Source organism: Pseudomonas sp. NPDC077451, from assembly GCF_044543345.1.
Taxonomy (GTDB): domain Bacteria; phylum Pseudomonadota; class Gammaproteobacteria; order Pseudomonadales; family Pseudomonadaceae; genus Stutzerimonas.
This window is the reverse complement of record NZ_JBITVX010000023.1, coordinates 1-49,471: the sequence shown is the minus strand read 5'-3', so window position 1 is coordinate 49,471 and position 49,471 is coordinate 1. Positions and strand designations below refer to the sequence as shown.

Annotated in this window: 44 protein-coding genes and 3 pseudogenes; 17 read left to right on the top strand and 30 right to left on the bottom strand. The window is 62.9% G+C overall.

The genetic code is table 11. The features are described from left to right. Window positions 1–162 precede the first annotated feature (162 nt). From tnpC to ACIGHL_RS21770, 7 genes and pseudogenes are all read right to left on the bottom strand, one after another. A pseudogene (tnpC, locus tag ACIGHL_RS21800) lies at window positions 163–1,511 on the bottom strand (IS66 family transposase). A 71-nt stretch (window positions 1,512–1,582) separates the two neighbouring features. Next, window positions 1,583–1,862, bottom strand: a pseudogene (gene tnpB / locus ACIGHL_RS21795) (IS66 family insertion sequence element accessory protein TnpB). Window positions 1,863–2,229: 367 nt separating this feature from the next. Beyond that, window positions 2,230–3,276 (bottom strand): serine hydrolase domain-containing protein, encoded by a 1,047-nt coding sequence (locus ACIGHL_RS21790; RefSeq protein ID WP_446697735.1) that lies wholly within the window; start codon window positions 3,274–3,276, stop codon window positions 2,230–2,232. 79 nt (window positions 3,277–3,355) lie between these two features. Next, window positions 3,356–3,802, bottom strand: a complete 447-nt coding sequence (locus ACIGHL_RS21785) for a DUF2147 domain-containing protein (RefSeq protein WP_216707005.1) — start codon at window positions 3,800–3,802, stop codon at window positions 3,356–3,358. Between the two features lie 104 nt (window positions 3,803–3,906). After that, window positions 3,907–4,857, bottom strand: coding sequence for an alpha/beta hydrolase (locus ACIGHL_RS21780; protein WP_216707004.1), 951 nt, complete (start codon window positions 4,855–4,857; stop codon window positions 3,907–3,909). Beyond that, window positions 4,854–5,171, bottom strand: coding sequence for a DUF2218 domain-containing protein (locus ACIGHL_RS21775; RefSeq protein WP_216707003.1), 318 nt, complete (start codon window positions 5,169–5,171; stop codon window positions 4,854–4,856). The genes ACIGHL_RS21780 and ACIGHL_RS21775 overlap by 4 nt, the downstream gene beginning before the upstream one ends. Window positions 5,172–5,225: 54 nt before the next feature. Next, window positions 5,226–7,364, bottom strand: coding sequence for a TonB-dependent siderophore receptor (locus tag ACIGHL_RS21770; RefSeq protein ID WP_216707002.1), 2,139 nt, complete (start codon window positions 7,362–7,364; stop codon window positions 5,226–5,228). 172 nt (window positions 7,365–7,536) lie between these two features. On the opposite strand from ACIGHL_RS21770, the gene ACIGHL_RS21765 reads away from it, so the two are divergent. After that, window positions 7,537–8,505 carry a helix-turn-helix transcriptional regulator gene (locus ACIGHL_RS21765; RefSeq protein WP_128121883.1) on the top strand — a complete coding sequence of 323 codons (969 nt, stop codon included), beginning with the start codon at window positions 7,537–7,539 and terminating at the stop codon, window positions 8,503–8,505. Window positions 8,506–8,953: 448 nt separating this feature from the next. Here the strand turns inward: ACIGHL_RS21765 and ACIGHL_RS21760 are convergent, their stop codons facing one another. From ACIGHL_RS21760 to ACIGHL_RS21750, 3 genes are all read right to left on the bottom strand, one after another. Further along, on the bottom strand, window positions 8,954–11,773 hold the full coding sequence (locus tag ACIGHL_RS21760; protein ID WP_216707001.1) for an AsmA family protein: 2,820 nt from the start codon (window positions 11,771–11,773) through the stop codon (window positions 8,954–8,956). Window positions 11,774–12,013: 240 nt separating this feature from the next. Next, complete coding sequence (locus tag ACIGHL_RS21755; RefSeq protein WP_216707000.1) at window positions 12,014–13,633, bottom strand: NAD(P)/FAD-dependent oxidoreductase; 1,620 nt, start codon at window positions 13,631–13,633, stop codon at window positions 12,014–12,016. 164 nt (window positions 13,634–13,797) lie between these two features. After that, entirely contained in the window at window positions 13,798–14,526 is a 729-nt protein-coding gene (locus ACIGHL_RS21750; protein ID WP_128121885.1) for a carbonic anhydrase, read from the bottom strand. Window positions 14,527–14,815: 289 nt separating this feature from the next. Here ACIGHL_RS21750 and ACIGHL_RS21745 point away from each other — a divergent pair, with 289 nt between their 5' ends. Further along, the gene (locus ACIGHL_RS21745) at window positions 14,816–15,274 is read left to right on the top strand and encodes a YehS family protein (RefSeq protein WP_128121886.1); all 459 of its coding nucleotides are present in this window, start codon (window positions 14,816–14,818) and stop codon (window positions 15,272–15,274) included. 73 nt (window positions 15,275–15,347) lie between these two features. Here ACIGHL_RS21745 and ACIGHL_RS21740 read toward each other — a convergent pair whose 3' ends face one another. Continuing rightward, window positions 15,348–15,740: a DUF4168 domain-containing protein gene (locus tag ACIGHL_RS21740; RefSeq protein ID WP_128121887.1), complete on the bottom strand. Its 393-nt coding sequence runs from the start codon at window positions 15,738–15,740 to the stop codon at window positions 15,348–15,350. 152 nt (window positions 15,741–15,892) lie between these two features. Between ACIGHL_RS21740 and ACIGHL_RS21735 the strand changes: the two genes are divergently transcribed. Both ACIGHL_RS21735 and ACIGHL_RS21730 read left to right on the top strand, forming a co-directional pair. Then, a complete protein-coding gene (locus ACIGHL_RS21735) occupies window positions 15,893–17,380 on the top strand; it encodes a sensor histidine kinase (RefSeq protein ID WP_216706999.1) in 1,488 nt (495 codons plus the stop codon). Continuing rightward, complete coding sequence (locus ACIGHL_RS21730; RefSeq protein WP_206606880.1) at window positions 17,367–18,770, top strand: sigma-54-dependent transcriptional regulator; 1,404 nt, start codon at window positions 17,367–17,369, stop codon at window positions 18,768–18,770. The genes ACIGHL_RS21735 and ACIGHL_RS21730 overlap by 14 nt, the downstream gene beginning before the upstream one ends. A 124-nt stretch (window positions 18,771–18,894) precedes the next feature. Here ACIGHL_RS21730 and ACIGHL_RS21725 read toward each other — a convergent pair whose 3' ends face one another. The 6 genes from ACIGHL_RS21725 to ACIGHL_RS21700 all read right to left on the bottom strand — a co-directional run bounded on the left by ACIGHL_RS21725 (window position 18,895) and on the right by ACIGHL_RS21700 (window position 25,117). Further along, complete coding sequence (locus ACIGHL_RS21725; protein WP_216706998.1) at window positions 18,895–21,267, bottom strand: putative bifunctional diguanylate cyclase/phosphodiesterase; 2,373 nt, start codon at window positions 21,265–21,267, stop codon at window positions 18,895–18,897. Further along, window positions 21,254–22,330, bottom strand: a complete 1,077-nt coding sequence (locus ACIGHL_RS21720; protein ID WP_128121889.1) for an ABC transporter substrate-binding protein — start codon at window positions 22,328–22,330, stop codon at window positions 21,254–21,256. Before ACIGHL_RS21720 ends, ACIGHL_RS21725 begins: the two co-directional genes overlap by 14 nt. A 232-nt stretch (window positions 22,331–22,562) precedes the next feature. Continuing rightward, entirely contained in the window at window positions 22,563–23,138 is a 576-nt protein-coding gene (locus ACIGHL_RS21715) for an antibiotic biosynthesis monooxygenase (protein ID WP_046163036.1), read from the bottom strand. A 243-nt stretch (window positions 23,139–23,381) separates the two neighbouring features. Beyond that, window positions 23,382–24,059 carry a DUF799 domain-containing protein gene (locus ACIGHL_RS21710; RefSeq protein ID WP_128121907.1) on the bottom strand — a complete coding sequence of 226 codons (678 nt, stop codon included), beginning with the start codon at window positions 24,057–24,059 and terminating at the stop codon, window positions 23,382–23,384. A gap of 9 nt (window positions 24,060–24,068) precedes the next feature. Next, window positions 24,069–24,431 (bottom strand): DUF4810 domain-containing protein, encoded by a 363-nt coding sequence (locus ACIGHL_RS21705; protein WP_046163035.1) that lies wholly within the window; start codon window positions 24,429–24,431, stop codon window positions 24,069–24,071. A 17-nt stretch (window positions 24,432–24,448) separates the two neighbouring features. Then, on the bottom strand, window positions 24,449–25,117 hold the full coding sequence (locus ACIGHL_RS21700) for a CsgG/HfaB family protein (protein ID WP_046163034.1): 669 nt from the start codon (window positions 25,115–25,117) through the stop codon (window positions 24,449–24,451). Between the two features lie 487 nt (window positions 25,118–25,604). On the opposite strand from ACIGHL_RS21700, the gene ACIGHL_RS21695 reads away from it, so the two are divergent. The 10 genes from ACIGHL_RS21695 (at window position 25,605) to ACIGHL_RS21650 (ending at window position 35,855) form a co-directional block, all read left to right on the top strand. Then, the gene (locus ACIGHL_RS21695) at window positions 25,605–26,564 is read left to right on the top strand and encodes a PfkB family carbohydrate kinase (RefSeq protein ID WP_128121890.1); all 960 of its coding nucleotides are present in this window, start codon (window positions 25,605–25,607) and stop codon (window positions 26,562–26,564) included. Then, window positions 26,557–28,974, top strand: a complete 2,418-nt coding sequence (locus ACIGHL_RS21690; RefSeq protein ID WP_128121891.1) for a glycoside hydrolase family 65 protein — start codon at window positions 26,557–26,559, stop codon at window positions 28,972–28,974. The genes ACIGHL_RS21695 and ACIGHL_RS21690 overlap by 8 nt, the downstream gene beginning before the upstream one ends. Before the next feature lie 83 nt (window positions 28,975–29,057). Continuing rightward, on the top strand, window positions 29,058–29,549 hold the full coding sequence (locus ACIGHL_RS21685; protein WP_216706997.1) for a Na+/H+ antiporter subunit E: 492 nt from the start codon (window positions 29,058–29,060) through the stop codon (window positions 29,547–29,549). Beyond that, on the top strand, window positions 29,549–29,800 hold the full coding sequence (locus ACIGHL_RS21680) for an MrpF/PhaF family protein (protein WP_046163030.1): 252 nt from the start codon (window positions 29,549–29,551) through the stop codon (window positions 29,798–29,800). Before ACIGHL_RS21685 ends, ACIGHL_RS21680 begins: the two co-directional genes overlap by 1 nt. Then, window positions 29,793–30,089 carry a cation:proton antiporter gene (locus ACIGHL_RS21675; RefSeq protein WP_045431315.1) on the top strand — a complete coding sequence of 99 codons (297 nt, stop codon included), beginning with the start codon at window positions 29,793–29,795 and terminating at the stop codon, window positions 30,087–30,089. Before ACIGHL_RS21680 ends, ACIGHL_RS21675 begins: the two co-directional genes overlap by 8 nt. Next, the gene (locus ACIGHL_RS21670; RefSeq protein WP_128121892.1) at window positions 30,082–30,993 is read left to right on the top strand and encodes a hydrogenase subunit MbhD domain-containing protein; all 912 of its coding nucleotides are present in this window, start codon (window positions 30,082–30,084) and stop codon (window positions 30,991–30,993) included. Before ACIGHL_RS21675 ends, ACIGHL_RS21670 begins: the two co-directional genes overlap by 8 nt. Beyond that, window positions 30,990–31,289, top strand: coding sequence for an NADH-quinone oxidoreductase subunit K (locus tag ACIGHL_RS21665; protein ID WP_128121893.1), 300 nt, complete (start codon window positions 30,990–30,992; stop codon window positions 31,287–31,289). The genes ACIGHL_RS21670 and ACIGHL_RS21665 overlap by 4 nt, the downstream gene beginning before the upstream one ends. Beyond that, complete coding sequence (locus tag ACIGHL_RS21660) at window positions 31,286–32,710, top strand: complex I subunit 5 family protein (RefSeq protein ID WP_128121894.1); 1,425 nt, start codon at window positions 31,286–31,288, stop codon at window positions 32,708–32,710. The genes ACIGHL_RS21665 and ACIGHL_RS21660 overlap by 4 nt, the downstream gene beginning before the upstream one ends. After that, on the top strand, window positions 32,707–34,203 hold the full coding sequence (locus ACIGHL_RS21655) for a complex I subunit 5 family protein (protein WP_128121895.1): 1,497 nt from the start codon (window positions 32,707–32,709) through the stop codon (window positions 34,201–34,203). The genes ACIGHL_RS21660 and ACIGHL_RS21655 overlap by 4 nt, the downstream gene beginning before the upstream one ends. Further along, window positions 34,200–35,855 carry a complex I subunit 5 family protein gene (locus ACIGHL_RS21650; protein WP_128121896.1) on the top strand — a complete coding sequence of 552 codons (1,656 nt, stop codon included), beginning with the start codon at window positions 34,200–34,202 and terminating at the stop codon, window positions 35,853–35,855. Before ACIGHL_RS21655 ends, ACIGHL_RS21650 begins: the two co-directional genes overlap by 4 nt. A 156-nt stretch (window positions 35,856–36,011) precedes the next feature. On the opposite strand, the gene ACIGHL_RS21645 is transcribed toward ACIGHL_RS21650, so the two are convergent. The 8 genes from ACIGHL_RS21645 to ACIGHL_RS21610 form a co-directional block, all read right to left on the bottom strand. Further along, window positions 36,012–37,655, bottom strand: coding sequence for a methyl-accepting chemotaxis protein (locus ACIGHL_RS21645; RefSeq protein ID WP_128121897.1), 1,644 nt, complete (start codon window positions 37,653–37,655; stop codon window positions 36,012–36,014). A gap of 298 nt (window positions 37,656–37,953) precedes the next feature. Further along, window positions 37,954–38,349: a hypothetical protein gene (locus ACIGHL_RS21640; RefSeq protein WP_128121898.1), complete on the bottom strand. Its 396-nt coding sequence runs from the start codon at window positions 38,347–38,349 to the stop codon at window positions 37,954–37,956. Window positions 38,350–38,530: 181 nt separating this feature from the next. After that, the gene (locus ACIGHL_RS21635) at window positions 38,531–39,184 is read right to left on the bottom strand and encodes a DUF2238 domain-containing protein (RefSeq protein WP_128121899.1); all 654 of its coding nucleotides are present in this window, start codon (window positions 39,182–39,184) and stop codon (window positions 38,531–38,533) included. Between the two features lie 106 nt (window positions 39,185–39,290). Beyond that, the gene (locus tag ACIGHL_RS21630; RefSeq protein WP_046163021.1) at window positions 39,291–39,734 is read right to left on the bottom strand and encodes a ketosteroid isomerase-related protein; all 444 of its coding nucleotides are present in this window, start codon (window positions 39,732–39,734) and stop codon (window positions 39,291–39,293) included. An 85-nt stretch (window positions 39,735–39,819) separates the two neighbouring features. After that, complete coding sequence (locus tag ACIGHL_RS21625) at window positions 39,820–41,217, bottom strand: ATP-binding protein (RefSeq protein ID WP_128121900.1); 1,398 nt, start codon at window positions 41,215–41,217, stop codon at window positions 39,820–39,822. Next, complete coding sequence (locus tag ACIGHL_RS21620) at window positions 41,214–41,891, bottom strand: response regulator (RefSeq protein ID WP_045431287.1); 678 nt, start codon at window positions 41,889–41,891, stop codon at window positions 41,214–41,216. Before ACIGHL_RS21620 ends, ACIGHL_RS21625 begins: the two co-directional genes overlap by 4 nt. A gap of 69 nt (window positions 41,892–41,960) precedes the next feature. Beyond that, window positions 41,961–42,566, bottom strand: a complete 606-nt coding sequence (locus tag ACIGHL_RS21615) for an outer membrane protein (RefSeq protein ID WP_128121901.1) — start codon at window positions 42,564–42,566, stop codon at window positions 41,961–41,963. Between the two features lie 136 nt (window positions 42,567–42,702). Next, window positions 42,703–43,713 (bottom strand): SDR family oxidoreductase, encoded by a 1,011-nt coding sequence (locus tag ACIGHL_RS21610; protein ID WP_128121902.1) that lies wholly within the window; start codon window positions 43,711–43,713, stop codon window positions 42,703–42,705. Between the two features lie 124 nt (window positions 43,714–43,837). On the opposite strand from ACIGHL_RS21610, the gene ACIGHL_RS21605 reads away from it, so the two are divergent. Then, a complete protein-coding gene (locus tag ACIGHL_RS21605; RefSeq protein ID WP_128121903.1) occupies window positions 43,838–44,098 on the top strand; it encodes a hypothetical protein in 261 nt (86 codons plus the stop codon). On the opposite strand, the gene csgH is transcribed toward ACIGHL_RS21605, so the two are convergent. The 5 genes from csgH to ACIGHL_RS21580 form a co-directional block, all read right to left on the bottom strand. Next, a complete protein-coding gene (gene csgH, locus ACIGHL_RS21600) occupies window positions 44,066–44,491 on the bottom strand; it encodes a curli-like amyloid fiber formation chaperone CsgH (RefSeq protein ID WP_241509327.1) in 426 nt (141 codons plus the stop codon). The genes ACIGHL_RS21605 and csgH overlap by 33 nt on opposite strands. A gap of 21 nt (window positions 44,492–44,512) precedes the next feature. Then, the gene (locus tag ACIGHL_RS21595) at window positions 44,513–45,439 is read right to left on the bottom strand and encodes a hypothetical protein (protein WP_128121904.1); all 927 of its coding nucleotides are present in this window, start codon (window positions 45,437–45,439) and stop codon (window positions 44,513–44,515) included. A 31-nt stretch (window positions 45,440–45,470) separates the two neighbouring features. Next, entirely contained in the window at window positions 45,471–45,953 is a 483-nt protein-coding gene (locus ACIGHL_RS21590; protein ID WP_128121905.1) for a curli production assembly protein CsgB, read from the bottom strand. 116 nt (window positions 45,954–46,069) lie between these two features. Further along, window positions 46,070–46,480: a CsgE family curli-type amyloid fiber assembly protein gene (locus tag ACIGHL_RS21585; RefSeq protein ID WP_181690063.1), complete on the bottom strand. Its 411-nt coding sequence runs from the start codon at window positions 46,478–46,480 to the stop codon at window positions 46,070–46,072. Further along, on the bottom strand, window positions 46,468–47,052 hold the full coding sequence (locus ACIGHL_RS21580; protein WP_045432296.1) for a helix-turn-helix transcriptional regulator: 585 nt from the start codon (window positions 47,050–47,052) through the stop codon (window positions 46,468–46,470). The genes ACIGHL_RS21585 and ACIGHL_RS21580 overlap by 13 nt, the downstream gene beginning before the upstream one ends. A 280-nt stretch (window positions 47,053–47,332) precedes the next feature. On the opposite strand from ACIGHL_RS21580, the pseudogene ACIGHL_RS21575 reads away from it, so the two are divergent. Both ACIGHL_RS21575 and ACIGHL_RS21570 read left to right on the top strand, forming a co-directional pair. Further along, window positions 47,333–48,798, top strand: a pseudogene (locus ACIGHL_RS21575) (OPT/YSL family transporter). Between the two features lie 208 nt (window positions 48,799–49,006). Next, window positions 49,007–49,339: a hypothetical protein gene (locus ACIGHL_RS21570; protein WP_052724748.1), complete on the top strand. Its 333-nt coding sequence runs from the start codon at window positions 49,007–49,009 to the stop codon at window positions 49,337–49,339. Window positions 49,340–49,471 lie beyond the last annotated feature (132 nt).

Below are 49,471 nucleotides of genomic sequence, written 5' to 3'. Positions count from 1 at the left end.
TGTGGGGTTTCCCCATGTGAGAGTAGGTCATCGTCAAGCTTCTACACCAAACCCCCGATCTTCGTAAGAGGATCGGGGGTTTGTCTTTGGGCGTAAAAAGCTAACGTTCGATTGAGCGTGCGCGGTAGCAGCCAGCAGACCGGCGAAAGCTTATAGCTTCGCCTAACGCCAGATTGCGGGATGGGACGTAAGCGGTCCATAAACCCCTCCTGCCGCCAGCAGGGTTAGCCAGTCAGGATGCAGTCGTTGGTGGGCAGTTCCCGGCAGCAGCGCTTCGTAATCGTCAACGCTACTCGACGCTGGCAGGCGCTCGAGGATGTGGCGCAGCCAGGCTTTAAGGCCGTGCCCGCTGGCCTTGGGGTTTCGATCAGGCTGTAGATCTGCGCGCTGGCAGTGGCGCCCTTGGGCGTGTCGCTGAACAGCCAACTCTTGCGGCCGATGACGGAGGGACGGGTGACGTTCTCGGCACGGTTGTTGTCAGTGTCCTTCAGGTCACGCTCGACGCCGTAGAGCTTGTTGATCAAGTTCAGCGCCATGTCGGCGCGGCCGGTCTTGCCCTTGGGCTGTACCTTTTGGGCTCCGACGAACTTGCGTCGCGCATGCGCCCAGCAAGCCAGGCGTTCGATGCCCTCTCGTGCGGCCACAGCATTGTAGTCGTCGGTCATCAGGTAGCTGCGGTAGCCGTCGAGCAGGCGCAACGGCACCTCCTGCGCGAGGCTGGTGGTTAGTCGAAAAGGATCACCGGCTTGTCCGGCGGCCCACCGCTTTGCACCCACATCCAGGATTGCGCGCAGGGATCGCGCCCCGGCTAGTGCATCATCTGTAGACGCGTCTCATCGCTGTGCAACCGAGTACTCCAGCAGCTTGTCGCGCATCAGGTTGAGCAGCGGTTGCGGTTGCTCGCCACTTTTGGATCACCCTGCGCGCCAGGGTCTAGCGGGGGATGTCGACGCCGTGACGGCTGAGCATCCTATCGAAGCGGTACAACGGTATGCCGTCGGCGTACTTGGTGGTCAACAGCATCGCAAGCACGCTGGGGCTGGCCAGGCTCTTTTCGATCAGCTGGGTCGGCTTGTCGGCAGTCACTGGCGCGGTTTCACATGCCTTGCAGGCGTAAGTCTTGCGCATGACGACTGCATCGGAATGATCTCCAGCTGCTCCCTGGTTTCCTCGCCGATTACCTGTTTGCAAATGCCGCAGGCGAAGGTCAATTCGTGCTCGGGCAGTTCGTGGATGATTTCCACACGTGGCAGGTTGGCTGGCAACGACTAGCGCTTGCCGCGACGCTTGACCGGCGCGACCACTTCTTCGGCTTCGCTTGGCACGGCGGCCGGATCGTCGATCAGCTCTTCGGCCTCGCTGAACATGGGCAACTGCGGTGCGCCGGCCTCCTCAGGGCTGCGCTCGGACTTGGGCGAGAAGATTTTATGCCGCAGCAGGGCGACCTGTTCTTGGAGCTGAGTGGTCTTGTCCAGATCAAATTGACGCGCCTGTAGCACGTCTAACAGCAACTGCTTGAGCGCGGCAGGGTCATCGGGGAGTGTTTAGGGCAAGGCAATCATGACCGTGGATTTATACCGGCTCAGGCCACGAAACGCGGCGTCAGCACCTGGTGCGGTCGGTTACGCCACAGGTCGATACCGTCGAGCAGCCAGTTCAGCTCGTGCACCGTCAGTTCGATGGCCTCGTCACTGACATCGGGCTTGGTTTTGAAGCGCTCGGCCTCCAGGCGCTTTAGCCACAGGCAAGCCATTGCGCTCCCAGTAGAGGGTCTTGACCTGGCTACGGGTGCGGTTGAGGAACACGAACAGCACCGGGTTGAACACTTCCACCTTGATGTCCAGTGCGACCAGAGCGGCCATTGATAGATTTGCGGAAGTCGACGGGCTTGGATAGAGGTGGACCTTCTGCACCTTGGCGTCGGGACGCATCATGACGGGGCTCCACCGGGGATAACAGGGAGCCCAGCATCCGGGAGCGGATAGCTCAGTTGAAGGTGGGGTTTATGGAGCGCTTACGATGGGACGGCGATGCAATTGACGCACGACGCGCAGAGGTTGTGTTGACCTGCGTTGGTTGAGTCAGGGACGATTATTTTACATCAGCAGCTTTACAAGCTATGTCGGCAAGGGCTCGTAAATTCGTATATCTACCGAGCTTCCGTACGTCCGTTTGTAAAGAGCCATTTATAAATACCGCTTCCATGCAAGCAGTGAAACAGGCTCCAGATTACCTGACCTGTGTGCCACCCAGCGCGCCGGTGATGTCGCCAAGCAGCCGGTGCAGCGCGTCGCGATGCCCCATGGCGCCGCTGGGGGGATGCTGGGTGTTGGAGGTCATCACCACCGTCATCTCGAGGCCCGGCACCACGTAGACCATCTGCCCGCCATAACCCCAGCCATAGCGTACCGCTTCTCCGCCCAGCTCGGTGATGAACCAGCCATAGCCGTAGCCGTGCCCGGTGTAGCGCGAGCGGGTGTGGGGTGTCCAGGACGCTTCAATCCAGTCCTGCGACAGCAATCGCTCGCCGGATGCGCTGAGCCCGCCGCGGCGGTAGAGCTCGCCAAAGGCCAGCAGCGAGCGGGGCGTCATCGCCATCTCGTTGCCGCCCAGGTAGATGCCCTGCGGGTCGCGCTTCCAGGCGCTGATGGCGAAGTCGTCGAGTGGCGCCAGCCACTGTCGCGCCAGCTGCAATGTGGATTTACCGGTGCGGCGCGTAAGGATTGCCGAGAGCAGATGGCTGGAGCCCGTCGAATAGATCATCGCCGTGCCGGGGTTGGCCTCGAACGGTCGTGCCAGTGCCGCACGAACCCAGTTGCGACTCGCCACCCAGGCGCCGTAATTGCGCCCGGAGGTCGATCCGAGCCCGGCCTGCATGCTCAGCAGGTTGCCAACCGTCACCTGCTGCAGACGTGGATCGGGCTTGCCGGGCAGGTCGGCTGGCAGAAGCTCCGCAATGGGCTGCTCGACGCTCTCGATGACGCCCTTGTCGATGGCGATGCCGACCAGTGCGGAAATCACCGATTTGGACGCGGATTTGATGTTGCTCGGCGTGGTCGTGCGGTGCCCGCGGTAACCGCGCTCGGCAAGGATCTCGCCACGCTGGGCGATGATCAGGGTGTGCAGCTGTTCCAGGCGCTCGGCCTGCGCGAGCACGGCGGTCAGCCGGGTATCGGCGACTGCCAGGGGGCAGAGAAGGAGCAGCATCGCCAGGCAGAGTGCGCAGCGGGGGCGGGGGCTCGATGGGTGCAGGAGGCGCAGGGCAAGGGAGTGCATGCAGGGTTCGACCCTGGCCTGGCGGCACCGTGCAATCCGGGAGCCGGGCGGCGGTCCGGCTCTCGGATGCCGAGCGAGGTTACTGGCGAATCCAGGTCTGTGTGCGGCCCAACGCCTCGATGCCGATGTAGCCGCGGACTTCCAGCTTGTCGCCGCCTTCGACCAGCTTGGCCTTGGCGCGGTAGGTCTTGCCCTTGGCCGGGTCGAGGATGGTGCCGTCGCTCCAGGCCTGTTCGCCGTCCGGCTTGAGATCCCAGAGAATGGTCATGCCGGTGATGGGCTGATCCTTGCGCTCGCCGTCGCATTCGCTGCAGACCGGGTTCGGTCCGTGATCCGATTTCAGGATTTCGGCGACCTTGCCGCTCAGCGTGCCGTCAGCGGCCTGCTGGATTTCGACGATGGACTTGGGCTTGCCGGTTTCGTCGTCGATGGTCTGCCAGCGGCCGGCAGGCGATTCGGCGGCAAAGGCCAGTGACGAGAGCGAGAGTGGCAGGGCCAGCAGCAGGGCATTGAAAAGAGGACGCATGGTGTCTCCAGTGATGGAAAAGGCAGCGCCGACTCTAGCACCAGGCATTTGCCTGCGCTGGCCCTGGCCGGCTGACCGGTCGGTTCTCGTCGCTTACGCCATCCTCAGTCGTCCCTATCGCGGGATGGCTGGCGGCCGATCGCGGCCGCCAACGCCAGTGCCACGACCGAGCTGTGTGCGGCGTTGGTGCCGTGGTTGGCTCCCGGGAACAGCTGAAATTCGCTGTGCAGGCCGTGGCTGGACAGCCGCTGCAGGCGGTCGACCAGATCCCGGGCATTGCCGACCATGCGCCGCTCGGCCATATGGCGCTGGCGCGGGTCGTCCATGGCGGCATCCGCCGCGGGCTGTTCGGCACCGCCAGCCGTGACCAGCAGGCGCGCACCGACGGGCTGGCCTGCGAGACGCCGTTCGAACGCTTCGAGCGTGCGTTCGACATAGCCCTGGTACCACCAGATCGACGGACTGGCGGCGACATAGCCCTGAAACGCCTGCGGCTTGGTGAGCAGAGTGTAGAGGGTGAACAGGCCGCCGTAGGAATGGCCGAGCAGGGTCTGCCTTTGCACATCGACCGAGTAGCGTTGGGCGATCACGGGTTTGAGTTCGTGCTCGATAAAGGCCAGAAAGTCATCGGCACCGCCCGATGGCGGCGGTTCTCGGCCCGGCAGGCGCTGGCGATCGTCGGCTTTGGGCGTGTAATCCTCGGCACGCGCCTTGAAGTCGTACAGGGCCTCGCCGGGGTAGCCGATGCCAACCACCAGTACCGAATCGCGCAGGCTTGGGTCGGGTCGGTCCTCCAGCGCCTGGGCCTGGATCGCCAGCCCCGGAAACAGGGCGTTTCCATCCAGCACATAGAGCACCGGATAGCCACCCGGCGGTGGCGCGTGTCGCGGCTCAGAGACGAAGATGCGGTAGTCCTTGCCAGTGCGTTGCGAATGCAGGTCACGCTGGCTGCTGTGCGGTAGCTGAACTGGCTGCCAGCCGGCTTCTTCCTCGGCGTGTGCCTGTACGACGGCAAGTCCCAGACTGGCGAGCACGGCGAGCAGGGCGCCCTTCATGGCTCGACCTGCCTGTGGCCTGGCGGCAGCGGCCCGTCCAGCCAGTTCACCTTCAGTGCTTCCTCGCCCGAGAAGCGATGGAGGTGGTCGTCGATGACGAAGCGCAGGCGCTTTTCTGCCTCGCCGGCCTCGGCCTGGCAGTCGATCAACAGTCGCTCGTCATCGGCGAGCATCCGGCACTGGCCGAAGGCGAATTCGACCTGCGCCTGACGCTCATCCAGCTGAACCTCGGCCTTGTGCGCGAAGTGTTTGCACAGCCGTGTCATGTTGCGGGACGCGCGGGGTGTCGCCACCAGGGCGTGAAACTGGGGCATGGTGATCTCCGGAAGTCAGCCGCCGACGCCTACGGGCGCAGGCGGCTTGGTGGGTCAGAACTCGTAACGGGCGCCCACCGTGAAGCTGCGTGACGGGCCGTAGAAGTTGAAGGTGCCGACGCTGCCGACCCGCGAGTAGTACTTGCGGTCGAGCAGGTTGCTCACGTCGAAGGTGCCGGTCAGCTTGTCGGTGATCGGGTAGGACAGCTTGGCGTCGACCACTGCATATCCCGGTGCGCTGAGGCGCGGGCTGCCGGCGCGTTCGATGTAGTAGTCGCTCATCGCGGTCACGCCGCCGCCGATGCCCAGGCCGCGCAGGGCGCCGCCGGGCAGGGTGTACTTGGTCCAAAGCGAGGCCTGGTGCTGGGGCATCAACGCGAACAGTGCGTTGTCGTCGCCGGCCAGGTTCTCGGTCTTCATGTAGGTGTAGCCGGCCAGCACTTCCCAGTCGGGGGTCAGGTAGCCGCTGATTTCCAGTTCGCCACCGCGGATGCGGGTCTTGCCGGTGGCTTCGTAGACGCCGCTGATCGGCGCGCCGCTGTCATCGATGGCGCCGGCCGCGCGGTTCTCGTCGGTGAGCCGAAAGGCGGTGACGCGCGCATTGAGGTCGCCGCCGAAATAGCTGCCCTTGATGCCCACCTCGTACTGCTCGCCTTCGCGCGGGTCGATGATGCGGCCGTCGGCACCGGCCTCGCTCTGCGGCTTGAATACCTGTGAGTAGCTGGCGTAGAGGGAGTGCTGGTCATTCAGATCGAACACCAGGCCGGCGTAGGGCGTGACATAGCCGGATTCGCGCACATCCTGCGTGGCGCTGCTGTTCTCGCCTTCGAAGCTGCTGACCCGCGCGCCGCCGATCAGCGCCAGGCGCTGGATGGGACGGAAGGTCAGCTTGGCGTAGAGGCCGGCTTCGCGCTCATCGGTTTCGGTCGGTGTGCCGAAGGTGACGTTCGGCTTGCTGGTGTCGCCCGGCTGGTAGCTGGCGACGTCGATGGCGCCGAGATTGCCGCGGGCGTCCGCGTAATCGGTCTCGTAGCGCTTGAAATCGCTGCCGATGACGAACTCGCTGACCTGCCCGAGCAGCTCGAGTGGCTGGCTGTAGTTGGCATCGACGGCGAGGGTGTCCTGCTCCAGATCGCGGGCGGTGTAGGCCAGGCTGGTGGCGCCGCTGTTGACGTTGCGCGCGGTGAAGGCATAGAGGTAATCGGTCGCGCGCCTGGAGCCGCGCACCGCCACGCGACTGTAGCCGCCATTGTCGAAGCGATGGGTCAGCTCGGCGACGACGTCGGTGCCGCGGCTGTCGAAATCCCCCCAGTCGGCGCCCAGGTAGGTCGAGCGACTGAAGTCTTCCAGGCTGCCGTCGATGGCGGCCGGATAGCCGTTGTGCGGAAGGATGTCCTTGGTCTGGTGAATCAGCCCGAAGGACATGACGGTGGCGTCGGACAAGTCGATGTCCAGCGCGCCGTAGAAGCTCTCGCTGGTGTTGGCGTTGTAGTCGACCTCGCCGTTGGTGTCGGCGCGGGAGATCACCGTACGGCCGCGCAAGCGACCTTCTTCATCGAGCGGGCCGGAGAGGTCGGCTTCCAGATAATTGGTGTCCCAGCTGCCGTAGCGCCCGGTCAGGCTGCCTTGGAATTCGCGGGTCGGGCGCTTGCGCACCATGTTGACGATGCCGCCCATCTCGCTGGTGCTGTTGAACAGCCCGGACGGCCCGCGCATGACCTCGACCCGATCGAACGGCGACAGCGACGGCAGCGTACCGTTGATGCTGGCCATCGGGGCGGGCAGACCATCGATGTTGAATTCGTCGTACTCGTAGCCGCGTGCATAGATCGACGAGCGACCGCTGTCGTTGGTCAGGGTGCGCAGGCCGGTGGAGTACTTGGCCAGGTCATCCAGGTTCACGAACTGGCGGTCGCGGATGTAATCGCTGGTGTACACGCTGATCGACTGCGGAATGTCGCGCAGTTCGGCCGGCGTCTTGGTGCCGACGGTGGCGGCCGGCACGGTGTAGCCGCCGCTTTGCTCCGAAGACGGCATGTCATACAGGCGGTTGCCTTCAACGGTGATGCTCTCCAGCTGCACCGGTTCGGCTCGGGCAGCGACGCTCTGCGCCAGGGCGCTCAACGGAAACAGGCCGAGCAGGCCGGCGAGCAGCAATGGTCTGAGGCTTGAGGTGCGGAGAATTCTGTCCATGGGCGGCTCCTGTCGCAGCGGCGGCGACGTGTTGGCAAACGTCCGCGCTGCTTAATGATAATGATTTGCATCAAAAGATGTCGGCGCGTAGTCTGCCACCCAGCCGCTTCGCGAACCTTTGCGGGGCCGAACATTTGCTTTGCAATCCCGTCAGTTCGAGGCGTAGCGCCGCATGAATCAAGCCGATCACATCATTCGTGGCGATGAGTTGCCGGCCATGAGCAGGCCGGGGCTGCGCCTGCCCAACGAGGATGACGACCGCCTGCTCTACGGCCGAGTGAAGTGGGCGCAGCTGCGTGATGGCCTGTCGCTGCACTGGTCAGATTGCGAAGAGCTGCAGGATTTCGTCACCGAAAACGTGGTTGGCCCGCGGGTGTCGTTCGTGCTCTTTATGCAGGGCCAGAGCCGGGTCAGTTATGGCGACCTGTCGCTGACACTCGGTCAGCCGGCGTCGCAGCGTGCCCCCGAGGGCGTGGCGGTTTCGATGAACGAGCCCGTGCTGTTCCGCCGCCAGGCGCGCCGCGGCAGTCATATCCGCAAGCTGGTGGTGAGCCTGACGCCGGACTGGTTCGAGGGGGGTGGGGAGGGTGTCGTCTCGAGCGATGGCGCGATCCGCCGCTTCATGGACAGCCACCTGGCGCCGCGCATCTGGAAGCCCTCGGCGCGGCTGCTAACGCTGGCCGAGCAGATGCTCAACCCGCCCGGCTATGACCCGCTGCTTCAGGGCCTGTACCTGGAAAGTCGGGCGCTGGACATCGCCTGCGAGGCACTGATCAGCCTGGGTGATGGCTCGGCGCCGGCGGAACAGGGCCTGCGCCCGCAGGAGTATCGCCGTCTGCAACGCCTCCTCGCGCTCCTCGACAGCGGTGAGGCCGACGACTGGACGCTGGAGCGCATCGCCCGAGAGGTAGGCGTCAATGCCACCACGCTGCAGCGGCAGTTTCGCCTGTTCAAGGGCATGACTGTGTTCGAGTACCAGCGTGCCCGCCGGCTGCAACTGGCGCGGGAGGCATTGGAGCGCGAAGGTGCCAGCGTCAACGAGGCCGCCTGGCGCGCCGGCTATAACAGTCCCGCTAACTTCGCCACGGCATTCAAGCGCCATTTCGGCATCAGCCCGCGGCAGGTGCGGGCGAGAGTTTAAGCGCTTGGTAACCGACCTGCTCGACGATGAGGTACCGGCTCCATGAGCGACATGGAGAACGATAAGACCATCGCGCTTCGCGATGAGTCGTGCGGACATTCCAGAAGCGCGTAAGTATCAGATTGCTACCGTAAAGGAGGACGTCGGCGAGCGGTATCTGAAGACAAACGCTTCGCCATCGGGCGCTACCTGCAGTCGAGCAATAAGTACGAACACAATTATGAAGAACTAAAGGCCGAGCATGATTCCGCTGTGCGAAGCCGCGGGCCTTGGGATAAGGGGCCCGCGCGTCTTTAATCCCAACACCTCCACGCAGCTTTATAGGCTTACAGCCGACAGACCGACGACGTTGTGCTACGCACCCAGGCCGCGTTCGAGCAACTGCAGACCGATGGCACGGTGACCGAGTGGATGGCAGGACATCACTGATCCGTGCCACCGGGTTATCTCAAGGCCCGGTGCTCTGTTCGAATTCATTTAGCGCCTTACGGCAGCCGACCCCAGAGCCTTCTCCGAGCCCAGCCTCCAGCCAAGGCAGAATTGCCAATGGCGGCGCTATCAAGGCGCCGGCCACACTGGCAACGGCACGGGCTGCCAATTCGCCAGTTACCACGCTGACCTGCGGGTTGCTCAGAGTGCCCTGCAGTTCCACAGGTGAGTTACCTGAGAACAGGCTGATGTCCTTGGCGTGAGCCTCGAATGCCAGGTTTAGGCGTTCGCTGTCGAGCTTGATGGTGCCCCCGCCAGTGATGTTGCTGTCGGTGGTGCTGATAAAAAACTGCTCCAGCTTGGCTATGCCATCTGTCGAGTCGAAACGCAGGTAGGTGCAATTCATTGGCACCTGATCGTCGTCAGCGAGCGCGGCCAGCGCAGCTTCCCCGCCATCCAGGCCGAGCAACTCTACAGCGAGCATATCCAGCTTCCCGCCAGACATCGCAAGTTCCAGCTTGCCATCGAGTGCCGCCGCCATCTCGCCCAGGGAGTGACCTTTGAAGTTCAGGTCCAACTGGCCGCCAATGGTCCCGGCCGAGTCCTGCGCTACCTGCGGAAGGTCAGCTTCGCGCAGGACAGGGGACAAATTGACGCTGGTGATATCCAGGTGCAGTTCACCCGTTGGTTGCGGTGGCCGTATGTCCAGGCGCAGCCGGCCATTGGCCTTGCCTTTACCAATGGCGAGCTTCAAGGGTTCGGCTACCAATACGCCTTCGTCCAGCTCGACTTTGAAGTCGACCGCATTCAGAGGTATTTCCTTGGCTACCACGTAATCCGCCTCGTAGCGGACGATGGCGTCGCGGTCGCGCAGTGCATCGAGGCCAAGCGATTCGTCGGAGAATACCTGCCCGTCGTTCGGGTCGGTCGGTGTGTCGGGGGCTTTCAGGTCTGACGTGTGGAGGGTATCGGAATGCAGATTGGCCCAGAGCATGGGGCGACCGCTGAGGTCGAGGCGAACGTCGCCGCTCAGGTCGCTCTCGCCCCATTGCGCACGCAGATCCTGCAGCCGCAACTGCTGATTCTCCCAAAGGAGCTGACCGCGCAGCTGGTAGCCTGCCAGCGAAGGCAGGCTCAAGCCGGTCAGCGGGTTGAGGTTCGCCGGGTTCGGACCCTCGAGCGAAATCGCGAGATCCGCCGCCTCCAACTGCAGCGGATCGGTGATGGTGCCATTCACGCTCAGGCTGCTTTCGCGCGACGTCACCGTGCCTTCGACGGGATAGGGTTGATCGTCGAACAAGGCTTCCAGCGCACCGACATCAAGTTCGAACTGCAGCGGCACCTCGTTGCGCCAGGCCTCGCCCGTCAATAGCAGACCGGAATCCGTGGAGGTGGCACCCACTTCGATCCGCAGGTCGCGAGCTGGGTTTGCATAAGTAAGGTGCGTGTCGCTCAGATGGGCTGAGTTCTGCCCCAGCTGCGCATGCAACTCACCATCCAGCGTGCCCAGCTTCGGATAGCCCAGTGGCTCAAGTGCACGGCCCAGATCCAGCTCCTTGATGGAGAGATCGACCGTTCCGCTCAGCGACTTCTTCGTCAGGTCGAGGGCGCCGTTGGCGCTGATCGCCCCGTCGCCTTGCTCGGCGTGTAGCTGGTCGATCTTCAAACGCTGCTCGGCCAAGCTGCCCTTGAGCACGATGTCGCTCAGCGCGGCATCGCCATACAGGAGCTGCTCAAGGCTGAGGTCCACTTCGCCGCGATAACGGCGCAAAGGCTGCAGCAGATTCTGAGCGCGCTGTTGCAGCGATTGCTTGTCACCCTGTGCGTGCGGTTGAGTGCTGTCCTGCTCGGCGTTAAGCAAGCGCATTACGCCCCAGCGATTGAGGTCAAGCCTGTTGCCTTGCATCTTCACGCTCAGTTCGGGCGTTTCACCACGCTCCAGGACCAGCGAGCCGGTGAGGTGGCTTTCGCCTGTCTTCAGATCCATGTCCTGCAACGCCCAGCGCTGCCCATCTCGCTTGAGCTGAGTGTTGAAATCGAATGCCGGAACGTCGATAGCCGGAGTATTGAACGCCATCAGTTCGGCCGAATCCGGCGCGCTCACCGTCAGCTTTCCCTGCAGAGCATCGAGCTGCGGAAGTTGCTTGGCTTCACCGTTGAAGTGCGCCTGGATCTCGCCCAGTTGGGCGTCGAGCGTCACCGCATAGGGCGCACCGCTGGCCAAGGCCTGGGAAGGCGGCTCGCCAGTCAGGCTCAGTTGCAGTGGTTTGCCCTGCACGCTGCCCTTACCTTCGATGGAGAGCTGTCGCTGGTCCGCGCCGTTATCGGTGGTGGCGATATCAAGGGTGACCTCGGCGTCCAGCGCGGCATCGCGATAGGTGAGTCGCCCGTTCTGGATGCGGATGGTATCGGGCTGGATTGGCGAGCTGCTGTCGCTGGAGCTGTCTTCGCTTGTCAACGCGGCCCAGTTGGAGCGGCCATCTGCCTGCCGGGCCAGATGAATCTCAGGCTGCTCGAGCTCGAGCAATTGCAGGCTGAGGTTGCCAGTCAGGAGCGCACCCACATCGATCTCTGCCTGCATCGCATCAAGCTTGAGCATATAGGGGTGTTTGGCCCACTCGGGGTTGGCGATTTCGACATCGCTTACGCTGATCCCCAGCGGAAACCCCCAATCGATGTCGAGGGTTCCGATCTCTAACTCGCGACCATCCAAACGCTGGCTCAGTTGGGCTTCGATCTTTTCCCGTGCCCACTGCGTTTGCACCAGCACTGCCGCAATCACCGCGAGCAGCACCAGGCCCGCCAGCACGATTCCAAAGATTTTCGCTGCCTTCGCCACGTTGCCTCCTGATCCGGTTTCGCTCGTGCGCGATACGTGAGGGTCAGCTGCAGTCGGATGCAGCCCTGTGAAAGTGTCGACCCCTTACCGGGCGGAAAAGGTCACTGCAAATTTCCCAGGCACGGGTACAGGCAACAGCGGCGAGTCCCGCAGAGGCGACGAAAGACAGGTGAGATAGGCGCGAGGGCAAGCCGCAGAGACGGACGAACGGCATCGCCGTCGTCCGTGCTTGAAAGGAGGTTAACCCTGCAGGTCGGCCAGCATCGCAGTCGCCACCGCTTCGGCCACCTTGATGCCGTCGACACCGGCCGAGAGGATGCCACCGGCGTACCCGGCGCCCTCGCCAGCGGGATACAGGCCGCGGGTGTTGACGCTTTGCAGGTTCTCGTTGTCGCGCTTGATCCGCACCGGCGACGAGGTGCGTGTTTCGATGCCGGTGAGGATCGCGTCGGGGCGGTCGAAGCCGCGAATCTGCTTGCCGAACGCCGGTAGAGCTTCACGGATAGCCTCAATCACGTAGCCGGGCAGCGATGGCGCCAGATCGCCCAGCCGCACGCCCGGCTTGTAGGAGGGTTCGACTTCGCCGAATTCGCTGGACGCACGACCGCGGATGAAGTCACCGACCAATTGGCCAGGCGCGCAATAGTCGCTGCCGCCCAGTTCGAAGGCGTGCGACTCCAGCCTTTCCTGCAACTCAACGCCCGCCAGCGGGCCGCCGGGGAAGTCCTCTTCCGGGTTGATACCGACGACGATGCCGGCATTGGCGTTGCGCTCGTTGCGTGAGTACTGGCTCATGCCGTTGGTGACCACGCGGCCTGGCTCCGACGTGGCCGCGACCACGGTGCCGCCCGGGCACATGCAGAAGCTGTAGACCGCCCGGCCGTTCTTGGCGTGGTAGACCAGTTTGTAGTCAGCGGCGCCCAGCTCTGGATGCCCGGCGTACTTGCCCAGGCGGGCCTGGTCGATCAGGGACTGCGGGTGTTCGATCCGGAAGCCCACCGCGAAAGGCTTGGCCTCGATATAGACGCCACGCTCGTGCAGCACGCGGAATGTATCGCGCGAGCTGTGACCGAGGGCGAGCACCACATAGCGGCTGCGGATTTCTTCGCCGTCGGCCAGGCGCACGCCCTGGATGCGGCCGTCCTCGATGATGAAGTCGACCACCCGGCTGTCGAACCGCACTTCACCGTCCAGTGCCTTGATCTCCTCGCGCATCGTTGAGACCACGCCGGTCAGGCGGAAGGTGCCGATGTGCGGCTTGCTGACGAACATGATCTCTTCCGGCGCGCCGGCGCGGACGAACTCGTGCATCACCTTGCGGCCGTAGAACTTCGGGTCCTTGATCTGACTGTAGAGCTTGCCATCGGAGAACAGCCCAGCGCCGCCCTCACCGAACTGCACGTTGGATTCCGGGCTCAGCACCTTTTTGCGCCACAGCGCCCAGGTGTCCTTGGTGCGGCTGCGCACGTCACGGCCACGCTCCAGCACGATCGGCTTGAAGCCCATCTGCGCCAGGGTCAGCGCGGCGAACAGGCCGCACGGGCCGAAGCCGATTACCAGCGGGCGCTCGTTCAGCCCCTCGGGCGCTTGGCCGACCGGGTAGTAGCCGGTGTCCGGCGAGACGCGGATGTTGCGGTCGTCAGCCAGGCGCTCGAGCACCTTCTCTTCGTCGGTCACGCTGACGTCGATGATGTAGACGAAGGTGATCTCGCTGTTCTTCTTACGCGCGTCATAGCTGCGCTTGAAGACGGTGAAGTCGAGCAGTTCGGTGTCGCTGATTTTCAGGCGCATGGCGATGGCCTGGCGCAAGGCCTCAGGGGGGTGATCGAGCGGCAGTTGCAGTTCGTTGATGCGAATCATGACAGGTCCTGGCCGGTAGCCCCGGCAGAGGTAAGGTGGCGGCGCGGCGAACCTGGGCGGTTCGCGCGGCGCGCAGTGTAGCCGCGGCGGGGCAGGCTGTCATGAACCTGGAACGACGGGAGCGAGCCGGCCATCGCGGGCGGCAGCCGCTCGGCTCGGTTGGTTTACTGCAGGATTACCCGCGCATTGACGGGCTGCAGCGGACGGTTGTTGGCCTCGCCTACAGCATCGGTCAGGGCCTGAATCTGTGCGCTCGAGGCCACGACCGGTTGCTTGAGCACCAGCCAGCGAACCCCTTCGGAGCAGGGTGGCGTGGTGAGCGAGCCGCTGAAGCGGTAGTAATCCAGATCCGCCGGCAACATGTCTCGGATATTCACCGCAGTGGGGATCGGCTGCGTGTCGCCCTCAGCGGGCAAGCTGTCCCAGAGTTTCGCCAGTACCGGATTCTGCTCGCCCTCCTTGAACATCAGGGCCACCACCGCCAGGTTGCCTGCTTCGTCGGCATGTACCAGATGGCCTTCCAGCGGGTAGGACTGCCCCTTTATCTGGTTTTCACTGGGCATGTGGAAGTGAAACTGGATCAGCTGAAAGGTCTTTCCATCCAATGTAAGGGTGCTTCCGGGTTTGTAGGCGACCTGGACGGTATGACCGCTGTTGACGACTTCGCTCGCGCCGGCGGCATAACTGACCATCAACGGCTCCAGTTCGGCTTCGACGAAACCGTCCAGGTTGACGGGGGACTGGTTCTTGCCGCTGCAAGCGTTGAACTCAGGCGTGAGCTTCGCCCAGTTCTCCGGGCCTGTTTCACCCGAGTATTCCCAATTCGTGCCCGGCGTGACTGCCAGCGCATGGGTGCAGAAGAACAGAGTGGCAAGCGAAGGGGCAAATTTCATGACAAGTTCCTCGACTTCAAAGAGCGACGGCGATGTCTGCCGTCTGGTTATGCGGCTCCTGCCTGGCGTGTGGTTGCACGTTGAAAAAGAAGCTTGCTGAGCAAGCGTTCCGAATGCTGGCCAGCGACCCGGGCGTCATTGTTTTTTGTCGTCGCAATCCAGGCGGCGTTCTTTTCATCCGACGGGGTGCGGTTGGGCGCTGGCCGGGCGATGCGCTTTTCGCTTCCCTTTCCGGTTGGCGAACTTCACCATGCGCGCCTTGTATATGTATTGAAGCCGGAGCGACCCCATGATCAATAACGATGTAATGCGCAGCCTGCGCTACATCCTCAACGTCAATGACGCCAAGATCGCAGAGATCACTCGGCTGACGGGTTGCGAGATTCCCGATAGCGAGGCGGTGTCTTACCTGGCGAAGGAAGACGAGGAAGGCTTCAAACCCTGTCCGGATCGGATCATGGCGCACTTCCTCGATGGCCTCGTGATCTACAAGCGCGGCAAGGACGAAAGCCGGCCGATTCCACCCATCGAGTTGCCGGTGACCAACAACACGGTGCTGAAAAAACTGCGTGTGGCCTTCGAATTGAAGGAAGACGACATGCACGCGATTCTCCAGTCGGTCGACTTCCCTGTATCCAAGCCCGAACTCAACGCGTTGTTCCGCAAGGCCGGACACAGCAACTACCGGGTGTGCGGCGACCAGCTGCTGCGTAACTTTCTCAAGGGGCTGGCGCAGCGCAGTAACTGAGCTAGCTCGCCTGTAGAGCCGTCAGACATGAAAAAGCCCCGTTATCGACGGGGCTTTTTCGTATTACTGAGCGTTAGCTCTGGATCATCGAGATGACCTTGTCACGCAGCTGAGGATTGTTCTGCACCGCCTGGTTGATGGCGTTGTATTCCTCAATGCTCAGGTTGTTGTTTTCAACGGTCTCCATCATCTTTTCGTTGGCCTGCTGCTGCAGCTGTTGGGCTTCGGCCGGGTCTCCGGTCTTCTCCAGCTTGGCGGTGAAGTCCTGGCGAATCTCCATGATTTCACCCAGCGAGTCGGCAAACTTTTCCAGCTTCTTGTCGCTGATGTCCGACGCTTGAATCGCCGGCGCTGCTTGAGGGGCTTGTGGCTGGCTCGCCTCCTGAGCGGAAGCCTGGGAGGCACCGGCTGCCATGAACAGGGCAAACAGGCTGGTGGACACGAGGCGAGTATTGAAATTGATCATGGTGGTAGTCCTGATAGTGGAAAAGACCAACAGGCCATTGCATCAGCCATGCCACTGACCTCTTTATGCAGCTAACTGGCTGATTTGATTGAGATCCGACCATTCGTCCCGTTCGCCTCGACGGTCAGATGGGCGCTGTGTATGGTGCCAGAATGGCACATGTAGCAGTTTGGCAGCGGACCTCGACGTTGCGCGGGGCGTTGCTCCTCAAGGTGGTGATTCCCCTCGTCGCGATCATGCTCGGCTTCAGTTACCTGTTGCTGTGGACTGTCGAGCGCAACAGCGAGCGGCGTTTGCAGGAGGAGGTCGAACTCGTAGCCCGCGCCGTGCGGCTGCCACTCAGCGACAGCCTGGAAAAGCAGCACGACCGGACCGCACAACAGGTGCTCGAGTCTGTACTCGGTGTCGGCCGTGTCTATGGCGCCTACCTGTACGACGATCAGGGGGAGCTGGTGGCCTTCGCCGGTGCTATCGAGCCGGACCAAGACCAGTCCTCGATCCAGCAGCTGACTGCTGACGGCAAACGCCGTGGCGGCTATCAGCGCATCCGTGGGCGTGAGGTCTATTCGTACTTCCTGCCGCTGGAGCAGAGCGGTGGGCGTATCAACGGGCTGTTGCAGGTCACCCGCCGCTGGAACGATTTCGAGCGTGACACCCGACAGCTGCGAATGATTGCTGGCATCTGCGCGGCGGTGCTGGCACTGGCGGCCGTCTGCATCGTCCTGCTCGGTCACTGGTCAGCCATCGGACGGCATCTGCACGAACTGACGCAGAGCATGGCACGGGTTGCCGCAGGCGAGCGCAAGCACCGTGCCCCGCGCAGCGGCCCGCAGGAAATTGCCGTCCTTGGCCGGGCGCTGAACCAGATGCTCGACAGCATTGCCGATGCCGAGCAGCGCATGGCCGAGCAGAAGGCCCGCGAGGCGGAACTCGAGGCGCGCCTGCGACGGTCCCAGCAGCTTGCCGCCGTGGGCCGACTCGCGGCGGGCGTCGCTCATGAGCTGGGTAGTCCGCTGAGCGTCATCGATGGCAAGGCCCAACGCGTGTTGCGCAGCGAGAGCCTGGAGGATGGCCCGCGTAAGGGGCTGTTGCAGATCCGCAGCCAGGTGCAGCGCCTGAGCGGGATTGTCCGTCAGCTGCTGGACTTCGGTCGCGCGGCGGGGCGGCCGCCGCGCCGCATGCCAGCTGATGTGCTGGCCCATTCGGCCGCCGCGGCGGTCGCCGACGAGCTCGCGGCCCTTGATGTCCAGCTGCAGCTCCAGGCCCCGCTGGAGCCGCTGCACTGCGAGGTCGATCCGCCGCGGTTCGAGCAAGCATTGACTAATCTGCTGCGCAACGCGGCTCAGGCCAGCCCGGGCGGGCAGGTGGTTCTGCGCTGGTGGGCAGAAGCCGACAGGCTGTTGTTTCAGGTCGAAGATGACGGTCCAGGCGTCGCCGAAGAGCACCGCGCGGCTTTGTTCGAGCCCTTCTTCACCACCAAGGCGGTGGGCAAGGGCAGTGGCCTGGGGCTAGCGGTAGCGCACGGCGTCGTTGCCGAGTGTGGTGGGCGTATCGAACTGGTTTCGGGTTCGCTGGGCGGTGCGGCTTTTCGTATTTCACTGGCGCTGGCCGATGAGGAGCAGGGCAATGCAGACAGATGACAGTGCGCCCCAGCGGGTTCTGGTGGTGGAGGATGACGACAGCCTGCGCCAGCTGCTGGTAGAGGAGCTAGAAGACCGCGCGCTGCAGGTGCAGGCTGTGGCAACAGCGGAAGAGGCCCTGACGCGGCTGGAGGGCTGGGAGCCGGACCTGGTGGTGAGCGACCTGCGCCTGCCGGGCGCCGATGGCATGTCGCTACTGCGCAGGGTCAAGGCCATGCAGGCGGCACCAGCGTTTCTGGTGATCACCGCGTTCGGCAGCATTCAGCAGGCGGTCGCCGCGCTGAAAGAGGGGGCGGACGAATTCCTGACCAAGCCGCTGGACCTGGATCATCTGGGGCTCTCGGTCTCGCGCGCATTGGAAACTCGGCACCTGCGGGACGAGGTGCGGCGTTTCCAGCAATTGCTCAGCGACGACCGTTTCCACGGCATGCTCGGCCGCAGCCGGGTGATGCGCGAACTGTTTGACCAGATCCGTCAGCTGGCGCGGGCCGCCGGCCCCGTGCTCGTCATCGGCGAGAGCGGGACCGGCAAGGAGCTGGTGGCCCGCGCCGTTCACGCCGAGAGCGAGCGGGCACAGCGGCCGTTTCTGGCGATCAACTGTGCCGGGCTGCCCGCCGAGCTGCTGGAAAGCGAATTTTTCGGGCACGCTGCCGGGGCCTTTACCGGTGCCAGCCGCGCCCACAAGGGGCTGTTCCAGCAAGCCGATGGCGGCACCCTGTTTCTCGACGAGATCGGCGAAATGCCGCTGCCCCTGCAGGCCAAGCTGCTGCGCGTGCTGCAGGAAGGCACCATCCGTCCGGTGGGCGGCGAGCGCGAGCTGAGCGTTGACGTGCGCATCATCGCTGCCAGCAACCGGCCGCTGGAAACCGCTGCCGGCCGCGAGTCCTTCCGCGAAGACCTGTTCTTCCGTCTGGAGACCTTCATCCTGCAGGTGCCGCCGCTGCGCGATCGCGAAGAAGACCGCGAACTGCTCGCCGCCGGCTTCGTCGCGCATTTCGCTGCGCGGGACAGCCGGCCGGTGCGGGGCCTGTCGCAGGCGGCACTGGAGCAGCTCAGACGCTATCCGTTTCCCGGCAACGTGCGCGAATTGCAGAACGCCATGGAGCGTGCCGTGACCTTCTGCCATGGCCGCAGCATCGAGCTGGAACACTTGCCGACGCGCATCGCCGGTTACCTGCAGAGCGCACCCGAGGCGCGTTCCGATGACCTGCTCGGGGCTATGATCGACGGGCCACTACTGCCGACACTGGACGAGCTGGAGATGCGCTATATCCGCCACGTGCTGGAGCGGGTCGAGGGTAACAAGCGCCGCGCCGCCGCACTGCTGGGCATCGGCCGGCGTACGCTTTACCGACGCCTGGGCGAGCAGGAGCAGGACGACAATGGTTGATCCCGCCGAGCCGGGTGCCGGAAAGCGGCGGTGGCGGCAGCCTCTGCTCCGGCAGAAAGACACTGCGCCTGAAGACAGCAATCTGCGCGGCACCAGAGACGAGTTGATCGGTGGACGGCGCGAACTAGCTGAGCTGTACAGCGGTGCGCGGCGGCAATTGCTCCAGGCGCAGTTCGGCCTGGGCCAGATTGCGCACCGCTACCCACTCCGCCAACGCCGTGACCGAACGCGGCGGCGAGATCAGGTAGCCCTGGAACAGATCGCAGCCGGCCTGCAACAGTGCGGATTGTTTCTCCAGGCTGTCGACACCCTCGGCATTCACCCGTTTGCCTTGGGCCTGACAGAACGCAACGATCGCCGTCAGGCTCTGCTGCATCTCCGGGCGGGTCAGCCGCTCGACGATCGCCATGTCCAGCTTGATGGTATCGGCCGGGTATTCGAGCAGTTGCTGGATCGAGGTGTAGCCGACCCCAAAATCGTCGATGGCAACACGGAACCCGGCCATCCGGATCGCATGCACCGCCGCCATGGTGTTGCTGCAGAGTTCGGTGGCGTAGGTCTCGGTGAGCTCGATCTCGATGTGGCTGGTGCAGATGTCGTAATGTGCGGCGCGCTCAGCCAGGTAGCTGCACAGGCGGTCATCGTCCAGTTGCGCCGATGACACGTTGATCGCCAGGATGACACCCTCACCGAACAGCCTGACCAGTTGCGGATAACCGGCCAATGCGTGATCGATGACCCAGCTGTCGATTTTCGGAAACAGCCCAGCACGCTCGGCGATGGGAATGAATTCGCCGGGCGAGACCGTGCCCAGCAGCGGGGAATGCCAGCGCAGCAGTGCCTCGCAGCTCACCACTGCGCCTTCACGATCCACTGCGGGCATATACACCAAACGGAATTGTTCGTCGCCGTCGAGCGTCCGTAACTGTTCCTCGATTACACGGATGCGCTGGTCGCGTTGCTCCAGCTCCGCCGAAAAAGCGACCGCGAAGTTCTTGCCCAGGGCCTTGGCCTGATACATCGCGGTGTCGGCGCGTGTCAGCAGCTGGGTGATCGAGGCGGCATCCTCGGGATAACGGGCGGTGCCGATGCTGACGCTGACCTGATAAAGACGATCCTCCACGCTGAAGCCGCCGCGGCACAGGCCGAGCAACGCATGAGTGAGCTCGGGCAAGCTGTCGCTTTCGGCTGGCGACAACAGCAGGACGGCGAACTCGTCACCGGACAGCCGCGCAAAGGCTGTTTCGGTAGCCGGATGGGTCTCGCAATGGCGATCCAGCGCGCCCTGTACACGCAGGGCAAAGATCCGCAACAGCGTATCGCCGGCGTCATGGCCGTGCTGATCGTTGACCTGTTTGAAGTTGTCCAGGTCGAGGAACAGCAGGGCCAGCTGTTGTCCGCCTTGCTCGCACTTTTCATGCATGGCTGCCGCCAATATGCCGAAGTGGGCGCGGTTGCTGATGTGAGTCAGGCTGTCGGTCCAGGAGATTTCCTGAATGCGCTGCAGGGCCTCGGTGTTGCGCTCGTGCAACGTCTTCATGTTCAGCGTCAGGCGGCCGATCTCGCCGCCGTCGGTGGGCTCGTCAAGCGCCGTACGCTTGCACCGCAGCAGGTCGGTGAGCTGCTTATCGAGATGACTGATGGGGTCGGTGACGTAGCGGCGGATCAATAACAGCAACAGGCCGCTGGTGATCAGGCAGATCAGCGAGCCGCCGATCAGGAAGGCGAGGCTGAGTTTGCGCAAGCGCTCGGCAAGGTAGTGCGGAGGGGGCGTCAGCCGCGCCCTCAATGAACCCGACAGCTCGACCTCAGCGGCCAGGCGCGACCTTGCCGGGCTCGGCGTCGGGGCAATCTCCACCACAGCGCCGTAGTCTGCCTCGAGCTGGTTCTTCAGGGCGATGAACTGCTCCGGCCGCACGGCCAATTGCAGGGTAAAAGCTTCCTCGCGTTGGCTGGGCAACGGCCGGGTAGCCGAGGCCGGCAGGATGAAATCGGTGTCCAGCAGCAGCGGCCCGCCTTCGGCGTTTTCCACGTAGATCATTTCGTCGGTTTCGGCGGCCTGCTTGGCCTCTCTTACGATCCGCTGCTGGGTGGCATTCATCCTGGCGAACGGTGACAGGCTGCTTTCGAAATAATAGGCGACCTCGCCGTCCGGCTCGACGATCGCGAAGGAGACGAACGACAGACGTGCGCTGGAGAGCGAGCGGATGCTCTGCTGGATGCGCAGGCCCAGGGTGTCGTTGCGGTAGGCGGTGTCCGACTCGCGCAGGAACAACAGCAGCGCTTCGCTATCGGTAATCGAATACAGAGCGCTGCGATTGAATGCCTGGTAATCCAGAAACGCCGACTTCAAGGCCGACAGTCGTTGCGCCAGACGCGCCTGCTCCAGACCCAGCAGCGATGCGCGCTGGGTCATGTAGGCGGTCGTGGCGGCGAGCAGCTGGACGATCAGGATGACCGGAAAGATCACCAGCAGCGCGCGTTTACCGAGCCTCATGGGCGTTGATCAGGGCGCTGATGATGCGCCGCCGTGTCTGCGTCGCTTCCAATGGCCGCGTCTCGTACACCTGGCTGTTCTGCAACACCGCTTCGGGTGGGTAGATGGTCGGGTCCTGGCGTATCTCCTCAGGCAGCAGTGCCTTGGCGGCGGCGTTTGTGGTGGCGACGCCGAGCTCAGCGCTGTTCAGCGCGGCAATCTTCGGATTGTTGAGGAAATTCAGGAAGCGATAGGCCAATGCTTTCTGCGCACCCTTGGCCGGGATGGACAGGCAGTCCACCCAGAGCAGCGTGCCTTCCTCGGGCACCATGTAACGCCAAGGTTCGCCCTCGACACCTTCGACTTCATTGAGCACCTGTTGATCACCGCTGTAGGCCAGAGCCATGTCGGCCTTGTCGAGGTAACGCTGGCTGCGTAATGACGTGATCACGTACTCGTAGGTCAGTACGGCAGGAGATTGTGCTTGCAGTAACTCGAAGGCCGCCTTCAGCTCGTCATTATTCGAGGTGTTGATCGAGTGCCCCTGGTGCAATAGCGGGCCGGCGAGGATGTCTTCGTGGTCCTCCATCATGATGATGTGCGGCTCGTCGCGATTGGCCGGCTCGAGCAGATCCGCCCAGGATTGCGGCGCGTTGGGCAGGCGGTCGGTCCGATAGGCGATGCCGAGCGTGCCCCATAGGTAAGGAATGCTGTGCGCGCCACAGCTGTCACGCCAACGCCGGGGAACATGCTTGAGATTGGGGACTGCTTGCTCATCGATCGGATCGAGCAGCCCACGTTGGCCGAAGCGAGATGAGCTGATCAGCTCGGTCAGGGCAATGTCGATCAGATGGTCGGGTTTGGCCAGTACTTCGTCGCGCTTGTCACCGCTGTCGAAGTACACCTGCTCGATCTTGATCCCCGTTTCGGCTTCCCAACGTTCGATGACCGCTTCGCTGAGGTACTCCTCCCAGTTCAGCAGGTTCAAGGTTTGCCCCGCATACGGGGCGGTCGACGGAAACAACAGGCAAGTCACCGCCAGCAGTGCGCTGCGAGCCCGGAAAGGTGTTTTATGGTTATTCATCAGGCTGTCCATCCGCTACGGCATGTCCTTTTCGGGACCGTCGCCGCGGTGACCCCTGTTACTGCAGGTCGCCCCGACTGGGTCTCTGGCTGTGATGGAAGAATGCGATGTGCTGAGCGGGCACGCTGATGCGCGACCAGTCAGTCATCTTATCGACAGCCAGTAATGGCACTTTAATGGCGCCAGGCGAATGACGGCAACAAATTTGTAACCCTGGGCCATGCCGGTCCGATCAGCGGGCGGTGATCGGTTGTTTTCCTGGTGCTACCCGAGGGCGTGACGAGCTCTGCAGCCAGGGTGCCAACAGCTTCGTGGACAGGGGGATGAACAAGTAAGTCATCAGCGGCGTCAGGGCCAGGGTGCTGAGCAGTATCCGCATCACCAGACTCAGCTCGCCGAGCATCCCGCCAAAGACCATGTTGAACAGCAGCGAGACCGGAAAGAATGCCAGCCAGATCGCCACGCTCTGCTTCCAGCGCGGTGGTGGAGGGCTATCAGCGCCGCCAAACCAGGCGTCGATACCTCGGGCGCGTTGCTCGTGGGGTTGACCGAAGAGCTCGCCGCCGCGCTGCAGCCACGCTCGGCGCGATGCCGAATGCTCCCAAGAATCGAGTGTTTGCTCATCGGCGAAGCGGAAGACGATCTGAAATTCATCGTCGCCAGGCGGGGGCGCCAGCACGCCGGAGCCGAGATAGCCGGGAAAGTCCGCGGCCAGCTGTTCGCCTTCGTGCAGCCAGGCGAGGAGGTCGTGGTAGCGGCCATCGCGCACGCGGCGGGCCACCATCAGGGTGACGGGTTGCGTAGACATTGTGTATCTCCAGCATCAGGCCGGCCACCCGGATAGGGCATTCGGCAAACGCAGCGCCGGGGTGTTGGGCTGCGAACTTAGTCAGGCAAGGATCATGCCCTGGTCGTCAGACAGCGCCAGACCGCGTGAGGTCGGCATAGCCGGGACGACGGCGCACTATACGGAGATTTACTGCACTTGGAAGAGGCGTATGCGTCGCGGATGGTGCAAGCGGCTGCGGCCTGTTAGCCGCAGCCGGGTTGGTCAGCGATTAGCCAGTCGGGCTTGCTTGTAGAAAGGCGAGCGGGGGCCGTTGAGAATTCCGCCGTAGCGTTGCGTGCTGAGGAGGCGACCGCTGGCAATGCCAGCTACGTCATGGCTGCGATCGGTCAGGCTGTTGAGCACTTGATTGACAGCGGCGCTGACCAGCATCCCCACCAGGCCGCCCCCGGAGTTGTTCTGGTTCTCGGCAGTGCTGGCAAGCGCACTGCCTTGCCAGAGCAGGTCACCGCTGCGCAGATCGATCAGCTTGCCGCTGGCCTCAACCGCTACTTCGCTGGTCAGCACCTTGTAACTGCTGCCGTAACGGCTGACTTCGATGTACAGGGCGGCATCCGCGCCGAAGATCTCGTGCAGCTTGGCTGGCGGTGCGGTGTGCATTTCGTCAGCGTTCATCAGCCCGTTCTGCTTGAAGGTTTCATCGACCACTGCGACCGGCAACACGTAGTAGCCGGCTTCCGCTAGCGGAGCGGTAACCTGCGACAGCACGCTGTAGCTGGCCTTGACGTCCGGTGAGCTGTTGATCGGAGGCAGCACCAGAATCGAAGACGGGTTGTTTCGCTCGAATGCGCTGTAATCGTATGGGGTCTGCTGCGTGGCGCAGCCGGTTGTCAGGGCGACTGCGGCAAGCACCAGCAAGGTCTTGAAGGAGTTAAAACGCATCATGGCTGCTTACTCCGCTACGTTGCGCATGAGGAAGTCCATGTACGCAGCGGACTCCGGGAACAGGGCTTTTTCGGTTTCGAATTGCTGGCGGACCTGGTCGGCTTTGCCGATCTCGGCATAGAGCATGCCTAGATGTGCGTGGAAACCGGGCGGCGGGGAGCGGTCTGCAGAGCGTGCTTTCTGGAGGCTGGCTTCAAGTTCCGCGATTTGCTCTTGCGGGCCGGTTTCATGTTTGAAGTGTTCGTAGACCTGCTGTTGATAGCCGTCCCAGTGATACAGCGGCGGAGTCTGGTTGCCTGCGCAACCAGTCAGCAAAAAGGTCGACAACAAGCCGGCGACGGCCGCGCCATGGCGTAGGTTCAGTTTCATGTGGCTCTTCCTTGAGGTTATTGCGCAGGGCGCCAGGCACCGCTGTCGACGCCCGAAACGAGATTATTGACGGCTTCGCGGATGGCCAGATCCAGTACCTTGCCGTTAAGGGTGGAGTCGTAGCTGGCGGTGCCACCGAAGCCGATCACCTCCCGGTTCGATAGGCTGTACTCGCCTGCGCCCTGAGCCGAGAACACCACTTCGGACGTGTTCACGTTGACTATATTCAATGCCACCTTGGCGTAGGCGATTTGCGATTTGCCACGGCCGAGGATCCCGAACAGCTGTTGATCGCCAACTTCCTTGCGGCCGAACTCGGTCACGTCACCGGTGACCACAAAGTCAGCGCCACGCAGTTGAGCGCGTTTGTTGGAGATCGCACTTTCCTGGGCCAGCTCGTTCATGTTGTCCCGGTCCAGCACGTTGAACCGATTGGACTGCTGCAGATGGGTGATAAGGATGGTCTTGGCCTGGCCGCCGAGGCGGTCGACCCCGTCGGAGAATAGCCCGCGCATATAGCTGGAGCGGTTATCGAATTTGCCGACGGCGATCGGGCTGCGCTGCCCTTGGTAGGCACTGCTGGCGGAGGTGACTTTCGCGACCTCAAGGGTACGCGACTGTTCGGTAGCGCAGCCGCCGAGCAGAAGACTGATGCCGACCAAGCCGGCCATGAGCTTCTTGTTCATCTGATCATTTCTCGTGATGTGTGTTGGGTGTCGGCCTTCGGCCTTGTTATGGATGCGGCTGCACGATCGCGCTGGGTGAGCCAGAACGGTACGGGAAAGAAAAAGGCAGGCGGGGCGAGGGTTTGATACAGAGCGTCCATGACTACTTGTTTCCTTGTCCGAATGCGCGCTGAGGACAGACGTCGGTCAGCCAGACTACGGCGCGGAGTCTACAAACAAGGGTGGCACCGTGCCAGTGTCATGGTTCGCACTTGAATCAGCCGGGACCGCCATCCGTCGGTTCAGCAGTTCCGACACAGAGACAGGCCCAGCCACTCGCCGGGCGGCATCATAAAAGTTTCGTCGGGCGCTCAAGGACGGGGCGTTGCGCCTGGCGCAGAACACCGCGCGGTTCCGCTTTGGCTGAGTCTTGCGCTTAGCGAAACGCGAACCCTCGCCGGCGGTTCAGGTCCGTTGAAGGACGAGCCTGAGCCGCCGGAGCATGACCATGCAACGTCTCACCTTGCTGTCGCTGGGCAGCATCAACGCTGACTTCCAGGTGCGGGTCGACGAGCCTGCAGGCAGTCGCGAAACGCAGCTGGCCCATGACCTGTGTCGCCTGTCCGGCGGCAAGGCAAGCAATACGGCGTATCTCGGTGCGCGTTTCGGTCACCGCAGCCTGTTACTCGGCCGCGTCGGCGACGACGAGCTGGCCGAACAGGCCCTCGACCCGCTGCGTCAGGCCGGCGTTGAGGTGGATAACGTCGGGCGCGCTGCGGGTCAGTCCACTGGCGTGTCGATGATCATGGTGCCGCCGGATGGGAAGAAGAGCATCGTCCTGGCGACCAATGCCAACGACTGCTGGGACGACGCGGCCATCGAAGCCATGGCCGCCGCCATCGACGGTTGCGCAACCCCCGCCTGCCTGGTGCTCGATTACGAAGTGCCGGCGCGAGTAGTGAGTCGGGCGCTGGAGGTGGCGGCCCGAAATAAGATTCCAGCGGTACTCGATCCATCCTTTCCCGAGCGGTTAGACCAGGCGCTGTTGCCCACGCTGCAGGCGATCACGCCAAACGTCTCCGAAGCCGAAGGACTGGTAGGCCACGCGCTCGATTCACTGGACAAGCTTGCTGATGCCGCGCGCCAGCTGCAACGCGACGGGCCCGCGCTGGTGTGCATCAAGCTCGGCGATGGCGGCTGCGTGCTGACGACGGCTGACCAGACCCTGCACATCCCGCCGGGCGACGTAGAACCGGTCGATACCACCGGCGCTGGCGATGCCTTTACCGGCGTGTTTTCCGTGGCTTTGCTCGAAGGCCTTGAGCCACGGGAGGCCGCCGCCTGGGGCGTGGCCGCGGCGAACCTTGCCGTCACAGGTTATGGCTCGCAGCCTGCGTATGCCGATCGGCAACAGGTGATCGAGCTGGCGCAGAAGCTACTTGAGAAGGCGAGGAGGCTGGATGGCTGAACCAGACACGCGGTGCCAGATCGTCTTCGAGCATTACGACCGCGGCGATGAGCGACGGCGCGAAGCCTTGCTCGCGCTGGGCAACGGAGTCTTGTCGTGGCGGGCCAATGCGCCGGAAGCTTCGGTAATGCCCCGTGCGGATGACAGCCAGCACTACGCGGGTTTCTACCGCGCGGGGTGGTATGACGAGGCGCCGCGCGAGGTCAATGGTGACTCGGTGCAGATGGCGGCCCTGGTCAACTTGCCGGACCCCTTCGGTCTCAGCTTTGCGTTAGATGATGGCGATTGGTTCAGCCTCGATAGGGTCGAGCTGCAGCACTATCAGCAAACGCTGAGCCTGGACACTGGCGTGCTCGAACGGCACCTCGAATTCGATCTGGCTGAATATCGGGTGAGGTTGCTGGAACGTCGTCTGGTCAGCATGGCGACGCCCAATCTCGCCGTGCTGCGCTGGGAGCTGCAGTTGCCGCCCGGCCTCAAACTGCGCCTGCGGACAGTGCTGGATGGTGGCGTACGCAACGCCGGGGTTCGCCGCAACCGTGCCTATGAAGGACGGCGTTTGCAGCACCTTGCCTTCGACCATGACGAGAAGGGCGCGGCCGCACTCAGCGCCCGGCTGCACAACCAACGCCGCCGACTGGCGATGGCGACAGAGATCAGGACGCCCGAGCAACCCCTGCAATGGCGCGCCACCCTCGATGATCATCGGCTGATCCAGCAGACGGACTGCACCGTGGCGGACAGCGGTCGGCTGATCATCGAGAAGTGCGCGGTGGTGCTGGTCGACGAGGAACGACCCGCAACCGACGAGGATGCGCGTGTCGAGGCACAGCGACAGTTGCCATGTGACGGCTATGAGCAGTTGGAACAGGCGAGCACCGAAGCCTGGCAGAGATTGTGGCAGGGGCTCGCGCTCACTGCGGACGATTCGCAGCTGCAGCATGCGCTGCACTTTCATGCCTTTCACCTGCTGCAGACCGTGTCGCCACTCAGCGTTGGGCGTGACCTTGGCTTTCCGCCTCGGGGTTGGATGGAGGGCTATTACGGCCAGGTATTCTGGGACGAGCTGTTCGCCTATCCGATACTCGCGACCCATTGGCCCGAACTCGCCAGAAGCCTGCTCGACTACCGTTATGCGCGCCTCGACAAGGCCCGCGAACGGGCCCGTCGCGCCGGGCTGCGGGGGGCCATGTTCCCCTGGCGCAGCGCACGCACGGGCGAAGAAGAAACGCCGCCGTGGCAGTGCAACCCGATGTCCGGTCGCTGGATGGCCGACCACACCCGCCTGCAGCGGCATATCGGTTCTGCCGTGGCGTACGACGCCTGGCAGCTGTATCTGGCCACTGCTGACGAAGCATTGCTGGCTGGGCCGGTCGGTGAGTTGATCATTGAAGTGGCGCGTTTCTGGGCCAGCCTGGCGCAGTTCGATGCGTCGCGGCAGCGCTACCTGATCTGCGGTGTGATCGGCCCTGACGAATATCACAACAGCTACCCGGACGCGGCAGAGCCGGGGTTGAACAACAACACTTACACCAATCTGATGGCGGCCTGGACGCTCGACCGTGCGCGGCAGGTGCTGGCGTTGCTCAGCGAGGCCGATGCAGCCGCGTTACGGCAGCGACTGAAGGTGGAGCCGGACGAGCCGGAACACTGGCAAGCGGTCGCAGAAGGGCTTTACCTGCCCTTCGTCGACGATCAATTGCTCAGCCAGTTCGAAGGTTTCGACAAGCTGGAAGCGCCATCGCAGGAGTGGTTGCACGGCGACCGGCCGCGCTTGGACTGGATGCTCGAAGCGCGGCATGACAGCTGCGATCGCTACCAGCTGACCAAACAGGCCGATGTGCTGATGGCCTATCACCTGCTGCCCCGGCAAACACGGCAGCAGATCCTCGAACGTATGGGTTACCGGCATGACAGTGCCTGCACACGCCACACCGTTGCCTATCACCTTGCCCGCATCACCCATGAGTCGAGTTTGTCCAAGGTTGTCTGCGCCGGTGCGTTGGCCGCTATCGACAGCGAGGCGTCCTGGTCCTACTACCAGCAGGCCCTGGCTACCGATCTGGGTTCGCCAGGCAACAGTGGCACCCAGGAAGGCATCCACCTCGGCGCTATGTGTGGCTCGCTCGACGTGATGCAGCGACATTACCTCGGGGTTCGTCTGGAGCTTGATGGCCTGTACATCTTTCCCTCGCCACCGCCGGAGCTGCAGCAGATAGCGCTGTCACTGGTGTTCCGGCAGGCACGCCTGAATCTGCAGTTGGCTGACGGCTCGCTGTGGGTTCGCGCCGCCGATGAAAACTCGGGTTCGGTGCCGCTGCACTATGCTCAAGGCAGGTGCCAGCTGGGGCCAGGCGAGTCGCTCGAGATCGCCATCCCGACGCCGCAGGATCGCTCGGCAACGCATTGAAACAAGCCAGCCCGTCGATCCAGCGGAACGTCCGGTCCAGAGCCCGTTCCATAACAGAACGTGCCAGACAAGGAGACGCAGTGATGATGGAGGTCGGAAGCGCTCGCCGATGGCTGGATGGGTTGGGCTGGGTGGTGATCTACGCGTTGGTCTGGGCACTCTTCAGCGAAGGTGGCGGATGGTCGCTGGGCGTACCGACCATCCTGTTGGCCACTGGGCTTTCAGTCTGGTTAGGGTTGCGGCCCTGGCACCCGTCGCTGCGGGCGCTGCCTGGGTTTGTCGGTTTCTTTCTCGGCAGGATGGCCGCTGGCGCCTGGGATGTGGCCGTGCGTGCGGTTCATCCACGCCGACCGCTGCAGCCCGCGTGGCTCGACTACCCGATTGCCAGCCCTTCGCCTCAGGTGCGGCTGGTGCTCTCTGCGCTGGTCGGCCTGCTGCCCGGCACCCTGGCTTCGCGAGTGGAGGGCGATCAGATGCGGGTGCATGTGCTTGATGAGCGCCAGCCGTGGAAACCCACCGTGAGCGAACTCGAGCAGCGGCTCGAGAAGCTGCTGGTGCGGGGGCGCCCGCATTGATGGCGGTGTACGCGTCCCTGCTGCTACTAACCATCATCATCGGGCTCGGCCGCGTGGTGTGGGGGCCGGGTCGGGTGGATCGGCTGCTGGCGATCCAGCTGTTCGGCACCACCGGCACGGCCTTGCTGTTGGTGCTTGCTCAATGGCAACACCAACCGGCGCTGCGTGACGTGGCGCTGTTGCTGGGGTTGCTCGCAGCGGTGGCCAGCGCCGCGCTGGTGCAATTGCTGCGCAGGGGCCGACATGACTGAGCTGCTGCTGGATGGCCTCAGCTGGCTGCTGCTGATTGGCGGCCTGCTGTTTTTCGTGGCGGGCAGTATCGGTCTGCTGCGCTTTCCCGACACCGTCAGCCGTCTGCATGCCTTAACCAAGGCGGACACCCTGGGCCTCGGGCTGGTGATTGCCGGCCTCTCGCTGCGTGCCGACAGCCTATGGGAGGTCGGGCAGATGGTGCTGATCTGGCTGTTGCTGCTGGCCTCCAGCGCCACCGCCTGCCAGTTGCTGGCGCGACAGGCCGGTGAGGAGCCGCGCGATGACTGAATGGCTGTTCGACGGCGTGCTTGGCCTACTCCTGTTGGGGCTCGCCTTTGGCGCGCTGCATGGTCGTAACCTCTACACCAGCGTGCTGCTGTTCATCGCCTTCGGCCTCGCACTGGCGTTGATCTGGGCGCGCCTGGGGGCGGCCGACCTGGCACTGGCCGAAGCGGCGATTGGCGCTGGGCTGACGGGCGTTCTGCTGTTCACCGCACTGGCGCGCCAGCCCGGGCCGGCGGATCTGCCAGATGCCACCGGTACGCGACTGCGCCTGGGCGCCGCGGCTGTGGTACTGCCGATGCTGATCCTGCTGGTGCAAGGGCTGGCGCCACTGAGTGCGGTAGAGCCGCGTATGCCGGCGCTGATCACACTGCATCTGGATGAGGCCGGTGTCAGCCACCCGGTGACCGCCGTGCTGCTGAACTACCGCGCCTGGGACACGCTGCTGGAACTGGCCGTCCTGCTGCTGGCGCTGCTTGGTGCTCGGCTACTGGGGCCGCGACCGCTGGAACTGGCGGAACCCTGGCCGCTTCTACGAGCCTGGGCGCGGGTGCTGGCTCCGCTGCTGGTGCTGGCTGCCGGCTACATGCTTTGGCGCGGTGCCAGCGCGCCAGGTGGCGCCTTTCAGGCTGGGGCGCTACTGGCCTCGGGTGTGGTGCTGCTGCGCTTGTCGGGCTTGGTGCCACGGTTGCGCTGGTCGTTCACGCCGTTGCGCTTGCTGGTGCTGGGCGGCCTGCTGGTATTCATCGGTGTTGCGTTGATGACCGCCTGGCTGGGCGAGGGCTGGCTGACTTACCCAAGCGGGGCGGCCAAGCTGCTCATCGTCCTGATCGAGAGCGTAGCGACCCTGTCGATCGCAGCGAGCCTCAGCCTGCTGGTGGTGGGCGAAGGGGAGGATGTCTCCTCATGAGCAGTAGCCTGTTCTGGATGATCATCGGTGCCACGCTCTGGTTACTGGGGCTGCACGGCCTGCTGACATTGCGTCAGGCACTGCGCCGGATCATCGCCTTCAACCTGATGGGCAGTGGCGTGTTTCTGGTGATGATTGCCCTGGCGGCGCGCAGCCAGCCGAGTGATCCGCTGCTGGTAGCGCTGGTGGTGACCGGGCTGGTGGTGGCGGTCAGCGCCACCGCCCTGGCGTTGCGGTTGGCCGGCGTGGCGCAGGGTCAGGAGCACTCAAAGGGCCAGCAGGAGCCGCGACAATGAATGCGGCGTTGCTGAGCCTGTCCCTACCGCTGCTTGCAGCTCTGCTGCTGGTGTTGCTGCGGCCGGCTCGCAGTGGCCTCTGCGTGATCTTGATGAGCGCTGCCAGCCTGACCGCCGCGGCGTTTGCCTTGCAGCAGGCGATCAGCCTCGGGCCGCAGCTGTTGCAGATCGGTGGTTGGGAGACACCGTTGGCGATCCGGTTCCAGCTGACTCCGCTCACCGCGCTGCTGATGGTCTTTACCGCCGGCCTGCATCTGCTGGTCGCGCTCTATGCAGCGCGCAGCCCGCACGCCACTGGAAACGAGGATTACTGGCCGTTGTCCTGCCTGTTGCATGCGTCGCTGGTCGCACTGTGGCTATCGGCAGACCTGTTCAACCTGTATGTCACGCTTGAATTGCTGAGCCTCTGTGCCGTGGCGCTAGTAGCACTGGCCGGGCGCAAGGCCTATCGACCGGCCTTCAACTACCTGATGTTGTCGCTGGGCGGGTCGCTCGCTTACCTGTTTGGCGTGGCGTTGTTCTATGGCCGCTACGGTGTGCTCGATGTGCTGGTGCTGGCCGAGCTGACCGAGGCCGACAACACGACCCGCCTGGCGCTATTGCTGATGAGTGTCGGGCTGATGCTCAAGGCGGCATTGTGGCCGCTGCACCTGTGGCTGCCCCCGGCGCATTCCGGCGCACCGACGGCAGTCAGCGCCTTACTCTCCGCGCTGGTGGTCAAGGGACCTATCTATATCCTGTGGCTGATCTGGAGCCAGATCGCGCCACCGGAGTTGGGGCGTCAGGCCGGGTTTCTGTTCGCCGGGGCCGGCATCCTGGCGTTGATATCTGGCGGCTGGTCTGCGCTGCGCGCGCCGCGTCTGAAGATGCTGGTGGCCTATTCGACGGTTGCGCAGCTGGGCTATGCGCTGTTGGCGCTCGGCCTGCTGCTGCATTGGCAGGAACCGCGAATGGAGGCGGCGTTGTGGCTGTTCATCCTGGCGCATGGGCTGGCCAAGGTATCGATGTTCCTGGCTGCCGGCGAGCTGCAGCGGGTGCTGGGTACGCGTCGGGTACGCGCGCTGAAAGGGGCCAGCCAGAACATGCCGGTGGCCATGGCGACCTTCGCTGTCGCTGGGGGCAGCCTGATTGGTCTGCCCCCCAGCGGGGGCTTTCTTGCCAAGTGGCTGTTGCTGCAGCCGCTGTTCGAGCAACCGCAGCACTGGCCATGGGCTTTTGGTGTGCTGCTCGGCACGCTGATGTCGGCGGCCTATGTGTTCCGTGTGGTGGCGCTGGGCTTCGATCGTGCGCGGCCCAACCCACCCAGCGTCAAGCCTGATCCAGTTGCGCAATGGCTGGCGATGCTGCCGGCGCTGTTGGTGCTCAGCCTGGCGCTGATCAGCGAGCCCTTGCTGCTCTGGCTCGGTGGGGTGGCACGATGAACTGGACCCATTGGTTACCGCTGGCCATCGTGCTCAGCTCGCTGGTGCCGGGCCTTCTGATCTTCACCCTGCACGAAAAACAGCATCGGTTGCGGGTCACGCTCAACCTCTGTGGCGTGGTGATCAAGCTGTTGCTGGTGGTGGCGATGATCTATGGCGTGAGCAAAGGCCTGGAGTTTCGTTTCAGTCTGCCATTCCTTCCCGGCGCGCCGCTGGTGCTGCAGGGCGATGCGCTGTCGCTGTTGTTCGTCGCACTGTCGTCGGTGCTGTGGCTGGCCACTACCATTTACGCCATTGGCTACCTTGAAAATTCTCCGTTGCAGTCGCGCTTTTTCGGCTACTTCAGCCTTTGCGTGAGCGCCACCGTAGGCCTCGCGCTGGCGGGCAATCTGGTCAGCTTTCTGTTGTTCTACGAGATGCTGACCTTGGCGACGTTCCCGCTGGTGGTGCATCGCGGTACGCCCGAAGCGCTGCGCGCCGGGCGCGTCTATCTGGCCTACACCGTGGGCGGTGGTGCGTTGGTATTGATGGGCGTGGCGCTGCTGCATGGCCTGGCCGGCGGGCAGGACTTCCAGCCGGGCGGCTATTTGCTGCCGGCGGTGGGCGAGCACGACCTGGCGTTGCGCGTCGCCTTCGTCCTGCTGGTCGCCGGGCTTGGGGTCAAGGCGGCGCTGATCCCACTGCATGGCTGGCTGCCAAAGGCGATGGTGGCGCCGGCACCCGTTAGCGCGCTGCTGCATGCGGTGGCGGTGGTCAAGGCCGGCGCGTTCGGGATTATCCGGGTGGTCTATGACGTCTATGGCGCCGAGGCGATGGGTCAGCTGGACATGGCCGGGCCGCTGCTCTGGCTGGCCGCGGCAACGATTCTCTATGGCTCGATGCGCGCGCTGCAGCAGCAGGAGCTGAAGAAGCGCCTGGCCTACTCGACCATCAGTCAGGTGTCCTACGTGACCCTTGGCGTTGCGCTGCTCGGGCCGATTGCGGCGGTCGGTGGGCTGGTGCATCTGGTCCATCAGGGGCTGATGAAGGTCACGCTGTTCTATTGCGCGGGCAATTTTGCCGAAACCCTTGGCATCCATCGTGTTCGCGAAATGGACGGTGTCGGCCGGCGCATGCCGCTGACCATGACGGCGTTCAGTATCGGTGCGCTGGGCATGATCGGCATTCCGCCGATCGCGGGCTTCGTCAGTAAATGGGCGCTGGGCATGGGCGCGCTGGAGGTCGGGCAGGATTGGGTGCTGCTGGTCTTGATGGGGTCTGCGTTGCTCAATGCCGGCTATTTCCTGCCGCTCCTGTGGCGTGGCTGGTTCGCCGAACCGGCTGACTGGCACGAAGACAACTGGCGCGAGGAGCGCTGGGAAACCCATTGGATGTTGTTGCTCCCCGCGGTCTTCACCGCCTTTTTGTCGGTGCTGGTGGGCGTGCTGGCCGGCACGGCGCTGAGCCCGCTGGGCTGGGCGCAATTGATCGTCAATCGGGAGTTCGAGATATGAGCGGCGCCTGGCTCTGGATGCTGGTGCCGCTGGCGCCACTTCTCGCCGCGGGCTGCCTGGCCATCTGGCGCGAACGGGCCATCGGCTGGCTATGGCTGGCCTGTATTCCGGCGCTGGCGCTGGTTGCTCAGCCCGTTCCCTTGCTGGAACTGTCGATGCTCTGGGATGGCGTGCGCTGGGGCGCCAGTGATGACCTCAGCCGTGCCTGGCTGGGCTTCACCGCGCTGCTGTGGGGCTGTGCAAGCGTCTTCGCCAGCAGCAGCCAGAAGGATGACGCTTGTCTGCTTCGCTTCTGGACCTTTTGGCTGCTGGCGCTGGCCGGCAACCTGATGCTGATCATCTCGACCGACGCCTTGAGCTTCTACCTCGGTTTCAGCGCCATGAGCCTCGCCGCGTATGGGTTGATCGTGCATCGGCGTGGACCCGGCCCCCGTCGCGCCGGACGGCTGTACCTGCAACTGGCGATCTGCGGTGAAATGGCTTTGCTCGCTGGGCTGATGCTGCGCAGCCACGCCGCGGACGGCGATTTCTCCTTCGCCGCCTGGCAAACGCTGCCCATGGATGGCCTGACGCTGATCCTGTTGCTGGCGGGACTGGGGCTCAAGGCCGGTTTCTGGCCACTGCACGTCTGGTTGCCCCTGGCCCATCCGGCAGCACCTGCACCGGCCAGCGCGGTGCTGTCCGGCGCGATGCTCAAGGCCGGTCTGCTGGGCATTTGGCGATGCTTGCCAGAAAGCGATCCGTTGCTGTCGAGCTGGGCGGACGTGTTGCTCGCTATGGGCATCTTCGGCGCCGTTTACCCGGCACTGCTCGGGCTTGTTGCAGGACAGGCCAAAGCGGTGCTGGCCTATTCATCGGTCAGTCAGATGGGCTATCTGGTGATGCTGCTGGCGCTGGCTTGGCGACATCCCGAGCAACTTCAGGCGATGACCGTCGTGCTGATGCTCTACGGCGTCCATCACGGCCTGGCCAAGGGAGCGCTGTTTCTCGCGGCGGGCTTGATCCATGCCGGTCGTCTTCCGCGCATCGGCTGGGCGATTTTGGCACTGCCGGCCCTGGCGATCTTGGGCTTGCCGCTGACCAGCGGCGGGGCAGTCAAGACAGCGTTGAAAGACGTCTGGCATGCCGGTGAGTTCGAAGGTTGGCTGGTTTGGCTGAGCCTCAGCAGCCTGACTACCGCCCTGCTTTTGATTCGCGCGCTGTGGTTGCTACGCCAGGATGCCCGCGATGCGCCCGCGAACCGTCCACCGCTACCTCAGTTGTTGCCCTGGGCGTTGCTCAGCATCAGCTCGTTACTCTTGCCCTGGCTGTGGCCCGCGCTGCGTGAGCCGATGCTGCATGGCCTTTATCCTGGGGGCATCTGGGCCGCACTATGGCCGCTACTGCTGGCGTCGGTTTTGGCTGGCGTGGCCTTGAAAAGGGGCTGGAAGGTTCCGGCACGCCTGGCGAATCTACCCAACCCGGCGCTGACGCTCTCGCTGCGACTCCGGCGTCTGGTATTACGCCCACCAATGGCCGTTCCAACCCTCCATCCGAACACCTCGCGCTGGCGGCAACGGGAGCGCCGCTGGAACCGCTTCTGGAACACCGGCACACTCACCATGAGCGCCTGGTTGCTGGCCGCTTTGCTGTGGTTGGGTTGGTTGTGGTGACGCGTTGCGCTTGCAACCCTGGTTGCACCTCGCTTGCGGGTACGGCGCGGGGGAGGGAGGGCCGAACACGCACGGCCCTAAATACACAGCACCTATAACGCAGGGCCGATTCCATTTGGCTTGCCGTTTGCGTTCTTCGATCAGGCGCAGCCCGCGTCAGATCTCGAACCGCCGGACCTGCTGAGTCAGAGCGCTACCGAGCCGTGCGAGCTCCACGCTGGAGGCGGCTGTCTGCTCACTGGACGTCGCGGACTGATCGGCAATATCGCGTACTCGGGTCACGCTGCGGCTGATTTCTTCAGCCACGGCGCTTTGCTCTTCGGCCGCAGTTGCGATCTGCTGCATCATCTGCTGAATAGCGGCGATCATGCAGGTGATGTCTGCCACCGCCGCGCCAGTCTCGTCGACGCCCGCCACGGTGGCCTCAGTCAGATCGCTACAGCCCTGCATGGTTTTAGCGGACTCCTCGGCAATCCGCTGAAGCCCTTCGATCAGTGATTGGATTTCGACCGTCGCGTCCTGGGTGCGACGAGCAAGTGTTCGCACCTCATCGGCCACCACGGCGAAACCTCGGCCGGCATCGCCAGCGCGTGCGGCTTCGATCGCAGCGTTCAGCGCGAGTAGGTTGGTCTGGTCCGCCACCGACTTGATAACGTCCAGAACACCGCCGATCCGCTCGCTTTCACTCTTCAGGCGCGCCATCGCAGCGGTCGATTTTGTCACCTCATCGGCAAGCCGCTTGATCTGTACCACCGCCTGGCGTGCCGTCGCCTCGCCGGCTTGCGCTTGCTGATCGGCTGAATCCGCCGCGCTGGCCGCTTGCTCGGAGTTTCGCGCAACCTCGAGCACCGTCGCGGCCATTTCATGAATCGCCGTGGCTACCTGATCGACTTCCAGTTTTTGTGCGATGACGCCTTGGCTCGCCTGCTCGGTAGACTGGGATAGCTCTTCGGCGGAGGACGATATCGTTTCAGCTGAGCGCCGTACCTGCCCGATCAGCTCGCCGAGGCTGCGTTGCATCTCCCCAAGGGAGGCCATGACGCTGCCAGCCGGCGCGTGCTCCATTCCCGGCATGCTGCGCATGTCACCAGCAGCGACGCGGCGGGCTGCAGCGGATAGATCGAGCGGCTCGGCGCCCAGCGTGCGCAACAAGCTGCGGACGATGCCGATACCCAGACCGAGCGCGAGCAATACGGCGATCAAACAGACACCGATCATCAGGTTGCGTTGGGTTTCATATTCGTTGCGCTCGGCCACCACTTCCGCGTTTGCGGCGCTACGGCTGTGCTGCATATAGCGTTCGCCGGCGGCCAGCAGCTGACGCAGCAGTGGAATGCAGTCTCGGTTGATCCGCACGATGGCGTCTTCGCGCTGCCCGGCTACGGCGCGTTCGACGATGTCCAGTGCTACTGGACCGTAAAGGCTTTCTACGCGGGCTATCTCGGCAAGCAGCTGCTTTTCTTCTTTGGCCTCAGCTCCAGACAAACGATCTACGGCCGTCTTGAGATTACTGAGATGAGTCTGAACGTCGCGGTGTGCTTCGAGGACTGCTGCATGTTCGAGCCTCAGGTCAGCTTCCGAGGACACCAGCACCAGGTTACGGGCTGCGACTGCGCGGCGTTGCGCCGCGATGAGTAATGCTGACGCCAGCTCTTCGCGGGCGTTAACACCTTCGACATAGTCAGAGAAGGCATCGTTGAACTTGGCAAGCTCGACAATCGCCAAGGCAGAAATGAGCAGAACGATCAGCGTAAGTGCTGCGAAGCTCAGGCCGAGTTTCAGTTTGACGGTTAGGTTCATGGGGTTTCCGCACAATTTATGAGGATCTTCCCTGAGCTGACTGCCCATCGTCCCTGAAATGACTATACAGTCAGGGTAGTGGCATAAAGACATTATAAGTACTGTACTTTAGTATCGATGGTGTACAGGAATCGTACGGTTTTCTGTGAGCGAGCCTCCCGATAGGCTAAGGGCCGTCAGAAAGCTATTTGCTCATGTGGATTTATCCGGCTGTAAATACTCGCGGAGCGAGTGCTTATTAATTTTTTATAGCGACATAAAAAAGGCGCCAACGGCGCCTTGAGTTGAAGCGTTAAGTTCAGGCTGTGCCGAGCTCGGTACGATCACTGCCATCTTCCGCCAGTAACTGCCCCAGCGGAGTACGGTCGAAACCGTCATCGGCGACTTGATCGGCTTGAGGTGTCGGATCAAATCCATCTTCTGCGAATTGCTCCGCTTGCGGCGTAGAGTCAAAACCGTCTTCAGCAATCTGCTCGCTGATGGGAGTGTGATCGAACCCGTCTTCAGCAATTTGCTCGCTCAATGGCGTGCGATCAAAACCGTTTTCAGACAGGGTGCGGTCAGTTGATAACTGCTTTTGGACGGTTGAGGTGCTTTGCGCTTCCCCCAGAATTGGTTGCGGATGGCTTGGTGGGATCGCAAAGGCCGTCGAAGCAACGCTGGCCAGGATGGCAGCTGCTAATAGCTTTTTCATGAGTGTGTCCTCGGTATTAGTGGGTACGGGACACATGCTACGGGCGAGGGCCAGTTGAACAAACGCGAGCGTATCAATAGTACAAATCGACAACTGTGATACTAAGTGTCGCTGCCGCTAATTGATTAATTCAGCCAATTATTTAATTCAATTAAATCGATAGTTAACCAGCTGACCGTAATTATCGGGCGGTTTCGCCTTGTACAGCCGTTAGGCTTTGCCGTTGTTTACCGATCGCGGCCATGCTGCGGTCGTGTAGATGCACCAGCAGTGTCATGGCGGTCAGGCTGCCAAGCAACGCGCAGAACATGTCGGCCTGCGTGTCCCACTGATCGCCCTGCATGCCCAGAAAGGCTTTGGCGCCCTGGCCAAGCGAAAGGGCCGCCGCCCACTCGACCAGCTCGTAAACAGCGCTGAGCATCATCGCCATGCTTACGCAGACAAACGGCAACAGGTGTTTGCCATGAACGCGCTCATTACGCACCAGCAGTTCCCGCGCGATCAGCGCAGGCACAACGCCCTGGAAAAAATGGCCAAGCCGGTCGTAAGGGTTACGGCTGAGGTCCAGCCAGTCCTGCAGCCAGAAACCGACCGGGACACGGGGGAAGGTGTAATGGCCGCCCGCAACCAGCCCCAGGGCCTGGACAGCCAGCAACACGTACAGCAGCGAAGAGAGCGGAAATCGTCTATGGGTGTAAGCCAATGCCGGCAGCAGGATGACCACCGGAAGGACTTCCATCAGCCAGGTGGTACGGTCGTGCGGGTTGATGGCGGAGGCCAGCAAGGCCAGTACAACGAGGCAAACCAGGGTCTTGAGCAACAGCGGTCGGTGCATTCAACCTGCCTTTTTCGGAATCGGGCGCATGTGCAATGGACCACGAAACCGGGGCGATGACTGCTGCGAAAGCGCCAAACGCTCCCGTTCTGGCCGCTAGCAGCCGTCAGGGCAGGGCTTTTTCGGCGTAGGTGCGGGTCGCCAGTCCGAGCTGGGAACGGAAGCTTTCCATGTCGAACATGGTGCAGATCTCGCGGATCTGCTGCCCCGGCGTCAGGGTCCAGAAGGCCATCGCTGAAATGCTCAAGACCTTGTCACTGGGTGGGTAGCCGAGCGCTGGTGTTTCGATGGTGCCAATCAAGGTGCTCCAGGTGACGACCTTGTCGCCCTCGGCAACGCATTCCTCGACCACCACTTCGAGATCGGGCATGGCAGTACGGATCTGGGTCACCATCGCGGCGAACTCGGGGCTGGCCATCGGATGGCCGACGAAGGAGCTCTTGTAGAGGAAGTCCTTGCTGTGCAGCTTCTCGGCAAGGGCCAGGTGTCCGCGGTTCCAGCTTAGATCGATGTGCTGGCGGACCAGCCGTTTGTTGTCGTCCAGTGACATTTGTCGCGTCCGGTAAGTGGCGGGGCTACGAACTGTAGCAGCCGCCACCCGGAACAGGCATCAATCAACAGATCCCTTCGTCGGCTTAATCCACCGGCAGGCGCAACCGAAACGCAGCGCCGCCAAGCATGGAATCGTCGAGCCTGAGCTCGCCGCCGTAGCTGTCGATGATGTCCTTCACCACTGCCAGGCCGATGCCTTGGCCGGGGTGCTGGGCGTCCAGCCGTTCACCACGACGCAGGATGCGGGCGCGCTGGTTGACCGGTACGCCGGGCCCGTCATCTTCGACGCTCAGGGTCAGGTATTCGTCGCCCTGCTGCAGGCTGATGCGCACCTGATGAAGGCAGAGTCGGTAGGCGTTCTCCAGCAGGTTGCCGAGCAGTTCCATTAGCGCGCCCTGCTCCAGCGGCAGGGTGGCCTTTGCTGGGATCTGCAGCTCGACCTGCACGCGCTTGTCCTGGTAGACCTTGTCCAGCGTACTGCACAGGCGCACCAGCAGCGGCTGCAGCGCTACCCGGTGGCGCACCAGGCCACTCTGACCGAGGCTGGCCCGCTGCAGCTGATAACCGATCTGCTGGCTCATGCGCTCGATCTGCGCGCGCATCACGCGGGACTGTTCGCGGTTGTCCGGCTGCGTACTGATCACCTCGCCTACGCTCTGCAGCACCGTCAATGGCGTCTTCAGGCTGTGGGCCAGGTCGCCCAGCGAGTTGCGGTACTGCTCGCGCTGGCGACGCTCGCCGTCGAGCAAGCGGTTCAGCGAGCGGGTCAGGCGCAGCAGTTCGCGGGGGTGTCGATCGCTGAGGCGATCCAGCCGCCCCGCCTCGACCTGATCCAGCTCGAGGCTTAGTCGTTTGAGCGAGCGGAAGCCCCAGGTCAGGCCCAGCCAAAGCAACGTCAGCAGCACCAGCAATCCGCCACCGAGCCAGAGATACAGCTGTTGCCGGAATTCCTCGAACAGGCTGCGGTATTCACTGGTGGGTTGCATGGTGACGAAGCTGAACGCCTGACGCTGATCGGTGTTTAGCCGCAGCTCCACGTCGTAAACGAAGTACTCGGCGCCATCGGCATCGCGGATCCGCTGGAATTCGGTGACATCGCCCTGCAGGCGCGGCTGATAGTCGATGGATTCGTCTTCGGCCGACCGTGACTGCCAGAGCCGCTTGCCTTGCGGGTCGTAGATGTAGCCCAGCAGCTTCGCATCGGGCAGGTCGAATTCTTCATCGGGCAAGCGCTCCGGCATCACCAATCGGCCCTGTTCGATGCGCGATGCGGTAATCAGTGTATTGGCATCGGCGGCCAGGCGTTCTTCGATGACCCGCTCGAAGGCGAGGCTGAACGCAGCCTGCAGCACCGGGAGCAGGGCAAGCATGAACAGAACGGCGAGGCAGGTAGCGCCCAGCATCAGGCGCAGGCGCAGTGACAGGGTGCCGTTGCGTGCGGCCCGAGCCAGCACGCGCCAGCGGCGCCAATTGAGGCTCATCGGCAGCGCTCGGTGAACAGATAACCCAGGCCGCGAACGGTATCGATGGGTTTAAGCCCGCCGTGGGCTTCCAGCTTGCGCCGCAGCCGGCCGACCAGCACCTCGATGACGTTGGCGTCGCGTTCGTTGTCGTCCGGGTAGAGCTGCTCCATCAGCCGTTCCTTGGCGACCACCTGCTGCTGGTGACGCATCAGGTATTCCAGAATGCGATATTCAAAGGCGGTCAGCGGCAGGGGCTCGTCATCCACCAGTGCCTGTTTGCGGTTGAGGTCAAGCTTGAGCGGGCCGGCTTCGATGCTCGCCTGGGTGAAGCCGGACGAGCGTCGCAGCAACGCGTTGAGCCGTGCCTCCAGCTCCTCGAACTGGAAGGGTTTGACCACGTAGTCGTCGGCACCGGCGGCCAATCCTTCGACCTTGTCCTGCCAGTTACCGCGCGCGGTGAGGATGAGGATGGGAAAGCGCTCGCCATTGCTGCGCAGCTGGCGAATCAGATCCAGGCCGGAGATGCCCGGCAGGCCGAGATCGACCACGGCCAGGTCATGATTGAATTCCCGTGTCTGGTAAAGCGCCTCTTCGGCATTCGCCACCGCATCGACCACATGCCCGCTTTCGCTCAGGCGAGTCAGCAGGTGGTGGCGCAGCAGCGCCTCGTCTTCCACCACCAGCACTTTCATGTGCGGCTCCTGTCATGCAAACGGCCGGGACAATCCCGGCCGTGTTTCTGTTGATGCAAGCGCGCCTGCTTAGAACTTGTAGTTCACGCCCAGGTAGGCCTGCTTGCTGCTATGCAGGTCGATCGAACCGACTTTGCCAACGCCGCGCTCGGCCACTTCGGTACCGGCGTTGCTACGCAGATAACGGTAACCCGCTTCGATCGACGTGTTCTTGCCGACGTCTTGCAGCACACCAGCCTGCAGACCTACCAGATAACCGATGTCACTGTCGCGGCGGTAACCGCTGGACTCATTCTCGAGCTTGGTCAGACCGGCACTGGCGCCACCGAACAGGCGGGTGGTGTCGCCGACCGGGAGGAACATGTCGTAGCTGCCGAACAGGTTCTGCTGACGCAGCTTGAGCGAGCTACCGTAGTCGTCGGATACGTTTTCGTAGGTGGCATAGTAGCGTGCCTCGTCGGTCATCTGACCGGCGCGGATGCCCCAGGTGCCGCTGTTCTTGATGGTGTCATCGAAACGGTTCGCGCCCGGCATGTTCTGCTTCAGGGTGCTGGAACGGTCGATGTTGACGGTGCTTTTGCCCCAGGTGAGGCCAGCGAAGTTGTCGGCGGCTTGGGCGCCGAAGGTGAAGACGCTGAGAGTGGTGGCGATGGCCAGGGTATGCAGCTTGTTCATGTGTCGCTCCTTTGCAGGCGTGGAGAAATTTACGTCTCCATCCTGCCTACGCTCCGCTGAACGGCCCCTGAACACTGGCTGAACCTGAGCTGAACGATCATGCAGCCAGCGCAGCCTGGGCTGCGCTGGTGGTCAGCTAGCGCCCGCGACGCCCCAACAGGGCGACCAATGCGGCTGCCCCCACCGCCACGGCGGCAGTGGTCGCGACCGGATGCTGCGTGGCACGGGTATACAGGCTGCGTGTCAGCACCATGCCCGGATAATCGCCACGGGCGCTGCCGTCACCCGCGCTGCCGACATCGCTGTCGAAGAGCGCGCCGCGTGGGTGTCGGTCTGGGCGGCCGCTCTTGATGGTGTCGTAGACAAAGGTGCGGTTGATCCAGTCGGCCAGGTGCGGCGCGTTCTGCGCGAGTCGCGAAAGCAACTTGGCATTGCCGATGTAAACGTCGCGCTGCGGGTGCTCGGCGGCATGCAGAATCGCCCGCGCGACCACCTCGGGGGCATAGACCGGCGGCGGAAACACCGGCGCGCTGGGCAGGTAATTCTTCGAGTGATCCATGAACTGGGTGTCGGTCGAGGAGGGGCGTACCAGGGTTACCGATACCGGCGTGTGCGACTTTTGCAGCTCGACGCGCAGCACGTCGGTCATCGCCTTGATCGCATGCTTGCTGGCGCTGTAGCTGCTGTGGAAGGGCAGGGCATTGGCCGATTCCACACTGCCGATATTGATCAGGGCGCCGCCTTTGTCGCGCAGATGCTTAACGGCGATGGACGAGCCGTAGTGAGTGCCCCAGAAGTTGGTCTGCATTACCTGATAGTGGTCTTCGTCGCTGACCTCATCGAAGCGTCCCCATACCGAGCTGCCGGCATTGTTGATCCAGGTGTCAAAGCCACCGAAGCGGGCGACGGTCTCGCTGGCGACGCGTTCCAGCTGCGCGCGCTGGCCGACATCGGCCATGACGTGAAGGACCCGGTCACCCGCGTTCAGGTCACGCTCGATGTCGAGCAGGGCTTCTTCGTTGCGCGCCACCAGCACCACGCGTGCGCCTCTTTCGATGGCGAGGCGGGCGGTCGCCAGGCCGATCCCGCTCGAAGCACCGGTGATGACGATGACCTGCTCATGCAAGGGTTTGAGAGAAATGCGCATCGGGAACTCCTCGGATAGCGGCGATGTGGATTGGCTCGGTAGAAGCCATGGCCGCGCTTCCGGTTCCGGGCAGGCGATGGATGGCAACGGTTGATCGATCCTGGGCTGGATGGTGCTGCTGGCGTTGCCGAGATACAGCGGGCAGGTTCTGACCGAATACGTCACCATTCTTCAGCAGCCAGGAATCGAGCAGATCACGCGCTGCAGCAGCAGCGGCAGCATCTTGGTCGGCGACCTGCTGAACCTGCTTGAGGTGGCCATGGTGTTGGCGATATCGAACCTGACGTATCACTACGTCGAGCTGAAGGGGATTGAGGTGGGACGCCGGCTTGCACGCTGCCAGCCAAGACCGCTATTGCCGGTTTGGATCGGCCCTGACGAATAGATGATCCACTGCAGCAGGTGTGGAATCTGGCGCCGAGGGCGCCGAATCGGTGGGTTGGGTTGCTGGGTAGCTCTGGTGCAGAGGCGCTTGCTGCTGGCCGTCGACGGACCAAGTGACCGTCGCCTCGATCTGGCTGTCGGGTGCGATACCGAGTCTGTTGTTCAGCGGACACTGCGTTTCAGGCCCGCTGGTCAACTCGCCCGATTGGCGGCTGCGGCTGGTACCGGCGTGGCCCTTGGAACGCACTTCCAGCTGGTAGCTAAGCCGGTGGGGTTCGGCACTGCTGAAGCACAACTGCAAATTCAACCGGTCGGCTTCGGGCAGCAGCTCCAGGCGAGCATCAACCGGACCGGCGGAGGCGAGCAGCATGGCGGCGAGGGTCGCGGTGAGCATATGGGGTGGCCAAGGTCTGGATCACTGTTGGGTAACGGTGGCCATGTTGCCGGTCCCCGTCTGCGAAATCACCGCGTTCATGAGTTCGGCGTTCTGAGTGATCGAGGCCTGGTTTGCCATGCCGACCTGGTTGATGCGGGCCTCGTTGTAGCCGGCTAGCTGGTTGATGGCGGCGATGTTGTCATCGCCAGATTGCACGACGCTGGCTTGGTTGCCATCGAACCATTGCACCAACTCGACGCTGTTGCCATTTCCAGTTGACGAGCCTCTGAATCCATTACTGCGCCCGCTCTGCTCAACTGTCAGTAGGTTGTCGTCGCCTGTCTGACTGAACACGACTTCACCAAACAGGTTGTATTGCGAGATCGTTGCGGTGTTCAGGTTGCCGTTCTGGGCCAGTTGAATATCACTGCCATCGCCCTGCTCGATGCTAGCCCTGTTCTCGTCGCCGACCTGATACACAGCTGTCCAATTGCCGTTGTAAAAGCCGTCTTGGGTCATTACCAGCGAATTGCCGTTGCCAATCTGACGTGCCTCGGCCTGAGCGTAACCATTTTGAATCGCCGAAATGAAGTTGTGATCGCCGACGCTGCTGATCTGCAGCTCGTTGGTGTACCAGTGCTGCTCGACCTCGGCGCGGTTGCCGGTGCCCTGCTGGTAGACGTTGGCGGTGGAGAAGTAGCTTTCATCGCCCTGGTAGATGGAGGCTTCATTGCTGCCAATTTGCACAAGGCTGGCGACATTCTCCTCGGTGATCACGCCCTGAAAGATCGAACCGATGTTGGCCGTACCGTTCTGCCGAATTGTCGCCTCGTTAAGCAGCCCGGTCTGATCAATCGTGGCGTCGTTGTCATTGCCTGTCTGCACGAGTTTGGCGCTGTTGTCGGCATGGGCGCCAACGGCGACAGACAGCAAAGCGGCTGACGCGAGGAGATGCAGACTGCGCATAGGGTTACCTTTTTATTAGCGATGCTGGTGATTAGCGATGCTGGACGATCTGGACGCGTTGGCCGCTGCCGTATTGGGTGACACTGCTGCTCAAGCCGCTGCCGAGCTGTTCGATGCTGGCAGCGTTGTTCGAACCAATCTGAGCGATCGCGGCCTCGTTGTCGCTGCCGATCTGGCTGATGTCGGCCAGGTTGCCTTGGCCAATCTGCAGAATGGTGGCGATCTGGTTCTCGCCTTGCTGGAGGATGAAGGCCTGCTGGTCGCTGCCTTGTTGCATGATGTTCGCCAGCTGAGCCGTGCCGGTCTGGCTTACGTCACCCAGGTTGTCGCTGCCTGTTTGCAGCACTCGCGCGACCTGCATGTCGGGCAACTGCAACGCCGCCGACTGATTAGCGAGGCTCAATGAGCCTCCCGCAAGATCTCCGTTGTCCATCAGATCGGCCGCATGAACCGCGTGACCGGTGAGCAGAAGGGCGGCGAGCAAGCCGCGGCGGAATAGGGCTAGACAATCCATGCAGGCACCTCGGAATAGTGTTCGGATTCTTGACTGCAGGCGGGGCGCTGAACATCCATCGAACGGTGCAAAACTAGCGCTACGTGATGAACGGGGCGAATTAATCCTTTTGCGATTCACAGCTCGTCTCGGTCCATGTCGAAGGTGTCCTGGAGCAGGTTCTGCAGCTTGCTGCGATTGACTTCCTCCAAGATCAGCTGCGCGGCTTGGGTGGCGATGTCTTCGATCTCCGCTACGTTGGGCTGCAGAAAGCGCCGGTATACAGTGCGCTGCCCATACTCCACCCAGACCAGGCTGCCCCAGCGCGCGGAAGGACGTTCACGCACCACCAGGTCGCCTTCAAGCGCGCTGGCGTCCTGCAATTGAAAGCTTAGGTAGCGGTGGAAGTCGTGACCGAAGCGCGTGATGGTGTTGTCGATGATCAGCCCGCTTAGTTCCGCCTCGCCTTCCGCCTGGCCCAGCGCCGCCTGAGCCTGCAGCGGGCCGAGCAGGCTCATCAGCAACAGGCACAGCGTCAGGCGTGACACGACTCGGACCAATCCAGTCGGCCACGCAGCAGAAAGGCCGCCTCGGCCCGGTTGGAGGCACCAATCTTGCGCAACAGGTTGTGGATATGGCTCTTGATGGTGTGGGGGCTTAGGCACAGCTGTTCGGCAATTTCGGCGTTGGACAGGCCTTTGCCGGCGAGGCTGAGGATTTCCCGCTCACGCAGGGTCAACGACGGTTTGCTGCCAGCGAGTTGGCGCATGCGTCGCCACTGGCTGAGCAGGCGTTCGGTCAAGACCCGCGGCAGCCAGTCGCCGCCTTCGAGCAATACTTGGATGCCGTCGAGCAGGTGCTCGCGAGTGGCATGGCTGTAAAACACGCCGCGAATGGCAGGGTGCTTGTCGACAAGTTGCTCGGCCTGTTCCGGGGCGATGTTGACCAGCGCAACGGGTGTCTGCTCGTCGAGCTGATCGAGCAGTGTCGACAATTGCTCGGTCTGGCTGTTTCCCGAGTCGAGTAAGTAGAGATCGGTGCTGCCCGGCACGATCTTTTCGAGCCGCGCCAGGGCTACCTCTAGCTGAGCCTGTTCACCAAGAAAGTGCTTGAAGAACAGCCCGAGAAGCTCATTGCCGGTCAGCAGGGTGACGGTAGGCCGGTTACGTTCCAGGTGGGTGAAGTCCGCTTCGTCCATGTTCAATCCTTGGTTTGGAGTGCCGTTATGCTGCATAGAAAAGTTACTAAACGACCGGCCAGAAATGACGAAGTTCAGCGTTCACGTTGGGATTAGGTCGGCATCTGCGCGCTGAGGATGACATCCCGACGGACGGTTGAAGAAACGCTGTGGTGGACTTAATGGACTAAGGTGAGTCAATCGCCCATTCGATGGAGCCTGCATGAGTGACCCCTCCCGCGAACTGACGTTGCGCGCGCTGTTGACCGGCCTGCTGCTGGGGGCTGTGCTGACGCCTTCGAATATCTACTCGGGGCTCAAGATCGGCTGGTCGTTCAACATGTCGATCATCGCGCTGTTGGTCGGTTTCGCCTTCTGGCAGAGCCTGGCGCGAGTGCTGAGAAGGCCCGCCTGGACCCTGCACGAAAGCAACATCAACCAGACCACGGCCTCATCCGCGGCTTCGATCATTTCCAGCGGTTTGGTCGCACCGATTCCTGCCTACACCTTGATCGCCGGCCAGCAGTTCGACACCTTGCCGCTGGTAGCCTGGGTGTTCTCGGTCAGCTTTCTCGGCATCTGGGTCGCCTGGTACTTGCGGCCTTCACTGATTATCGAAACGCAGTTGCGCTTTCCGGAAGGCATGGCGACCTTGGCGACCATGCAGCAGATTTACAGCCATGGCGCAGAGGCGGCGCGGCGCTTATGGGTACTGGGCTCGGCTGCGCTGCTGGCTGCGTTGACCAAGCTGCTGGACGGTCTCTGGTGGAGCGTGCCGCGCTGGGCTCCCAGCGCGCAGCTGGAGCGCTTGACGTTCAGCTGCGTTTTTTGCGCGCCCGACGAGGCGCTGCAGCACAGCGCCTGCGATTCGCACGGCCCGCGCCACTGCCGGCGCTCGGGCTGGGCCTGGCGGCCATCCTGGTGATCGCCCTGCAGATGAGTCTGTTTGATATCCATCCACTCATGGCCGCGCTGTCGATCCCGCTGGCGCTGCTGTTGGCCATGGTTGCGGCACGTGTCGTCGGCGCCACCGGGATACCGCCGATTGGTGCGATCGGGCAGCTGTCGCAGCTGAGTTTCGCTGCCATTGCGCCTGGTCAGGTGGCGATCAACCTGATGAGTGCCAACACTGCAGGCGGTGCTGCGGGTCAATGCACCGACCTGCTCAACGACTTCAAGGTCGGTCATGCAATCGGCGCAGCCCCCTCGCGCCAGGTGGTCGCTCAGTGCCTGGGTATTCTGGTCGGCAGCCTAGTAGGGGTGCTCGTCTATCAACTGCTGATTCCTGATCCTCAGACCATGCTGATCACACCCGAGTGGCCAGCACCTGCCGTGGCGACCTGGAAAGCTGTGGCGCAGGCGCTCACCGCCGGGCTCGGCTCGATCAGCCTGGACATCCGCTGGGCGATGTTGATCGGTGCACTGTTCGGCGTTGTGCTCGGCCTGCTGGAAGGCTCGGCGCCGGTCTGGCGGTTGCGCTGGTTACCCAGCTCCGCGGCGCTGGGGCTGGCTTTCATCATTCCTGCCTCGATCTCGCTGATGATGGCTTTCGGCGCCCTGTTGGCCTGGCTGTTCGCGGCCCGCTGGGGCAGCCTGGCCGAACGTTTTGTGATCGTTGCCGCCGCCGGGTTAGTGGCCGGTGAAAGCATGGCTGGTATCGGGATCTCGTTGTGGCAGTTGTTGCGCTGAGTTTTGGTCAGGCGTCCTCGAGGCAGAATGGCGCGTGGACATCCGACGAACGGTGTTTTGCCAACACGGCGACCAATGGCGGCAGGGCTACAGCGCCCGCCTCGTCTAGGTTTCGGCGATTTTGAAAGATCCTGTCACGCGCGGGGGTGAAATTTATTTTCGTGGGCAGTGCCGGAGTATGTGAACCCCTTGAAACTGGAGAGCGATCATGCAAACGACCAAGCTCGCCGCGCTGACTCTAGCCGGCCTTATGTCTACCGCTGTATTTGCCGCAGGCACAACGGACAACGAAGCCATTCATGACAAGGGCCGCTACGACGCGGATAGCAGCTCAATGAAGAGCGGCACTCACGACGGCAAAATGGGCGGCGCCCATGACGACACCATGATGGACGGCAAAACTACCGACGATACCGATCGCGAAGGCCTGACAACCGGTATGGGCACCACCGTTGACGGTGAGCCGGCAGGTCCGGGAACTGAAACAGGTACCAGTGTCGGCAACACGACCGCCACGGGAAGTAGTGCTACTGGCAACTGATATGCCTTTGCCGCTAGATGAGAGCCCCGGCTTCGGACGTAATGCTGTTCACTTAAGCATTTGAGTCCAGGCCGTGGCTTCTAGAAAATCCGATACCAGTCCTCTGGTATCGGATTTTTTATGCCCATTCAG

Bases quoted from the DNA above. Each gene is read 5' to 3' on its own strand.
- ACIGHL_RS21655 (WP_128121895.1), top strand. From the start codon at position 32,707: ATGAACTGGACCCATTGGTTACCGCTGGCCATCGTGCTCAGCTCGCTG.
- ACIGHL_RS21640 (WP_128121898.1), bottom strand. From the start codon at position 38,349: ATGAAAAAGCTATTAGCAGCTGCCATCCTGGCCAGCGTTGCTTCGACG.
- ACIGHL_RS21570 (WP_052724748.1), top strand. From the start codon at position 49,007: ATGCAAACGACCAAGCTCGCCGCGCTGACTCTAGCCGGCCTTATGTCT.
- ACIGHL_RS21705 (WP_046163035.1), bottom strand. From the start codon at position 24,431: ATGAAACTGAACCTACGCCATGGCGCGGCCGTCGCCGGCTTGTTGTCG.
- ACIGHL_RS21595 (WP_128121904.1), bottom strand. From the start codon at position 45,439: ATGCGCAGTCTGCATCTCCTCGCGTCAGCCGCTTTGCTGTCTGTCGCC.
- ACIGHL_RS21625 (WP_128121900.1), bottom strand. From the start codon at position 41,217: ATGAGCCTCAATTGGCGCCGCTGGCGCGTGCTGGCTCGGGCCGCACGC.
- ACIGHL_RS21685 (WP_216706997.1), top strand. From the start codon at position 29,058: ATGATGGAGGTCGGAAGCGCTCGCCGATGGCTGGATGGGTTGGGCTGG.
- ACIGHL_RS21680 (WP_046163030.1), top strand. From the start codon at position 29,549: ATGGCGGTGTACGCGTCCCTGCTGCTACTAACCATCATCATCGGGCTC.
- ACIGHL_RS21645 (WP_128121897.1), bottom strand. From the start codon at position 37,655: ATGAACCTAACCGTCAAACTGAAACTCGGCCTGAGCTTCGCAGCACTT.
- ACIGHL_RS21690 (WP_128121891.1), top strand. From the start codon at position 26,557: ATGGCTGAACCAGACACGCGGTGCCAGATCGTCTTCGAGCATTACGAC.
- ACIGHL_RS21715 (WP_046163036.1), bottom strand. From the start codon at position 23,138: ATGTCTACGCAACCCGTCACCCTGATGGTGGCCCGCCGCGTGCGCGAT.
- ACIGHL_RS21660 (WP_128121894.1), top strand. From the start codon at position 31,286: ATGAATGCGGCGTTGCTGAGCCTGTCCCTACCGCTGCTTGCAGCTCTG.
- ACIGHL_RS21750 (WP_128121885.1), bottom strand. From the start codon at position 14,526: ATGAAATTTGCCCCTTCGCTTGCCACTCTGTTCTTCTGCACCCATGCG.
- ACIGHL_RS21675 (WP_045431315.1), top strand. From the start codon at position 29,793: ATGACTGAGCTGCTGCTGGATGGCCTCAGCTGGCTGCTGCTGATTGGC.
- ACIGHL_RS21700 (WP_046163034.1), bottom strand. From the start codon at position 25,117: ATGAACAAGAAGCTCATGGCCGGCTTGGTCGGCATCAGTCTTCTGCTC.
- ACIGHL_RS21650 (WP_128121896.1), top strand. From the start codon at position 34,200: ATGAGCGGCGCCTGGCTCTGGATGCTGGTGCCGCTGGCGCCACTTCTC.
- ACIGHL_RS21770 (WP_216707002.1), bottom strand. From the start codon at position 7,364: ATGGACAGAATTCTCCGCACCTCAAGCCTCAGACCATTGCTGCTCGCC.
- ACIGHL_RS21620 (WP_045431287.1), bottom strand. From the start codon at position 41,891: ATGAAAGTGCTGGTGGTGGAAGACGAGGCGCTGCTGCGCCACCACCTG.
- ACIGHL_RS21720 (WP_128121889.1), bottom strand. From the start codon at position 22,330: ATGAATAACCATAAAACACCTTTCCGGGCTCGCAGCGCACTGCTGGCG.
- ACIGHL_RS21630 (WP_046163021.1), bottom strand. From the start codon at position 39,734: ATGTCACTGGACGACAACAAACGGCTGGTCCGCCAGCACATCGATCTA.
- ACIGHL_RS21665 (WP_128121893.1), top strand. From the start codon at position 30,990: ATGAGCAGTAGCCTGTTCTGGATGATCATCGGTGCCACGCTCTGGTTA.
- ACIGHL_RS21765 (WP_128121883.1), top strand. From the start codon at position 7,537: ATGAATCAAGCCGATCACATCATTCGTGGCGATGAGTTGCCGGCCATG.
- ACIGHL_RS21790 (WP_446697735.1), bottom strand. From the start codon at position 3,276: ATGCACTCCCTTGCCCTGCGCCTCCTGCACCCATCGAGCCCCCGCCCC.
- ACIGHL_RS21755 (WP_216707000.1), bottom strand. From the start codon at position 13,633: ATGATTCGCATCAACGAACTGCAACTGCCGCTCGATCACCCCCCTGAG.
- ACIGHL_RS21635 (WP_128121899.1), bottom strand. From the start codon at position 39,184: ATGCACCGACCGCTGTTGCTCAAGACCCTGGTTTGCCTCGTTGTACTG.
- ACIGHL_RS21730 (WP_206606880.1), top strand. From the start codon at position 17,367: ATGCAGACAGATGACAGTGCGCCCCAGCGGGTTCTGGTGGTGGAGGAT.
- ACIGHL_RS21610 (WP_128121902.1), bottom strand. From the start codon at position 43,713: ATGCGCATTTCTCTCAAACCCTTGCATGAGCAGGTCATCGTCATCACC.
- ACIGHL_RS21695 (WP_128121890.1), top strand. From the start codon at position 25,605: ATGCAACGTCTCACCTTGCTGTCGCTGGGCAGCATCAACGCTGACTTC.
- ACIGHL_RS21725 (WP_216706998.1), bottom strand. From the start codon at position 21,267: ATGAGGCTCGGTAAACGCGCGCTGCTGGTGATCTTTCCGGTCATCCTG.
- ACIGHL_RS21735 (WP_216706999.1), top strand. From the start codon at position 15,893: ATGGCACATGTAGCAGTTTGGCAGCGGACCTCGACGTTGCGCGGGGCG.
- csgH (WP_241509327.1), bottom strand. From the start codon at position 44,491: ATGCTCACCGCGACCCTCGCCGCCATGCTGCTCGCCTCCGCCGGTCCG.
- ACIGHL_RS21780 (WP_216707004.1), bottom strand. From the start codon at position 4,857: ATGAAGGGCGCCCTGCTCGCCGTGCTCGCCAGTCTGGGACTTGCCGTC.
- ACIGHL_RS21785 (WP_216707005.1), bottom strand. From the start codon at position 3,802: ATGCGTCCTCTTTTCAATGCCCTGCTGCTGGCCCTGCCACTCTCGCTC.
- ACIGHL_RS21590 (WP_128121905.1), bottom strand. From the start codon at position 45,953: ATGGATTGTCTAGCCCTATTCCGCCGCGGCTTGCTCGCCGCCCTTCTG.
- ACIGHL_RS21745 (WP_128121886.1), top strand. From the start codon at position 14,816: ATGATCAATAACGATGTAATGCGCAGCCTGCGCTACATCCTCAACGTC.
- ACIGHL_RS21740 (WP_128121887.1), bottom strand. From the start codon at position 15,740: ATGATCAATTTCAATACTCGCCTCGTGTCCACCAGCCTGTTTGCCCTG.
- ACIGHL_RS21775 (WP_216707003.1), bottom strand. From the start codon at position 5,171: ATGCCCCAGTTTCACGCCCTGGTGGCGACACCCCGCGCGTCCCGCAAC.
- ACIGHL_RS21670 (WP_128121892.1), top strand. From the start codon at position 30,082: ATGACTGAATGGCTGTTCGACGGCGTGCTTGGCCTACTCCTGTTGGGG.
- ACIGHL_RS21710 (WP_128121907.1), bottom strand. From the start codon at position 24,059: ATGCGTTTTAACTCCTTCAAGACCTTGCTGGTGCTTGCCGCAGTCGCC.
- ACIGHL_RS21615 (WP_128121901.1), bottom strand. From the start codon at position 42,566: ATGAACAAGCTGCATACCCTGGCCATCGCCACCACTCTCAGCGTCTTC.